Raw genomic sequence first — 57,671 nt, forward strand, 5'->3', positions numbered from 1 at the left:
GCTTTATCTATCACGGATATTTTGCTATTTTTAGTGATATACCTAAATAGTACTATTAAATTAGTTAGTATTAACAGTTGGTTAGCTTCTTTGACACAGATATGAACTTTTTAAACTGATACTAACTAAATAAAGATTTTTAGATAATACAAATTAATATCAAAATTTATCCATAGGTATAACTACGATTATCGCTGAGGAAAACTTATCGTTTATGGGAGAAAACAATAAAAGGTGTGATTCCCATCACCAAATTGTGATGGGAAAAAAAGATTAGATCTTTTTAAATAAAACTGAACCGTTAGTACCACCAAAACCAAATGAATTACAAAGCGCATATTCTAAGTTTTTCACTTGACGAGCAGTATGTGGAACATAATCCAGATCACAACCTTCATCAGGGTTATCAAGATTAATTGTTGGTGGAACAGCTTGATCACGTAACGCAAGCACCGTAAAGATAGATTCAACAGCACCAGCAGCACCTAATAAATGCCCAATCATTGATTTGGTTGAACTTACCATTACTTTATTAGCGTTTTCTTGGAAAATACTTTTAACCGCTTGCGTTTCAGCTTTATCGCCAGCTGGAGTTGACGTACCATGTGCATTAATATATCCAACTTGTTCCGCTGTTATACCTGCATCACGAATAGCACATTTCATAGCTAATGCTGCTCCACTACCATTTTCTGGAGGTGAAGTCATATGATAAGCATCGCCACTCATACCAAAACCAACGATCTCAGCATAAATTTTAGCGCCACGTTTTTTAGCATGTTCATATTCTTCTAAGAACATGATACCGGCACCATCACCAAGCACAAAACCATCACGGTCTTTATCCCATGGGCGACTTGCAGCTTTAGGATTATCATTGTTAGTTGATAATGCACGAGCAGCACCAAAACCACCAATACCCAATGGTGTACTGGCTTTTTCACCACCGCCGGCTAACATTGCATCGGCATCACCATAAGCAATCATACGTGCAGCATGACCAATATTATGCACGCCCGATGAACAAGCGGTAGCAATAGTAATACTTGGTCCTTTTAATCCGTAGATAATTGATAAATGACCAGCAATCATATTGACGATTGTTGATGGCACAAAAAATGGACTAATTTTACGCGGTCCACCATTAACTAATGCACTATGATTTTCTTCAATTAATCCTAGTCCACCAATACCTGAACCGATAGCACAACCAATGCGCTCTGCGTTTTCTTCCGTAACTTCAATGCCAGCATCTTGCATTGCTTGCATACCAGCAGCGATACCATATTGGATAAAATAATCCATTTTACGGGCATCTTTACGTGAAATATTATAATCTTCGCCATTAAAGTCTTTAACCATTGCGGCGAAGCGCGTTGCAAAAGGGGCTGTATCAAAGTGTTCTATAAGTTCTACGCCACTTTGACCTGCTAATATAGCTTGCCAAGTAGACTCAACTGTATTACCTAATGGAGATATCATGCCCATTCCAGTAACAACAACTCTGCGTTTAGACACATTGTCCTCCAGAAAAGGATTGAAATGAAATTTGAATCATTGAAAATTTTATTATGAGTTTTCAGAATTTTACGTCAAATTAACTCTATAAAATAGAGACATAAATAAAAACTAGGCGATCATTTGACCGCCTATTGTGAAAACTCTGCTAACCTTATTGATTTGCAGTAATATAATCAATTGCTGATTGTACAGTTGTAATTTTTTCAGCTTCTTCATCAGGAATTTCTGTATCAAATTCTTCTTCTAAAGCCATAACTAATTCAACTGTGTCAAGAGAGTCAGCGCCAAGATCTTCAACGAAAGAAGATTCATTCTTAACTTCGTCCTCTTTCACACCAAGTTGCTCAACAATAATTTTCTTAACTCGCTCTTCAATAGTGCTCATACTCTTTTTTTTCCTATAAATATCGCCGAAAGTGGCGGTGAATGTAAGTTTATAAAATGTTGAAAAAGATGCCAATCATTTTTCAACCCAATTGCTTATTTTTTGTTCAAAACATCAAATTATTGGTTTATTTTACACTATTCTGATCAATTACACCATATACATGCCACCATTGACATGTAAAGTTTCACCTGTGATGTAAGATGCGTCATCAGAAGCCAAAAATGCAACCGCATTAGCAATCTCAGCTGGTTCACCTAAACGTCCTGCCGGTACTTGCGCTAATGTTAACGCTTTTTGTTCATCAGTTAATGCTTCTGTCATATCAGTTGCAATAAATCCTGGGGCGACTACATTTACCGTAATACCTCGAGATGCAACTTCACGTGCTAGTGATTTACTAAAGCCAATCAATCCAGCTTTTGCCGCCGCATAGTTAGCTTGGCCTGCATTGCCCATAGTCCCTACAACAGATCCTATAGTAATGATTCTACCATAACGTTTTTTCATCATAGTACGCATTAATGCTTTTGATAAACGAAATACTGATGTTAAATTAGTATCTAAAATGTCTTGCCATTCATCTTCTTTCATTCGCATTAATAAATTATCACGGGTAATACCTGCGTTATTAACTAAAATATCAATATCGCCAAACTCCGTTTTAATTGCATTAATAACTGATTCGATAGATGCTTCGTCAGTTACATTTAGTGCTAAACCTTTTCCGTTAGAGCCTAAATATTCACTTATGGCCTGTGCGCCTTTTTCTGTCGTTGCAGTACCAATCACTGTTGCACCACATGCAACTAATTTTTCCGCAATGGCCTTTCCAATTCCACGGCTTGCACCAGTTACTAAAGCAATTTTTCCTGATAGGTTCATAACTACCCCTTTTGTATTCTATTTAGTATTTTCAATTGCAACATCTAATGACGCTTTATCATTAACAGCACAAGCTGATAATGAATCAACAATTCGTTTAGTTAAGCCAGTTAAAACTTTACCTGGGCCCATCTCAACTAATAGTGTTACACCTTGTTTTGCCATTTCTTCAACCGTTTCAGTCCAACGAACTGGGCTATATAACTGGGCTATTAATGCCGCTTTAATATTTTCTGCAGATGATTCAACTTTAACATCAACGTTATTAATCACAGCAAATTGAGGTGTATTAAACGTCATGTTATTTAAAGTTGTCGCTAGTTTATCAGCGGCTGGTTTCATTAATGCACAATGTGAAGGAACACTTACCGCCAATGGTAAAGCACGTTTAGCTCCGGCTTCTTTACAAAGCGCACCAGCACGTTCAACCGCTTCTTTATTACCAGCAATAACAACTTGGCCTGGTGAATTAAAATTAACTGGCGCGACAACTTGACCTTGAGCAGCTTGTTCACATGCTTTTCGAATTGAATCGTTATCTAAACCAATAATAGCAAACATTGCACCAGTACCACTTGGCACTGCCTCTTGCATTAATTTACCACGTAACTCTACTAATTTAATAGCATCTTTAAAATCTATCACACCAGCACATACTAATGCTGAATATTCACCCAAACTGTGACCAGCCATAAATTCTGGTTGAGGGCCATTAATACTTTGCCAAACTCGGTAAATCGCAACCGATGCAGCAAGTAATGCCGGTTGTGTTTGCCAAGTTTTATTCAATTCATCAGCTGGACCATCTTGAACTAAAGTCCATAAATCATAACCTAATACTTGTGATGCTTCATCGAAAGTTGATTTCACAACTGAATAATTTTCAGCAAGATCTTTTAACATACCAACAGCTTGTGAGCCTTGTCCTGGAAATACCATTGCAAATTTGGTCATTTTGAAATCCTTGATTACCTAAATAATTTATAAAATTAAAATCTAACGAGTGCTGAGCCCCAAACAAAGCCGCCACCGAAAGCTTCTAATAAAATTAGTTGCCCACGTTTAATACGTCCATCTCGTACACCTGTATCTAATGCACAAGGTACTGATGCAGCAGAAGTATTACCTTGTTTATCCAGCGTAACAATCACCTTACTCATATCCATATCAAGACGTTTGGCTGTAGCTGAAATAATCCGTAAATTAGCTTGATGTGGCACTAACCAATCTAAATCAGATTTATTAAAGGCATTTTCGGTTAAAAGTTCATCAACTAGATTAGAAAGTTCTTTTACTGCAATTTTGAATACGTCGTTACCTTGCATTGTCATATAGACAGGGTCATTAAGAGAACGGCGATCAACATATGGGTATTTTAATAATTCGCCATATCGGCCGTCGGCATGTAAATGAGAGGCAATAAGACCAGGCTCTTCAGAAGCACCAACCACAACCGCTCCAGCACCATCACCGAAAATGATAATTGTACCGCGATCATTTGGATCAACACCACGGGTTAACATATCTGAACCAACAACTAAGGCATATTTTATTACACCACTTTTTACATATTTATCAGCGATATCTAATGCATAAATAAATCCAGAACAAGCTGCCGACACATCAAAGGCAACCACATCACCGAGATCTAATTTAGCTTGTAATTCTGTAGCTGAACTAGGAAAAGCATTAGCTGATGTTGCTGTTGCAACAATAATTAAACCAATTTCTTGTTTAGAAATATCCGCCATTTCAATAGCTTTAATCGCGGCTTCATAGGCCATACTAGTAACAGTTTCATCAGGTGCTGCTATCCGTCTTTCTTTAATACCTGTACGAGTAGTTATCCATTCGTCGCTAGTATCCACCATTTTTTCAAGATCGGTATTGGTTCTTATTTGTTTTGGAAGATAACTTCCTGTTCCTAATATTTTTGTATACATCGAATTATTCGCTCTTGGGTAGTGCAGAAGAAAGGCTATTGGCAATCTTCTCTGGTATATTGGTTTCGATAGCTAAAATAGCTTGCTCAATTGCTGCAAAAAATGATTTTTGATTGGCACTACCGTGACTTTTAATCACAATACTTTGAAGACCAAGTAAACAAGCGCCATTATATCGCCCAGGGTCTAAATAGCCAAAATTTTTTACTATTTTCCTTTGCAGCCATTTACTCAAAAATTTCATAACTAATGAGTTGTGTCCTAAAAGCATTTTGAACGAAGATAGAAAAATTTTAATTAACCCTTCTACCGTTTTCAAAGTCACATTACCAACAAAGCCGTCACAAACTAATACATCGGTTTTACCAGTTAATAGCTCATTACCTTCTAAATAACCGATATAATTAATTTGATGATTAGCCTTCAAAACAGATGCAGCAGCACGAATTTTATCCAATCCTTTAATGTCTTCTTCACCAATATTAAGCAAAGCAACACGAGGATTTTCAATATGAAGAACCGATTTTGCTAGTATTTCACCCATTATAGCAAATTGAACCAGCATATCACTATCACATTCAGCATTTGCCCCCAAATCAAGAACCACAGTATTTTGATTATTTAATGCAGGAATGGTGGCAACTAAAGCTGGTCGATCAATGCCTGTTAAAGAATGCAACAACAACTTAGATAACCCCATCAGCGCACCTGTATTACCAGCGCTAACACAAGCTTGAGCTTTATTATTTTTTACTAACTCTAATGCAATTCTCATTGACGAACCTTGGCTATGCCTAATTGCATAAGAAGGTTTCATATCGTTAGTAATGATAGATGTTGATTCTGTCACCATCAAGCGACCTGTTTCTTGGTACTGGGTAACTAGCTTGGCATTTTCTTTAGACAAAAAAAATCTAACTTCCTTTATGTCACCAACAAGGAAGATAGAAAGATTTGGATAATGATGTAATGCTTGAATTGCAGCAGGAACAACAATACGAGGACCAAAGTCCCCGCTCATAGCATCTAACGCAATGGTTAGATTATCCAAAATGTCACCTGAAGATTTCTAATTACTAATTAATTATTTAGAAATTACTTTTCGGCCGCGATAATAACCATCAGCGGTTACGTGATGACGTAAATGAGTTTTACCTGATTCATCAACTGAGATATTAGCAACAGTTAATGCATCATGAGAACGACGCATACCACGTTTTGCACGAGTTTTACGATTCTGTTGAACAGCCATGGATTTACCCCTTATTCTTTAAACTAACTAAAATTGCAAATGGATTTGGTTTTTCATTCTCAGCAGGAATTTCACCAAACACCATATCTGCCTCTGACACTTCGCAGTGTTTACTATCATGCACCGGCGCAATTGGTAATGAGAGAATAATTTCGTCCTCAATTAACGCTAATATATCTACTTCACCAAACTCGTTAACTAAAACGGGCTCATAATGTTCCGGTAATGTCTCTGCTTGAGCATCGCTCTTAACAGGACTAAATTTATTCATCACATGAACTTCAGTGATAAAAGGTTTAAAACAACGCTGACAAATTTGTTCTAGCGTCATTTTTGCATCAATGGTGATAACGCAAAGTCTTTGCTCATCAAAATCAAAAGACAAATGACATTCGATATCACTTTTTGGACTTTCAATCCTTGTTGCACTTTTTGCTGGATAATATCCAACATAATCAAGTCTTTTTTGTGCTGCTTTGATTGGGTCAATTGTTAATGGTAATTTATTTTGCATAAGATATGCATGCCTACCTTAAAAATTATTAAGTGCAGCTAAAAACCACACAAAGCCATAAGGCGCGCATAATACCTTTAAATCACCATTTCGTCAATGGGCAAGCACATGATAATTTGTTTTAATTGTTGATTATTTCTTAAATATTTATAATTTTTGTTTTACTTATTTCTTAACAAAAAATTTTGAGGAACAGGGTTTTTTAGCGCTCAAAACTGTTATTTACTTAATCGCTAAATAACTTATGTTACTTGCTTAGTTGAATCCCTTTCTAAATAGCAAATTAACTCAAGTTTATTACGATAAACGCCCAAAACTATCTTTTACAATAGCTTGAAAATCATCGAAATTACGACTATTTAACAACCGCTTAGTTGATCTCTCTTTAACAAAATTGACGACTAAGTTATAAATTCGCATCGCATCTTCATATTCATCTTTGCTAATTGCTAATAAGAAAATAACATGCGCAATTTTATTTGATAACCTATTGAATAATTGTACAGTTTTACGTGCAAGCATTAAGGATTGCTCTGAGAGCTCATCAAATAAAGAAGGATCACCCCAGGTAATTTTTCTAGCGTTTTTGCTCTTTCAACCATTGCTTTAACATGTGATAACAACATCGCTTTTTGCACATCATTTTGGGTTATTTGATGATCCGTTAACCAACGATTGATGATTTCTATCGTTTGCGCAGTCACAACTTCGGGATCTAAATCATCTTCGATCATACGGAATTGTATTTGTGGCATAGTCATTCTAATTCTCTTTTTTCTTTTTAAGATGACTTAGCCTAAAGGAAATAATTATCAATGTGGAGAGAGACTTTTTCCTATTGCAAAAGGAAATTTATTGTCAGGCTAGCTGAAAGCTGTTGTAAACAAGAATTATTATGTAGGATATGATTGAAGATTAACTAAATTGATTTTAAATTTAAACAAACTATTGCTTAAAAGTATCATTAATAAATTTTTTTGATATAAAAAACCCCTTTCCTCAAAATTTTTTCAAGCACAGATAGTTATTTTTGCTATCGAGGCTATGAACCTAGGTAGTATTTTTGTTAAAAAAGTAAATTGCCAATTTCTTTTGGTATTTTTTAAGAATGTTTACCAGCTGCCAGAGGCACCACCGCCACCACTACGGCCACCGCCTCCGCCACCAAATCCGCCGAATGAACCTCCGCCAAAACCACCACCATTACCCCCACCGAAACCGCCTCCTCGACCACCACGTCCGCTACCGCCACTCATAGTTAAAATTCCACTTAAAATCGCACTGGCAACAAATGCTAAAAATATTAGAGGTAAGACAATATGTAATGAATAACCATTGAACAAAGTAAAACCACCAACTGATATACCATTTAGTAAACCAGTACCTAAACTTCGGCTAGCACTACGTTTAGAGGAAGTAATTGAAAATAAGCTAGCAATAGTGAAACAAATAAAAAAGGATGCTAATCCATAATTAAATAAATTGGCACCAAAATCACCAGCAAGTACCGTTTTGAGATCTGGATCACTATTAGTCGCCGGTACCTGCTGAGGATCATTCAACTTATTAATTAAAACTGAAAGCGCATCATGTATACCTTGATAATAGTTATTTTGTCTAAATTGTGGCGCTAATTGTTCACGAATGATATGACTAGCAATTAAATCCGTAATGATGCCTTCAAAACCATAACCAACTTCAATTCGCATCAACTTATCATCTTTAACAATTAATAATAAAATACCATTATCTTGCTCTTTGTTACCTATTTTCCACTGTATAAACACCCGATCAGCATACTGTTCAACCGTTTCATTATCGAGTTTGGAGATCATTAATACCGCGATCTGTGCACCATCAGTTCGCGTCTTTTCAAAAGCAATCAAGCTTGATTCCAAATCATCTATTTGTGATGGTTCTAAAGTATCTGACGTATCAATAACACGGCGATCAAATGTAGGAATCTCAGTTAATGCATAACTTACCGCACTAAAAAACAGTAAACAAAAGAGCAGATAATATTTTTTCATTATGCTTATTGTCCAAAATTGACTGCTGGTGGATTAGAAATTTGTTGTTCATTTTCAACAGTAAACTGTTGTTTTGGTTGTACCCCTATAATATTTGCAATCCATTTAGTTGGTAATTGACGAATATAAGTATTAAATGATTGTACTGTTTCTATATATCGACCTCTAGCAACCGTTATCCGATTTTCAGTACCTTCAAGTTGGCTCATTAAATCTTGATAAAGTGTGTTTGCTTTAAGTTCTGGGTAATTTTCACTAACCGCAATTAAGCGACTTAATGCGGAACTTAATTCTGATTGGGCTTGTTGGAATTTTGAGAATAAATCGGGATCGCTAAGTTGATCTGCATTAATTTGGATAGACCCCACTTTCGCTCTTGCATCTGTTACCTGAGTAAAAACGTCTTTTTCATGAGTTGCATATCCTTTTACTGTATTGACTAGATTCGGAACTAAATCTGCTCGACGTTTATACTGATTAACAACTTCTGACCAAGAAGCCGCTACTTTTTCGTCTTGAGTTTGAATACTGTTATAGTCTTTAAAAAAGAAAAATCCACCAACAATAATTAAAATAAGAATAAGCAATAGTAATTTGGATTTCATGACGAGCCCCTGTAAATAGTTAAACTTTCAAATAGCTTAAAAAAGCAATGATAATTAGAAAATACTAACCAGTAGCCTAAAAATTTTGTTACTAAACAAACTTATAATGCTTAATTAAGGAATATATTTTTACAACTTTTTATAAAAATAATTATGAACTATAAAATACAAAGAAGAGACTTTTAGATAGTAGATTTAATTTACATGGACTGATCGGGTTCTTTAATAATGCCCATGTAATTTTATTTGATTATATCTTTTTTTATGCAATTTGCGAAGAATTATCATCGGTAATTTTTTATTGGTATTGCTCACAATGCTTATTTTAAAATTTGATTTTTTAGTTTAAAAATTACTTAGATAATGACTTCAAAACATTCAAGTTGAGCAGGTTCAAAATAGATATCTGGGTTATTTGGGCGGCTATCGGTATTACGGTGAGTATGTTTGAAATGAGCAGAATTAACCCAATTTTCAAAATCTTGTTTTGATTCCCATTCAGCATATGATGAAAACAATGTGTAATCTTCATAAGTTTTACCTTTAAGGAAATAAAAACGATTAAAACCTTTCATCTCTTTTAAATGGCTATCACGATTACGCCAGATTTCAATAAAAGAGTCTTCACTACCTAACTTAATTTTAAACCGATTCATGACAATATACATTTAATATTCCTTTCATATACCATACACTCGACAAAAAAATAGCACGTGATAACACGTGCTACTTTAGTCGATTTATCTAAAATCTATTGATTTTCTTCTGCTGAATTCAATAATTCCGCTAAGTTAGCTGTAGCTTCCTCAGCTGAAACAGTTGTTGGTTGAATTACATCATCAGATGGCATTGCGCGTTTACGCAAACGTTCTTTATGATATGCATAACCAGTACCAGCTGGAATTAAGCGACCAACAATAACGTTTTCTTTCAGGCCACGAAGTTCATCATTTTTACCTGCAACTGCTGCTTCAGTTAATACGCGAGTCGTTTCTTGGAACGATGCCGCAGAAATAAATGACTCAGTAGTAAGTGATGCTTTAGTAATACCAAGTAAATCATGCAAGTAAACAATTGGTTCTTTACCTTGTGCTTCAAGCTCACGATTAATAATCTTCAAGCGTGAAACTTCAAGTTGTTCACCATCAAGTAAACGAGAACCACCAGGATGAATAACCGTTGCTTTACGTAACATTTGACGAACAATAACTTCAATATGTTTATCGTTAATTTTTACACCTTGTAAACGATAAACTTCTTGAACTTCATTCACAATGTAACGAGTTACTGCATTAACACCTCGTAGACGTAAAATATCATGTGCTGATTCAGGACCATCAGAAATCACATCACCACGGCCAACTTGTTCGCCTTCGAATACGTTAAGTTGACGCCATTTTGGAATCATCTCTTCATACGGTTCACTACCATCTAGTGGAGTGATAATTAAGCGACGTTTACCTTTAGTTTCTTTACCGAATGAGATAATACCATCAATTTCAGCAAGAATTGCCGGCTCTTTAGGTTTACGAGCTTCAAATAAATCAGCAACTCGTGGTAAACCACCGGTGATATCTTTAGTACCTACAGATGCTTGTGGAATCCGTGCAAGTGTATCACCAACATTAATTTCCGCACCATCTTCTAATTGTACTAATGCTTTACCAGGTAAGAAGTACTGCGCAAGCATTTCTGTACCTGCCACAAAGATATCATTACCTTTAGCATCAACAATTTTAATTGCTGGACGTAAATCTTTACCAACACCAGTACGTTCTGCTACATCTAAGATCACGATAGATGATAAACCTGTTAACTCATCGGTTTGACGAGTAATAGTTTGACCATCGATCATATCAACAAAACGAACAAAACCTTTGGCTTCCGAAATAACTGGCATTGTATGTGGATCCCAGTTTGCTACTGTTTCACCAGCATCAACAGTTGCACCATTACCTTTAGTTAGAATCGAGCCATAAGGAACTTTATAAGTTTCTTTCATTCGACCTAATTCATCAATAATAGTTAATTCAGCATTACGTGAAGTAATAACTAGTTTCTGATCTGGGTTAGTTACAAATTTAGCATTAGTTAGTTTAATACTACCTTTGTTTTTAACTTGAACACTAGATTCTGCTGCTGCTCGCGATGCCGCACCACCGATATGGAACGTACGCATGGTTAACTGTGTACCTGGCTCACCAATTGATTGAGCAGCGATAACACCGATTGCTTCACCTTTGTTCACTAAGTGACCACGAGCTAAGTCACGTCCATAACATTTCGCACAAACACCAAAATCAGTATCACACGAAACTACTGAACGAACTTTAACGCTATCTACAGATTCTTGTTCAAGTAGATCACAATAACTTTCATCAAGTAATGTATTGCGAGGGATTAAAATATCCGCACTACCTGGTTTTAATACATCTTCAGCTGTTACACGACCTAATACACGTTCACGTAATGGTTCTTTAACATCACCACCTTCAATCACAGGTGTCATTACCACACCTTCTAACGTGCCACAGTCATCTTCAATAACAACTAAATCTTGAGCCACATCAACTAAACGACGAGTTAAGTAACCTGAGTTCGCTGTTTTCAATGCGGTATCCGCAAGACCTTTACGCGCACCATGGGTCGAGATAAAGTATTGAAGTACGTTTAATCCTTCACGGAAATTTGCGGTGATTGGCGTTTCGATGATCGAACCATCTGGTTTTGCCATCAAACCACGCATACCCGCTAACTGACGAATCTGAGCTGCAGAACCACGAGCACCAGAGTCGGCCATCATATAGATGCTGTTAAATGAAGATTGAACTTCTTCTTTACCTTCACGGTTAATAACTTTTTCAGTTGATAAGTTATCCATCATCGCTTTAGCAACACGCTCATTAGCTGCTGCCCAAATATCGATAACTTTGTTATAACGTTCACCTGCAGTTACTAAACCTGATTGGAACTGTTCTTGAATTTCTGCAACTTCGATTTCAGCTTCATTGATAATTTGTAATTTCTTAGCAGGAATTTCCATATCATCAATACCAACTGATACCCCAGAACGAGCTGCATAAGCAAAGCCGGTATACATAACCTGGTCAGCTAAAATAACAGTTTCTTTCATGCCTAATTGGCGATAACAAATATTTAAAATTCGTGAAATCGCTTTTTTACCAAGCGGCTGATTGATAACTGAGAAACTCATGCCTTTAGGCATAATTAACCATAAGATAGCACGACCAACAGTAGTATCAATTACAGAAGTTGTATCTTCCCATTCACCAATACTGTTACGATGGCTTTCAGTTATACGTACTTTAACTTTAGCATGTAGTTCAACTAGACCTAAACGATACAGTTTTTCTGCTTCTTTAGGGCCGGTTAATACCATGCCTTCACCTTTAGCATTGACTTTATCACGAGTCATGTAGTAAAGACCTAATACCACGTCCTGAGATGGAACGATAATAGGCTCACCACTTGCTGGCGAAAGAATATTGTTGGTTGACATCATTAACGCACGCGCTTCTAATTGCGCTTCTAACGTTAATGGAACGTGAACCGCCATTTGGTCACCATCGAAGTCAGCATTGAATGCCGCACAAACTAATGGGTGCAATTGGATCGCTTTACCTTCAATTAGGATAGGTTCAAATGCCTGAATACCTAGTCTGTGAAGTGTTGGTGCACGGTTTAATAATACCGGATGTTCACGGATAACTTCATCTAAGATATCCCAAACAATTGCATCTTCACGTTCAACCATTTTCTTCGCTGCTTTAATGGTTGTTGCATAACCACGACGCTCTAATTTACCGTAAATAAATGGTTTAAATAGTTCAAGAGCCATTTTCTTCGGTAAACCACATTGATGTAAACGTAAGTATGGACCTACAGTAATTACTGAACGGCCTGAATAGTCAACACGTTTACCTAATAGGTTTTGACGGAAACGACCTTGCTTACCTTTAATCATATCGGCAAGTGATTTTAATGGACGTTTGTTTGAACCAGTGATTGCACGACCACGACGACCATTATCAAGCAAGGCGTCAACAGACTCTTGTAACATACGTTTTTCGTTACGTACAATAATATCTGGTGCAGCTAAATCTAATAAGCGTTTTAAACGGTTATTACGGTTAATAACGCGACGATATAAATCGTTCAAATCTGATGTTGCAAAACGGCCACCATCTAATGGTACTAATGGACGTAAATCTGGCGGTAATACAGGCAACACATTTAAAATCATCCATTCTGGTTTATTTTCTGATTGAATGAATGCTTCAATGATTTTAATACGTTTTGTTAATTTTTTACGTTTAGTTTCAGAATTTGTTGTTGCTAATTCGTCACGTAGTGCTTCGCATTCAGCTTGTACATCAATATTACGTAATAATTCTTGGATTGCTTCTGCACCCATGCGTGCATCAAACTCATCACCAAACTCTTCTAACGCATCTAAATACTGTTCTTCAGTTAAAATTTGTCCGCGCTCAAGGTTTGTCATACCACCATCAAGAACCATAAATGATTCAAAATAAAGTACCCGTTCAATATCACGAAGTGGCATATCAAGTAATAAACCAATACGTGATGGTAATGATTTTAAAAACCAAATATGTGCAGTTGGTGATGCAAGTTCAATGTGGCCCATACGTTCACGACGTACTTTAGCTTGTGTGACTTCTACACCACATTTTTCACAAATAACACCACGGTGTTTTAAACGTTTATATTTTCCACACAAACATTCATAATCTTTAACTGGCCCGAAAATACGCGCACAAAACAATCCATCACGTTCAGGTTTAAACGTACGATAGTTAATTGTTTCAGGTTTTTTAACTTCACCAAAAGACCATGAACGAATCATATCAGGAGAGGCAAGGCCAATCTTGATAGCATCAAAATCTTCAGTTTTTGTTTGTGCTTTTAGAAACTTTAGTAAGTCTTTCACAATTGACTCCTATGGAGTTAAATCAATTAGATAACTTATCATTACTGATAAGTTATCCCTTATAAATAGAAATCATTTTAGCTAGCTAAGATTACTCTTCATCTAACTCGATATTAATACCTAACGAACGAATCTCTTTTAACAATACATTAAATGATTCTGGGATCGCAGGTTCCATACGATGATCACCATCTACAATATTTTTATACATCTTAGTACGACCGTTCACATCATCTGATTTAACAGTTAACATTTCTTGTAAGGTATAAGCTGCACCATATGCTTCTAGTGCCCACACTTCCATCTCACCGAAACGTTGACCACCAAATTGAGCTTTACCACCCAACGGTTGCTGTGTAACCAAACTATATGAGCCTGTAGAACGAGCATGCATCTTATCATCAACTAAGTGATTCAATTTCAACATGTACATATAACCTACAGTTACTGGACGTTCAAATTGCTCACCGGTACGACCATCAAACAAGGTAATTTGACCTGAAGTTGGTAAATCACCAAGTTCAAGTAATGCTTTAATTTCTTGCTCTTTTGCACCATCAAACACTGGTGTTGCAAGTGGCATACCATTACGTAAATTTTGCGCCAAAGTCATCACTTCTTGATCGGTAAATTCAGCAACATTGACTTTTTGCGCTGCACCTAAACCAAGGTCATAAGCTTTTTGGATAAAATCACGTAATTTAGCTAACTCTTGCTGTTCTTTTAACATTGCATCGATCTTCTGACCAATACCTTTCGCCGCCATACCCAAGTGAGTTTCTAAAATCTGACCGATATTCATACGAGAAGGAACACCTAGAGGATTTAATACGATATCTACTGGGCGACCTTTATCATCATATGGCATATCTTCAATCGGGTTGATTTTAGAGATAACCCCTTTGTTACCATGACGACCAGCCATCTTATCACCAGGCTGAATTTGACGTTTAACAGCTAAGTAGACTTTAACGATTTTGAGAACACCAGGTTGTAAATCATCACCTTGAGTGATCTTCATGCGTTTAGCTTCAAGTTTTTTGTTAAACTCAGCTTTAATTTCATCATGCTGTTCAGCAAGTTGCTCTAATTGCGCTTGTTTGCTCTCATTAGCGATACCAATGGTTAACCATTTTTCACGCGGTAAGGCATCTAATTTGTCGGCTTTAATACCGCCAGAAATTAATACATCACGGATACGAGCAAATAACGCTGCTTCAAGGATTTTAAGCTCTTCTGTTAAGTCTTTGCGAACTTGTTTAAGTTGCATCTCTTCAATTTCAAGTGCACGTTTATCTTTTTGTACACCATCACGAGTAAAGACTTGAACATCAATAACTGTACCTGAAACGCCATTTGGCACACGAAGTGAAGTATCTTTAACATCTGACGCTTTTTCACCAAAAATAGCGCGTAGTAATTTTTCTTCTGGCGTTAATTGTGTTTCACCTTTTGGTGTTACTTTACCAACCAGAATATCGCCACCTTTAACTTCAGCACCAATATAAACAATACCTGATTCATCTAGTTTAGAAAGAGCCGCTTCACCCACATTTGGAATATCGGCGGTAATTTCTTCTGCTCCAAGTTTGGTATCACGAGATACACAAGATAACTCTTGAATATGAATCGAAGTGAAACGGTCATCTTGTACCACTTTTTCAGAAACTAAAATAGAATCCTCAAAGTTATAACCATTCCATGGCATGAATGCCACACGCATGTTTTGACCTAAAGCTAACTCACCTAAGTCAGTTGATGGACCGTCAGCAAGGACATCACCACGCTCAACTTTTTCACCTAATTCCACACATGGAATTTGGTTAATACAAGTATTTTGGTTTGAACGGGTATATTTAGTTAAATTATAAATATCAATCCCTGTTTCACCAGCATACATTTCATCATCGTTAACATTAATTACAATGCGTGAAGCATCAACATATTGTACTGTACCACCACGACGAGCAACTGCAGTTACACCTGAGTCAACTGCTACTGCACGTTCCATACCAGTACCAACAAATGGTTTTTCTGCTTTTAACGTTGGTACCGCTTGACGTTGCATGTTTGCACCCATCAATGCACGGTTAGCATCATCATGTTCTAAGAATGGAATTAATGAAGCACCAACCGATACGATTTGTTGTGTTGATACGTCCATATAATGGACTTGTTCAGGGCTATATAAACCAGACTCACCATTTAAACGACAAGTCACTAAATCTTCTTTAAAACGACCATCGTCATCAAGATTTGAGTTAGCCTGAGCAATAACAAATTCACTTTCGTCGATTGCTGATAAATAGTTAATTTCATCAGTTACCACACCATCAACCACTCGGCGATATGGAGTCTCAAGGAATCCATACTCATTAGTACGAGAATATACAGCTAATGAGTTAATCAAACCGATGTTTGGACCTTCCGGTGTTTCAATCGGACATACACGACCATAATGGGTAGGATGTACGTCACGTACTTCGAATCCGGCACGTTCACGGGTTAAACCACCAGGACCTAATGCTGAAATACGACGTTTGTGAGTAATTTCAGATAATGGATTGTTTTGATCCATAAACTGAGATAACTGGCTAGAACCAAAGAATTCACGAATTGCCGCAGAAATTGGTTTAGCATTAATCATATCTTGTGGCATTAATGATTCAAGATCGCCTAGTGATAAGCGTTCTTTTACCGCACGTTCTACACGAACTAAACCAATACGGAATTGGTTTTCAGCCATTTCACCAACACTACGGATACGACGGTTACCTAAGTGATCGATATCATCGACTTCACCATGACCATTACGAATGCTGATCAATTTCTTCATTACATCAACGATATCAGTTTTAGTTAAGACACTTTCGCCTTCAATATCGTCACGTCCTAAAGAACGATTAAACTTCATACGACCTACTGCTGATAAGTCATAACGCTCATCAGAGAAGAATAAGTTATCAAATAAAGCTTCAGCTGCTTCTTTTGTTGGTGGCTCACCAGGACGCATCATTCGATAAATTTCAACTAATGCACCTAGTCGATCTCGAGTAGAGTCAACATTTAAGGTTTCAGAAATAAATGCACCATGATCTAAATCATTAGTGAATAATGTTTCAATTTTCTTATAGCCTGCATTAGTTAATTCAAGCAATAGTTCTAATGAAATTGGTGTATTAGCAAAAGCAACAACTTCACCAGTTTCTTGATTCACATAATCTTTCGCTAATACTTTATTAACAATATATTCAACTGGAACATCGATCTTAGTTACTTTATCTTTTTCAAGCTCACGAATATGACGAGCTGTAATACGACGACCTTTCTCTGCGTAAACTTTGCCTTTTGATTCAATATCAAATAACGCTGTTTCACCACGTAAACGCTCTGGTACAAGATCCATTTTTAATTTTGATTTGCCCACTTCGAAAATAGTTTTTTCGAAGAACATATCTAAAATTTCTTCAGTTTCATAACCTAACGCACGCAAAATGATTGTTGCAGGAAGTTTACGACGACGGTCAATACGAGCAAAAAGATTATCTTTTGGATCAAATTCGAAATCAAGCCAAGAGCCACGATAAGGAATAATCCGAGCATTATATAAAACTTTACCAGAAGAGTGTGTTTTACCTTTATCACTATCAAAGAACACACCTGGACTACGGTGTAATTGTGAAACGATAACACGTTCTGTACCGTTAATCACAAACGTACCATTGTCAGTCATTAAAGGAATTTCGCCCATATAGACGTCTTGCTCTTTAATATCTTTAACTGTTCCTTCTGGCGCATCTTTATCATAAATAACTAAACGTAATTTAACGCGCAATGGTGCTGAGTAAGTGATCCCTCTAATTTGACATTCTTTTACATCAAATACAGGTTCGCCCATCTTAAAGCTCACGTATTGTAACTCAGCGCTACCACTATAACTTTTTATCGGAAATATTGAACGAAAAGCGGCTTCTAAACCATATTGACCTTCAGGGTCTTGCTCAATAAACTTCTGGAACGAATCAAGTTGAATAGAAAGAAGATACGGTATATCCAAGACTTGTGGACGCTTACCAAAATTCTTACGAATTCGTTTTTTCTCGGTATAAGAGTAAACCATTAGTTCCTCAACTTGCTTATCTGCTATTTTAGCATGATTAAATATTCATCAGGGTACTACGAAATAATAACGCCTGACACCTCATCGAAAATATCTATAAATATCAAATGATTAGGCTTAATAAATATATTATTTCTTTATTACTTTTTATTGATAATCTTCAAATAAAATTCTTTGACTTATTACAGCGCAAAAAGGCTGGAGGTATAAAACCCCCAGCCAGTTAGCTTGTTATCGATAAACTTACTTAAGTTCGACAACTGCACCAGATTCTTCAAGTGCCTTTTTAAGTTCATCTGCGTCAGCTTTACTAACACCTTCTTTAACAGTTGCTGGAGCTGATTCAACAAGGTCTTTAGCTTCTTTTAAGCCTAAACCAGTTGCACCACGAACTGCTTTGATAACAGCTACTTTGTTAGCACCAACATCTTTTAAGATTACATCAAATTCAGATTTTTCTTCTGCTGCTTCAGCTGGACCCGCTGCTGCAACTGCTACAGCTGCTGCTGCAGAAACGCCAAATTTTTCTTCCATCATAGATACAAGTTCAACAACATCCATTACAGACATTTCAGCAACTGCATCTAAAATTTGTTCTTTAGTGATAGACATAATATAGTTTCCCAAATTTACATTTTTTTAATTAATAAAATTCACAATCATACCGCAATTAAGCAGCTTGTTTTTGATCGCGAACCGCTGCAAGAGTACGAACCAATTTGCCAGCTGCGGCTTCTTTCATGGTTGACATCAAGCGAGCTAATGCTTCTTCATAAGTAGGTAATGTTGCTAAGCGATCAATGTTCGCTGCAGTAATCAACTCACCTTCAAAGGCTGCGGCTTTAATCTCAAAATTATCATTTTCTTTTGCAAACGCTTTAAAAATACGCGCTGCAGCACCTGGGTGCTCATTTGAAAACGCAATTAGAGTTGGACCAACAAACGTATCTTTTAAACACTCGTATTGAGTTCCCTCAACAACACGGCGTAATAAGGTGTTACGAACAACACGCATATAAACACCAGCTTCACGAGCAGATTTACGTAATGCAGTCATTTTTTCTACAGTTACGCCACGAGAATCAGCAACAACTGCAGATAGCGCACCTTTGGCTATTTCATTAACTTCAGCAACAATTTCTTGTTTATTTTGAAGATTTAGTGCCATTGGTATTGCTCCTGGATTAAACTAGGCAAAGCCTAGAATTACTTTAACTAACTACAAATGTAGCTAGCACAATCACGATGAGCAGAATTCCTGTATTATATCTTATCAGGTTCTGTCACCGTCTACGTAGGAAAATTAAGTAATTAAATATCAATTACACCTACGGTCTTGGACGGGGTCTGGTTAAGGCCAGACACCAACCGATTCTTTGTTTAATTGTTAATTAAACAGATGCATTTAAAGTTGCTTGATCGATAGCAACACCAGCGCCCATTGTAGTAGAAAGACTAACTTTCTTCACAAATACACCTTTTGAAGATGCTGGTTTTGCACGTTTTAAAGCAACAAGTAATGCTTCTAAATTCTCTTTAAGTTTATCTGCATCAAAATCAGCTTTACCGATAGTAGTATGGATAATACCATTTTTATCATTACGGTAACGGATTTGACCTGCTTTAGCATTTTTAACAGCTTCAGCAACGTTAGGTGTTACAGTACCAACTTTAGGGTTTGGCATTAAGCCACGAGGTCCTAAAATTTGACCTAATTGACCAACAACACGCATTGCGTCTGGAGATGCGATAACTACGTCAAAGTTCATTTCGCCTTTCTTGATTTGATCTGCTAGATCATCCATACCAACTAATTCAGCACCAGCTTCTTTAGCAGCATCAGCGTTTGCACCTTGAGTAAATACAGCAACACGAACACTACGTCCTGTACCATGTGGAAGAACGATAGCGCCACGTACATTCTGATCTGATTTACGTGAGTCGATACCTAAATTAACAGCAACATCAACGCTTTCAGTGAATTTAGCTGTAGCAAGTTCTTTCAATAAAGCGACTGCTTCATTGATATCATATAGTTTAGTTGCGTTTACTTTTTCGCGGATAAGTTTAGCTTTCTTAGATAATTTAGCCATGAATTAACCCTCCACTTCCAAGCCCATTGAACGTGCAGTTCCTTCGATAGAACGCATCATCGTTTCAATGGTTGCACCATTCATATCAGCAGCTTTTAATTCAGCGATTTCGCGAATTTGAGCGCTAGTTACTTTACCGACTTTTTTCTTATTCGGTTCACCAGAACCAGACTTGATTTTAGCCGCTTTCTTTAATAATACTGCAGCAGGAGGAGTCTTAGTTACAAAAGTGAATGAACGGTCAGAATATACAGTAATAACTACAGGAATAGGTAAACCTTTTTCCATGCTTTCTGTTTTAGCGTTAAATGCTTTACAGAATTCCATAATATTCACACCGTGTTGACCAAGTGCTGGACCAACTGGTGGACTAGGATTTGCTGCACCAGCTGCAACTTGCAACTTGATGTAGGCTTGTACTTTTTTTGCCATTTTAGTTTCCTTTTCTCGGGTGCAAACGCCTCTATTAATAATAGCTATTAATAAATAGACAGCTCCCCTAAGTTAAATGAGGGCGAAATTATCCTATAACTAATACAAAAATGCAACATTTATTTGTTGAAGGATAAAACAAAAGCAGAGTTTATTACTCTGCTTCTTTATATACAATAAAAAATATTAGAAAATTTTACAGTACGTCAATAGCGTTAAGTTCTTTAAATGCAAGTTCTAAACGAGCAACTAAAGATTCTTGTCCTTTACGTAACCATACACGTGGATCGTAATATTTTTTATTCGGTGCATCAACACCTTCAGGGTTACCTAATTGACCTTGAAGATAAGCTTCGTTTGCTTTGTAGTAATCTAAAATACCAGCCCAGTTTGCCCATTGAGTATCAGTATCGATATTCATTTTAACAACACCATAGCTAACTGCTTCAGCAATTTCTTCTTGTGTTGAACCTGAACCACCATGGAAAACGAAGTTTAATGATTTAGCTGGTAAATTGAATTTCTCAGATACATATTTTTGAGAATTATCTAAAATTTTTGGCGTTAATTTCACGTTACCTGGTTTGTAAACACCGTGAACATTACCGAATGATGCAGCAATAGTAAAACGTGGGCTAATTTCGCTTAAACGTTCATAAGCATAAGCAACATCTTCTGGTTGTGTATACAATGCAGAACTATCCATATGACTATTATCTACGCCGTCTTCTTCACCACCAGTACAACCTAATTCTAACTCTAATGTCATTTTCATCGCAGACATACGAGCAAGATATTGACAACAAATATCAATATTATCTTTTAATGTTTCTTCGGAAAGATCGATCATATGAGAAGAGAATAAAGGTTTACCTGTTTTAGCAAAGTGAGCTTCGCCAGCGTCAAGTAATCCATCAACCCATGGAAGAAGTTTTTTAGCACAGTGGTCAGTATGAAGAATAACTGGCACACCATATTTTTCAGCCATTAGGTGAACATGTTTAGCACCTGAAACCGCACCTAAAACAGCAGCTTCTTGTCCATCTAATTTTAAGCCTTTACCAGCGATAAATTGAGCACCGCCATTAGAAAATTGAACAATTACAGCTGAACCAACTTTAGCTGCAGTTTCAATTACTGCGTTAATTGTATTTGTATCAACACAGTTAACAGCAGGTAAAGCAAAATTATTCTCACGCGCGATTTGAAAAACTTTTTGTACATCATCACCAGTAACAACACCAGGTTTAACGACATCAGAAATCTTTGTAGCCATTTTAATTCCTATAGATTTATTTATATAAAAAGTAAAGGATGAGTAATTGGCTCATCCTTCTTATCAAAATAGAATATTAAGCTTTTGCTCTCTCTTCTAACATTGCAACAGCTGGTAGTTTTTTACCTTCAACAAACTCAAGGAATGCACCACCACCAGTAGAAATATAAGAAATTTTATCTTCAATACCAAATAGGTCAATTGCAGCTAATGTATCACCACCACCAGCGATTGAGAATCCTTGGCTATCAGCAATTGCTTTAGCAACAATTTCAGTACCACGACGGAAATTAGGGAACTCAAACACACCGACAGGGCCATTCCATAAAATGGTTTTTGCTTTTTTGATAATATCAGCTAACGCTTCTGCTGACTCATCACCTAAATCAAGGATTTGTTCATTTTCTTTCACATCTTTAACTGATTTTTCAGTTGCCGTTGCTGTTTCGCTAAATTCTGTTGCTACACGAACGTCAGTTGGAACTGGAATATGACAATTAGCCATTAATTTTTTCGCTTCAGGAATTAAATCAGCTTCATAAAGTGATTTACCTACATTATAGCCTTCAGCTGCGATAAAGGTATTAGCAATACCACCACCAACAATAATTTGATCAGCGATTTTTGATAAAGAATCAAGAACTGTTAATTTAGTTGATACTTTAGAACCAGCAACAATCGCAACCATCGGACGGGCTGGATTATCAAGTGCTTTACCTAATGCATCAAGTTCAGCAGCTAATAATGGACCTGCACAAGCAACTGGAGCAAACTTACCAGCACCGTGAGTTGAAGCTTGAGCACGGTGAGCAGTACCAAACGCATCCATTACATAAATGTCGCAAAGAGCCGCATATTTTTTAGATAAAGTTTCATCATCTTTACCTTCACCAACATTAAAACGTACGTTTTCAAGAACGACAAGTTCACCTTCGTTAACATCAACACCATCAAGGTAATCTTTAACTAAACGAACAGGGAAAGAAACATGTTCTTTTAAGTAATCAACCACAGGTTGTAAAGAGAACTCTGGGTTATATTCGCCTTCAGTTGGTCGGCCAATATGAGAAGTAACCATTACTTTAGCACCTTTTTTAATGGCTTCTTCAATAGTAGGTAATGATGCTTTGATTCGCGCATCTGAAGTAACCTTACCATTTTTAACAGGCACATTAAGATCTGAGCGAATAAATAAACGTTTCCCTTTTAGATCAAGATCTTGCATTCTAATGATAGACATGAGACTTCCTCTTATAAATATAAAAACAATAAAATTTTTGCTATTCTAACATAAAATTTCTAATTAGGTTACAATCAATATCGGTTATATAGTAAACATTACTCGAAATTTGTGCTTTGTACTTTTTATAGTAAATTTTTTTATGTAACAGCATTGACAATGGAAAGAAAATCAGGCATATTTCCCCGCCTTATTAATATGTATTTTTATTTAAACTTGGGAGTTGACTTTGGCTAATATCAAATCAGCTAAAAAGCGTGCGGTTCAATCCGAAAAACGTCGTAAACATAATGCTAGTAACCGTTCAATGATGCGTACTTATGTTAAAAAAGTTTACGCAGCTGTTGCAGCTGGTGATAAACAAACAGCTGAAGTAGCATTCAAAGACATGCAAGCAGTTGTTGACCGTCAAGCGGCTCGTGGTCTAATCCACAGAAACAAAGCTGCACGTCATAAAGCGAATTTAATTAAACAGATTAAAGCACTAGCTTAATGTTCTAATCTGTTGACAATAGAGTTAAAGAAAATTGAAAAAAAGTGGTGTAAGCCACTTTTTTTATTTATATACTGTTATTTCAATTTATATGAATGAAAGAAAAGAGAGCATATTGTGGTTCAACGTGATTATGTAAGAAAAAAGAGCCAATCAAAATCAAAAGCTAAAAAGAATAAGTCACGAATATTACCATCGTTAATGATAGTTCTTGCAGTTATCATTATTGTTTTGTTTTCTGCTATTTTATATTTACTATCAACAAATCACCCAGAAAAACCTATTGAGCGACCAAAAGTAAAAACTGAGTCGCCGGTAGCAACTTTACCTGAACAACCACAAGAACGTTGGACCTATCTTAAAGAATTAGAAACACCGAACGCGAGTAGTGATACTAATTCCACTGCAAGTGAAAGGCAACAAATATTAGATAGTTTTATCAATAATTCTTCTACAACACCAACTACATCAACCAATACTGAAAATAATAAATGGTTACTACAGTGCGGTGCATTTAAAGAAAAAACAAATGCAGACACATTAAAAGCATCTCTAGCTATGACCGGTATTAGTGGTAATATAACCTCCAGTCAACAGTTATATCGAGTTACTGTTGGCCCATATACAAATAAAACTGATGCACAAAAAATATTAAACACATTAAAAGGTAATGGGATCAATAATTGCATTCTTTCTAACTAAATGAAGGTATATTATGAATATACTTAAGCATATGCAGTCATTTTTAGTAATGTTGTGGGCTCGAATAAATCATGATAGATTAACTACTTCAGCAGCAGAACTAGCTTACACAACTATACTGGCATTAGTCCCCCTGATAACGGTAATTTTTGCATTACTCTCAGCCTTTCCTATGTTTGACGAGGTGAGTCAATCATTAAAACAACTCATTTATAGTAATCTCGTTCCAACTGCTAGTGATACTATCCAAAATTATCTTGAGCAATTTATCGCCAATACCAGAAAAATGACCTTGGTCGGAATTATCGGCTTAATAGTGACATCATTATTACTTATTAACTCTATTAATAACGCACTTAATCGTATCTGGCGAACTAAGCGGAAACGTTCGTTCATGTACAACTTAACTATGTATTGGACCATTTTGACTTTAGGCCCTATTTTAGTTGGTTCAAGTGTTGCTGTAAGCTCTTATATATTTTCACTAAAATGGTTATCCGATGCAGCCAGCGGTGATGTACTACTAAGTACCTTACCATTTATTATATCTATTGTCGGATTTTGGTTACTTTACAGTATTATACCTACCGAATCGGTACCATTTAAAGAAGCCTTAATTGGCGCATTAGTCGCAGCGATATTATTTGAAATTGGTAAACGTGCTTTTGCGCTGTACGTGACATCATTTCCTACTTATCAACTTATTTATGGTGTAGTATCCTCAATTCCTATTATGTTAGTTTGGATATATTGTTCTTGGTGTATTGTCTTATTTGGCGCCGAATTTGCTGCAACACTCACCGACTATAATAGACATAACAAAATGCATCTAAAACATTCATCCCAATCGGAGTAATATAAAAATGATTGCCTTAATCCAACGAGTAAAACACGCTTCAGTTTCTGTAAATAACCAAATTATTGGTGAAATAGATCAGGGATTATTAGTTTTACTTGGTGTTGAACAAGGCGATAATGAACAAAAAGCGATCCGTTTAAGTGAAAAAGTGCTTGGCTATCGTATTTTCAGTGACAATGATGGCAAAATGAACCTCAATGTTCAACAAATTAATGGCAAACTATTGGTTGTTTCTCAGTTTACACTAGCCGCTGATACTCAAAAAGGTATGCGTCCAAGTTTTACAAAAGGGGCTTCGCCAGATATGGCCAATGAGCTTTACCAATTTTTTGTCAAACAGTGCCAACAGCATATTGAAACACAAACAGGGCAATTTGCAGCCGATATGCAAGTATCACTGATTAATGACGGCCCAGTAACATTTTGGCTACAAGTTTAATTATGCTGTCTTAAAGGAATGATATTCTAAATTTTTTAAGTAAATATAACGTATTTATTTAATTTTATTTAGCCATTTTAATACCACTCCTTGGTCGGTAAGCCCCCAGTTATTTAATTTATTTTTATAGAACTTCTTCAATTCGTCCCATTGATAATAAGGGTAATCGTTGGTTTTTAAAGGTAAATGGACTTCTCGCTCATTTAACATGACTTTAACTAAAATAGGCTGGTCAGCTTGTTCACTTTTATAAAAAATCCATTGAATATTTGCTGCCATTGGAATAATTTTGTCGGCTTGCCATACGGAAGGATAATCAGTTACTGGATTAGCTACTATATTGGTACCTTCAATTTCCATCAATGTTGCTAACGGAGATACAGTTTCGGCATGAGCAAAGCGCAAATTGGCATCAATATTATTATTAGCTATCGCACTATCAGCTGTTTTTAACATATCTAATAATAATGGTGCAGCAATCTTAATTTGGATACCATTACTATCAAAAGCAGGACCAATTTGTAAATAATTTTTTGCGGTGACGACAGTGCTAAACCATAATTGCTGATCTTTGGTGAAGTAACCGCTAAAATCAAGATGATTATCGGCTAATAATGGTGGTGAAAAGGATAATAATTCTTGATAAAGTTGATAAACAGCAAGCACAAAATTTTGCGTTTTAACTATAGAATTTTCTGATAGCGAGATACCATTATTCAATTGATGAATAAAATCAGATGTAAAGATCAGCCTTGCGATATTTTCACTCATTTCTATTGATTTAGGGGCATTTTCTAATGATTTTAGCGTATTTTTAATTATTCTATTTTTCTTATATTTAGCATAAGCAGGCGAATATTCGAAAAAACGTAACAACGTTTGCTGATCTTCTGGTTGTTGATGAACGTTTAGATTAGGATATTTGGTTTTGAATGTATTAATAAAGATTTCAGCCGTTTCTTTAGCCCGTGGAGAGGTTGATGAAATAACCGTTATTTTTTGACCTTTAAACACTGTTGGATTATTCTTTAACATTCGTTGACTAATTAAACTTATATCTTTTCGCCCAAGATCACTAAGTTCACCATAATGATCTTTATTAAGTTCTCTAATAGTAGTAATTTGCGTTAATAATAATTTCCCTTTTTCAGTTAATTGATTATTTTTTTCCGCCAATACTAAAATTTTATAAGCAATATCTTCATATTTAGCTTTGCTGATATAACGGGAACCATGGCGACCGATATGATCAATATAAAACGCTTGATAACCACTAGGCGCAGGAGTAAGAGATTGTCTTGCATCATATTGATATGCAGTCTTTGAACTAGAAATCATCATTCCAGCAAAACTCAATGGAGTAAAAAGAGTAAGCATAATGGCTAATATCTGATTTGCTGGTTGAATAATAGAAAAATTTTTTATAAAAGACATAATTACCCCTATCTATAATTAATAATATAAGAGCAAAATAACAGGCCAATATTTATAAGCTTATTTTATCTCATTAATAACATTATTTAACTGAAAATAATGCAATTATTTTAATAACACTCTTTCAATTTTTGAAAAAAGGATTATCTTATTATGTATTTTTTCCAACTCATTTAATTGATTTAAAAAATAATGAAATTATATGGCCTTTCTGGTACTAAAATTAGTAGTGCATTTATTTCGGCATGCATTAACACCCCTTATAACACGACTCGTTTTCTTAAAGATTTGATTGCCGGAATAACTGTTGGCATTATTGCTATTCCGTTAGCTATGGCGTTAGCTATAGCAAGTGGTGTTGCACCTCAACATGGCCTATATACTGCGATTATTGCTGGTTTCGTGATAGCACTGACAGGCGGTTCTCGTTTCAGCGTTTCCGGTCCAACAGCAGCTTTTGTGGTAATTTTATATCCGGTTTCAATACAATTTGGTTTATCGGGTCTATTAATTGCCACCTTACTTTCAGGCATATTTTTAATATTAATGGGCATAATTAGGTTAGGTCGCTTAATAGAATATATTCCTCTACCTGTGGTATTAGGTTTTACCTCTGGTATTGCAATAACAATTGCAACGATGCAAATTAAAGACTTTTTTGGTTTAACACTGGAACATATGCCGGAAAACTACATCAATAAAGTTATTGAACTAGTGAGGAAGTTGCCAACAATTAATATCGCCGATACATCAGTAGGATTAATAACACTTATTGTGCTAATTGTTTGGCCAAAATTTCGAATGAAAATTTCTGGCCATTTACCAGCATTAGTCGCGGGTGTATTAATAATGTTAATCTTCAATCAATTTGGTTATCAAATAGAAACAATTGGTTCACGATTCACTTATACATTGGCAGATAATACTACTGGTCATGGTATTCCGCCGGTTTTACCAGAATTTATCTTACCATGGGAACATGCTAATTTTACTTGGGATTGGGCAACATTAAGTGCTTTAATTCCAATCTCAATCACTATGGCAATGTTATGTGCTATTGAATCACTACTTTGTGCTGTAGTTTTAGATGAAATGACACATACTAAACATCATTCTAATAGTGAATTGATTGGCCAAGGTCTAGGTAATATCATTGCGCCATTTTTTGGTGGAATTTCAGCAACAGCAGCTATTGCACGATCAGCAGCAAATGTAAAAGCTGGAGCAACTTCCCCGATTGCTGCGGTATTGCATGCGTTAATTGTTTTATTGGCACTCATCTGTTTTGCGCCATTATTATCTTTTATTCCATTATCTGCAATGGCAGCATTATTATTAATTGTTGCATGGAATATGAGTGCCGTGCAGAGAGTTATTTATATCATTAAACGTGCCCCTAAAGATGATATTATAATCATGCTTATTTGCATGTCACTGACTGTATTATTTGATATGGTTATCGCTATAACAATTGGTATTGTATTAGCTTCTATCTTATTTATGCGTCGCATTGCTAGAATGACTCGTTTGGTCGAATTAAGTCAAGGAAATGAGAAAACATTAGTACTACGTATTAGTGGTCCATTGTTCTTTGCCGCTGCTGAGCGTACCTTTTTAGAGTTATACCAAAAAATTAATGGTTATCAACACATTGTTCTACAGTGGGATGCGGTACCTATTCTTGATGCTGGTGGATTAAATGCGCTTATTCACTTCATTGATGAATTACCTGCACAGGTGGAGCTCTCAATTTGTGAATTACAATTTCAACCATTAAAAACTTTAGCCCGAGCAAAAATTGTACCAATTCCAAACAAATTAATGTTTTATTCAACTTTAGATGAAGCACTGAAAGATAAAATTTAAGTGCGAAATTCGTTTTATTATATTGCTTAAATATTATACTTAGTGAAAATATAGTCTCTGATTTTCACTAAGTATTTTGTATCACCTATATACCTTGCCCTTTTCTAAAATAATATAAGTAAAATTTAACCTTGCAAGATAGTATTTGTTTAATTCTTTACATTAACAACAAAAATAGGAAATTAATATGACAACTAATGAAAACACTATTCAATATGTTAAACATAAAGCGAATTGGTTTATTATAATTGGTGTGATTTTGATTGTTCTCGGTTGCTTGGCATTGGGTTATCAATTCATGGCTACCGTTTTTTCTGTTTATTTTATCGGGTCACTGCTATTAATCGCAGGCATCATTCAAGTTGTACATGCATTTAATATCAAAGGTTTTGGCCAAACTGCCTTATGGGCAATCATGGGGATTTTATATATCTTTATTGGTGGGATGGCTTTTTTCCAACCAATTGCAGTTTCATCAGCACTAACTTTATTGATTTCATTATTATTGACTATTAGTGGATTTAGCCAAATTTTTGCTGCCATGAGTAATCGCAATATCCCTCGTTGGGGATGGGTAGTCTTTTCGGGAATTATTAACATTATTTTAGGACTAATGCTAATTGCTGGTTGGCCATATGATAGTGTTTGGGTATTAGGAATGTTTTTAGGTATCGATCTAGTTTTCCAAGGTTTTGCCTATATTGCTATTGGTTTCGCATTAAAAAATCACTAAATAGCGATAGTTTATCTTATTGCTCACAACACTACTTGTGAGCAATATTCGGCAACATATCAAAAATAGAAATCTGCTAATTATTAATGGTTATTTATAACTCTTATTGGTTTTCGCTTTAACCTCACGCATTGATTGCAAAATTCGATGATAATTATCTAATCTTGATGGAGCGATTGCTCCTTCTGATACCGCTTTTTGCAATAGACACCCTGGTGTATCTAAGTGATTGCAATCCCTAAATTGGCAACCACCTAAATAATCATCAAATTCAACAAAACCACCAATAACTTGCTCTGGCTCTAAATGCCATAAACCGAATTCTCGAATTCCCGGCGAATCAATAATATCACCACCATTAGGTAAATGGTAAAGTCGAGTTGAAGTTGTGGTATGTTGACCAAGGCCTGATATCTCAGACACCTCACCAGTTAACGTCGCTTGATCATGAGGTAATAGCAGATTAATAATACTTGATTTACCCACACCAGATTGGCCAACCAATATAGATATTTTGTCATCCAGTACCTTTTGTAAAGGTTCTATACCCTGCTGTGATAGACATGAAACATATAAAACTTGATAACCAATTTTAGTGTAAATTTGTAACTGCTGCTCAATTTCCTGTTTTTTGTGCTCATCAAGCAAATCGATTTTATTCAAAACAATAATCGGTGTGATATTGGTTGCTTCACAAGCAACTAAATAGCGATCGATGATATTAAACGATAATTCCGGTAATACGGCTGAAATAATAACAATTTGATCGACATTGGCGGCAACAGGTTTAACGCCATCATAAAAATCAGGTCGTACTAACTCAGAATGACGAGGATGAACGGCTTCTATAATACCATTAGTATTCGGTTCTAAACTTTCACGCCACAATACTTTATCGCCGGTCACTAATGATGGTAAAGTACGACGAATACTACATCGGTAGATGTTGCCAGCATTATCTTCAACATCCGCTGATTTGCCAAAGCGACTCACCACCACGCCATCACGAGACGCAGAGAAATTAGCCAGACTTTCATCTAGCTTAGTTTCTAAACGCTGTTGATGCTTAGCGTCCATACGCCTTTGTTGATTTTTTGAAAGTTGTTTTTTTGCCACAATAACTAATTTTTTGCTCAAACGATTTAGTACTTATGCTACACTACTCGGCATTAAAAAGAAAATTAATACCGCAAATTATGACGACACAATCAAATATAAACAGTAATAATCTTATCTGGATTGACCTTGAAATGACAGGTCTTGATCCAAATAGCGATCGGATTATCGAAATCGCTACCATCGTAACTGATTCTAATTTAAATATCCTCGCTGAAGGCCCAGTCATTGCTATCCATCAATCAGATGAACAACTTGCGCTTATGGATGATTGGAATCAAAGAACGCATGGCAAATCCGGATTAATTGATCGTGTGCGTCAAAGTACCATTTGCGAACAACAAGCTGAACAACAAACCATTGAATTTTTAAAACAATGGGTGCCAGAAAACAGTTCACCAATCTGTGGTAATACCATTGGTCAAGATCGCCGTTTTCTATTTAATTACATGCCAAATTTAGAAAAATATTTTCATTATCGTTATCTAGATGTTAGTACGATTAAAGAATTAGCCAGACGCTGGAAACCAGAAATATTAAAAGGTATCAGTAAACAGAGTTCTCACCAAGCTTTAGATGATATTCGCGACTCTATCGCCGAGTTAGTTTATTACCGACAACACTTTTTTAATCTAACTAATGAATGATCATGAGTATTGTATATACGATCTTACTTTATTTAATTCAACCGTTTGTCTGGATAAGACTACTTTGGCGTAGCCGTAAAGCGCCAGACTACCGTAAACGCTGGTTAGAACGTTATGGATTTTGCAAAAGTAAAGTCAAATCAGGTGGAATTTTAGTACATGCGGTTTCTGTCGGCGAAACGTTAGCCGCAATTCCATTGATCAAAGCGCTGCAAAGCCAATATCCACAGTTACCGATTACGGTGACGACCATGACACCCACTGGCTCTAAACAAGTTAAATCAATACTCAAAGAGAGTGTTAGTCATGTCTACTTGCCTTATGATCTGCCTTGTGCAATACATCGCTTTCTAAAAACAGTTCAGCCCAAATTAGTCATAATTATGGAAACAGAGCTTTGGCCAAACTTAATTAGCCAATGTTATAGCAAAAAAATTCCATTGATCATTGCTAATGCCCGCTTATCAGAACGTTCAGCCAAAAGATACCATAAACTAGGAAAAGCGATTAGTAAACTATTAGCTAAAATCAGCACGGTTGCCGCCCAAAATAGACAAGACGGTGATAGATTTATCTCATTGGGTCTACCGGCAGATCATTTAGCGGTAACGGGTAGTATTAAGTTTGATATTGAACTCACGGCCAAGCAACAACAGAATCTTGCGCAGTTAAAACAGCAATGGCAATTACATCGACCAGTACTAATCGCTGCCAGCACGCATTCAGGCGAAGATGAAATCATTTTATCAGCATTTCAACAGCTTCTTAAAAATCATAGCAACTTATTACTTATTTTAGTCCCTCGTCACCCTGAACGTTTTAAAACCGTTGAAAAGCTAATTGCCGATAATGACTTGAATTATATTACACGCAGTAGCAAACAACCCCCTACAGATCAGACACAAGTGATTTTGGGTGATACCATGGGAGAATTACTGGAACTTTATGGTTTGGCTAATATTGCTTTTATTGGCGGTAGTTTAATTGAGCATGGCGGACATAACCCACTGGAACCGGCTCTACACCATATTCCCATTATAAGCGGTAAACACTTTTTTAACTTTAAAGTTATTGGTGAACAGTTAATTGAGGCTAATAGCATGCTGGTATGTGATAGTTCTGCTGATTCGCTCTATTCCACCATTAATAGCTTATTAAATGATGAAAGTCGTTGTCAGCAAATTGGCGAAAATGCATATCAAGTTTTAAAAAATAACCAAGGTGCGCTAAATCGCCTTCTTGAGGTTATCCATCACTATCTTGAAAAATCATAAGGATGGCTTGTGAATAAAAAACAAGGGTTATTGCTAGTTAATTTAGGCACACCAAGTGCCGTAACACCAATGGCGATTCGTTGTTACTTGACCGAGTTTTTACTCGATCGCCATGTTGTCGACCTGCCTGCTTTTATTTGGCATCCAATTTTAAAATACCTAGTACTTCCTAAACGTGTCCCCTACATCATCAACCATTATCAAAAAATATGGATTGAGGGTGAATCACCATTACTTCATTACAGTAAACGCTTGATCAATCATTTACAACCCGCATTACCTGACATGCAATGCGAATTAGCCATGACCTATGGGGAACCGAACTTACTCTCGGCGCTAAATAATTTAAAATCATGTGAAAAAGTCACTTTATTACCGTTATTTCCGCAATATTCGACCACCACAACTCAAGCAGTATTAGCTAAAGTAAAGCAACTTATTGCTGACAATAATATCAAAATTAATCTTAGCTATATTCGTGATTATGCCGACCACCCAAGTTATATTGATGCACTTTATTGGCAAGTTCAGCAAGCGTTTTCAACCCAAGGGCAGCCGGATGTATTGCTCCTTTCTTACCATGGTATTCCTCAACGCTACATTGATAAACGCCAAGACGACTATGTGCAAAGATGCTTGTTAACCACTAAATTATTGACAGACAAATGCCAAGCAAATGGCATCGACTTACCAATAATAATGGCTTATCAATCAAAGTTTGGTAAAGGGAAATGGGTTGAACCCAACACCAGCGATATATTAGCAAACTTGGCTAAAACCGGTACTGAACATGTGCAGGTTATCTGTCCAGGTTTTTCGGCAGATTGTATTGAAACTATTTATGAAATTGACGAACAAAATCGAGAAATATTCTTAAATGCTGGCGGTAAACAGTTTTATTATATCCCAGCCCTAAACGATACACCATTACAGGTTAAATTAATCAAAAATATAGTTGAAAAAACCCCTTTCCTCAAAAAATTTTAACTGATTAAGATTTATTTTTAACCAAAATCAAATCTTATCGGCACAACTTTAAATTGATTAATATTAAAGCTAAATAACCAACTAATCTAACTAGTGTGATTAACCTGTGTTAGGATGATAATTAAAAATTATTTGCGCTCAAAGGAGAATACTCGATGAAAATAATCATCATTGGCGCTCAAGCTGCTGGTGCAAGTGCCGCGGCTAAAGCCAGAAGAAAGGATCCCAATGCGACAATTCGCATCTATGAAAAATCAGATATTGTTTCATTTGGTGCTTGTGGATTACCTTACTTTATTGGCAATCATTTTCAAGATGAAAATGAAATGATATCCAGAACACCAAATCAATTTGCAAAAGATGGGATTGAAATCAAAACGTTACATGAAGTTATCGCTATTGATGCAAAATTAAAAAAAATTACAGTCAAAGATCTTAACACCAATAACTGTTTTGATGATGATTATGACAAATTACTTATTGCGGTTGGAGCAGCACCAATAATTCCACCTTTAGAAAATCACCAACTGGAAAATATTTTCACTTTGCGTGATATATATGATGGTCTGGCAATAAAAAATGCCTTAACCAATCGGCAAAACAGCAATATTGTGGTCATAGGTGGCGGCTATATCGGGCTTGAAATAACTGAATCTTTAGTCGCATTAAACAAAAATGTAAAGCTAATTCAATTAGATGAAAGAGTATTAGTCGACGCCTTCGATCCGGAACTTACCGAGATAATTGAAGAAAACCTAAAACAACATTGTGATTTACACCTACAAGAACGAGTACAAGGTTTTGAAGGTGTACAAAAAGTTACCCATGTTATTACCGATAAAACTAAATATGCGGCGGATATTGTCATTATAGCTACAGGGGTAAAACCTAATAGCAAAGTATATAAAGATTTAGAGCTTGAAACACTTAGCAATGGCGCTATTGTCATTGATAGTTATGGCAAAACTAATATTGCTGATATTTATGCCGCGGGCGACTGTGTCGCACTATATCATCGAGTTAGTCAATCAATGACTTATATACCATTAGCTACTGGCGCCAACAAATTAGGTAAAACTGTTGGTGACAATTTAGCTGGTGGAAATAACCAATTTCCTGGTACTCTTGGTACATCAGCATTGAAAGTCTTTGATATTGAAGCAGGTCGAACAGGACTAACTGAATCACAAGCAATCAAAGCAGGGATCCCTTACAAGACGGTAATAGTTAAAGATAAAAATCACAGTAACTATGTTGCAGGGCAAACTGGCATCATCGCTAAACTCATTTATCACGCCGAAACTCGTATTTTATTAGGTGGACAAATAGCAGGAGGGAATGGCGCTGCACTAAGAACCAATAGTTTAGCCACAGCCATTTGGGCAAATATGAAAATTGATGAATTAGCGATGATGGACTTTTTATATGCGCCACCTTTTTCAAGACCGTGGGATATTTTAAATATCGCCGGAGGTATCGCAAAATAGAGTTTAAGCATAATAAATATTTGCTTAGTTATTAACATTCAGAATGGGCAGTTGGGTTAATTTAAATGGTTAATCCAACCCCAAAACAGATTATTCAAAATTAATTTAATTTTATCCAAACGCTGGGGGTAAACATGTCAGATGCCATATTTCAGGGCACTTTTTTCGAAAAGTTCTTATCTATCACTCATTATCAAACCTTAATCGGCATTGGCTTATTACTGCTTTGCTTTTTCGCTATCATGCGGCCACTACAAACAAAAAAAGTTAATTTTTCCATTCGAATGTTAGTCGGATTGATACTTGGTGCCGTTCTTGGTTTAGGTATCCAAGCCGCAGCCGGTTTTCCCACTGACTCAACAGTTTGGATGCAAGAAACAGCAACATGGTATGGTTTATTTGGTCGTGCCTTTATCGCTTTTATACGCATGCTGGTGATCCCGTTAATTTTTGTCTCAATCGTAAAAGTGATTATTGATTTTTCTGGTAAAGAGAATTTACCACAAATCGCATTTAGAGGTATTTTTTGGCTACTGTTCACTACAGCAATTGCCTGTATTATCGGGATTATCTTAGCTAATGTATTATCATTAGGTGAACTAAGTTCAACCTCAGCCAAAACTGCGGTTGCCAAACAATACACTAATATTATTGATACATTCGTCAATCTTATCCCTAGTAACATCATTGCTTCCATGGTAAAAGAGAATATTGTTGGTTTAGTCATCTTTTCGGCATTAATGGGGCTCGCAGCTAATCGCATGGAAAAAAAGAATCCTCAACCTATTGCCCTGTTTAAAACCTTTATTGAAGCACTTTATAAAATTATCATGTCAATTGCCATGACAATCATCAAATATATGCCTTATGCGGTAATTGCTTTACTTGCTCGTACCATTATTTCAAATGGCATACCTGCAATTATTGAAGTTTCAAGCTTTGTATTAGCAATTTACCTTGCAACCATATTAATGCTTGCAGTACATATCGTGATTGTGATGGTGCATGGAGTTTCACCAATCATATTTATTAAAAAAGCACTTGGTACATGGTTACTAGCTTTTACCAGCCGCTCATCGGTTGGTACATTACCAATGACGATTTCAACATTGACAGTCAGAATGGGGGTAAATACCGGTACCGCAAACCTAGTCGGATCGCTTGGCAGTACAATGGGAATGAACGGTTGTGCTGGATTTTTCCCTGCACTGCTTGCCGTAATGGTAGCCCATATGGTAGGCATTAATACTGATATCCAATTTTATATTATGCTAGTGATTGTGGTGGTTATTGGTTCGATTGGTATCGCGGGTATTCCCGGTACCGCAACTGTTGCTGCTACTGTGGTGCTTTCTGGTATGGGAATGGCTGAGTACTTCCCATTAATCGGTATGGTATTAGCCGTCGATCCCATCATTGATATGGCAAGAACCTTAGCCAATGTATCCGGTGCAATGACAGCAGCAATTGCAACTGATCATGAGGTTGGATTAATGAATATGGATATCTATAACGATCCTAATGTGACCTTGGATAATGAACAGTCAGAAGTTTAATAATAAAATACGTTTTTAATGTATTTTGAACAAATAGCAAAAGACGCCAATTGGCGTCTTTTTTACATCAGAAATAAAGATAAAATTAAATCGTTTTTAACCATGCTTTAACATCATCACCTAAGCTTTTGTGACGCATTGCATATTGAACAAAAGTTTGGACATAACCTAATTTATTACCACAATCATGGCTTCGGCCTTTAATGCAATAGGCATCAACAGGATCTTCTGCAAGTAACATCGCAATTGCGTCAGTTAATTGAATTTCACCACCAGCACCTAATGGTGTTTTGGCTAATAAAGGCCAAATTTTTTCAGACAACACATAACGGCCTACCACAGATTGGTTAGATGGCGCATCTTCAATTGACGGTTTTTCAACAACACTATACATTTGTGTTACATTACCTGCAGATAACTCTTCGCCGCGGCAGTCAACAATACCATAAGATGAAACAAGTTCTTTAGGTACCGGTTCAACCATAATTTGGCTATGCTTAGTATCATGATAATTATGAATCATCGCCGCTAAATTATCTTGAGTAAGATCGCTATCATACTCATCAATAATTACATCAGGTAACACAACAGCAAAAGGTTCATCACCAACTAAAGGATAAGCACAAAGTACCGCATGACCAAGCCCTTTGGCTAAACCTTGGCGAACACTTGTGATAGTGACATGTTTTGGTAGTATTGCTTGCACTTCTTGCAAGAGTTGACGTTTAACTCGCGCTTCTAACATAGCTTCAAGTTCGAAGCTAGTATCAAAATGATTTTCAATCGAATTTTTAGACGAATGGGTAACAAAAATAATTTCAGTTATTCCTGCTGCAATACACTCTTTGACTACATATTGAATAAGTGGTTTATCAACCACGGGTAACATCTCTTTAGGAATCGCTTTGGTTGCAGGTAACATTCTCGTACCAAGACCTGCCACTGGAATTACGGCTTTTTTAACTTTTCCCTTCAAAGAAGGTTCAAAATTTAATGACATTTTAGTTCCTTAAAAAATAAATTAACTAATAACATTGTTATAATTTTCCACTTTACGATGTCCATTAACAAACGTGTTATAAACTCGCTTTGAATTAAGCATATAGGAAATGCAAATAATACTCAAAATAATGTTTTTGGCTATATGAAACAAATCACGGCTTTCAATTTTAAATGAGGTAAATTGATGAGTAATAAACTGATCTAAAAGCATAAATACAATAACTAACAGTTCAAAACAAATCATCAAAGATGGAAATTTATAATTTTTAGTGAAAAAGAGATAAAGTAAGTAGATATTAAAAAAGATAATAATCAAATTCATACCGATTTCTAATGGATAAATCCAATTAAGATTTTCAATATAAAAAATAGAATTAGTAAGATTAGCCAATTTTATAAAGGTAATGCTACTAAAAAGAATCAAAAATAAACTAGTGATACAACTCAAAAATAATCTTATCGCAACAACAATGAGCCAACCACCTAATCCTTTGAGAGTTAAGTTATCAGACATACAAATATCCTTAATTTAAAATAGATAAATCCTCAGATTGAATTAATGAAGGATTATCCCTGTCTTTAGCTAAAGAATCAATGGAAATATAGATAATCTGACAGTTTTCTAATACCGCTTCTTTGACCACAAATTTTGCCTTACGATCACGAGCTTCTTTCTGTTTAACACTGATATACAAATCGTCATAACCATCATCATACATTGATGCTCGTTCAAATATATTAGGACTCCGCCAAAATGTCTCTTTTGGATAATCGCGCTCAAAAGTTTGACCGGTTAATTTGCCTTTTAAACCAACATAACTTATTGGTAAATGATTACTCGCTCGACTTTGTGAGAGATAAATATGGGGATATTCTGTAAGATTGGGTTCAAGCTGGTTTAGCTTAAATTCAATACCAGAACGATTTTGATACTGGCAATTTTCCATTGTTAAAGGTGTAGTTCGAAAATTCAACGAACCACACCCTACAAGTAAAAATATAAAGAAAATATTAAAAATACGATACATCATTTATTGTTTACTTATAAAATATTTATAAGTAACTCCAGCTACTATTTACATCTTTTCACTAACATTTTCAGCAGTATTAGTAATTGCTTTACCGCCAGATTGAACATCTTTACCGACACCTTTAAACGTGTTACAACCAACTACCATTGTTGTCATCGCAATACTTACCATTAAAATAAATACTTTACGTAACATGTGATTCTCCTCTAGTTAGTCACATTATGATTTTATTGTGGCAAATGCTTCTGCTACACGATGTATATTATGGTGATTTAATCCCGCCACACACATTCTTCCGCTGCCCACCAAATAAACGGCGAAATCATCTTTTAGCTGTGTGACTTGCTCTTTAGAAAAACCTGTATAACTAAACATACCTCTTTGTTTAACTAAATAATCAAAATTTTGTGTCGGTACGGCTGTTTTTAATAAATCGACTAGCGTTGAACGCATGGTTACAATACGGTTGCGCATGGTTTGAACTTCTTGAAACCATAAAGTTTTAAGTTCCGTATTATTTAATACATATGACACTAACTGCGCACCATAAGCGGCTGGACTGGAATAGTTACGACGAACTGTTGCTTGTAACTGACCAAATACACAATTTGCTGCTTGGCTATCATCACATAATACGGATAATCCACCTACCCGTTCTCCATACAGCGAAAACGTTTTGGAAAAAGAATTACTAATCAAACCACATAATCCTTTCTCAGCGACTTTTTTGATTGCATAACTATCGCTTTCGATACTTTCACCAAAACCTTGATAAGCAATATCCATAAATGGGATAAGATCACGATTTTGTAAAACTTCAATCACTTTATCCCACTGCTGCTGTGTTAAATCGACACCGGTAGGATTATGACAACAAGGATGTAATAGCACGATACTTTTAGCCGGCAAGCTATTTAATGTATCTAGCATAGCTTCAAATTTTACACCACAAGTTGCTGGGTCAAAATAAGGATATTTATTTACTTTAAAGCCAGCACCACTAAAAATAGCAATATGATTTTCCCAAGTTGGATCACTAACCCATACTTGCGAATTAGGGAAATAATGATATAGAAAATCAGCACCAACTTTAAGGGCACCTGATCCACCTAACGTTTGAATAGTCGCAATTCTTTTAGCTTGAATAGCAGGATTATCTTCACCAAAAAGTAGTGATTGAATTGCTTGGCAATAACTAGGTAAACCACTCATTGGTAAATAAAGTTGTGCACCTTGTTGATGTTGATAAATATAATCACGAGCCGTTTTAATACATGATAATTGTGGAACCTGACTGTTTTCATCATAATAATAACCAATACTCAAATTAGTCTTATCTTGACGACTATCATTATTAAATTCTGCGACTAATGACAAAATTGGATCACCAGCATACGACTCTACTTTTTCAAACATTTTTCCTACCTAATTAACCAATAAATAGCAATGTATAATTGTAGATTATTGCACCAACTTAATTGGCAATCAATCACAAAATAACAGTTTAAATATAAATAATTTTAGGCAAATAAAATCGACTGTTTAACAGTCTGATTCAGATAGAAAAACGTCATAATTGGTGACAAAAAATAGGGATATTTAGCAAAAAAAGCCACAAAAAACCCTTTCCTCAACTTTTTTGCTTCATTAGCACCTATTGGTGCTAATCACTTTGGCAAACTTATTTAACAGCGATAACTTCTATTTCAACTTTTGCATCTTTAGGGATGCGAGCTACTTGCACACAAGAACGCGCTGGAAAGCTTGCTTGATTTTCGGTAAAAAATGCTTCATAGACACTATTAACATCAGCAAAATCATTCATATCAGCTAAAAAAATAGTTGTTTTAACGATATTTTTAACTTGATAACCCGCCTCAGTAACAATTGCTTTAACATTAGCTAAACTTTGCTTAGCTTGTTCTTTCACACAAGTTGGTATCTCACCAGTTGCTGGATTAATTGGGATTTGACCTGATGCAAATAACATATTGCCCAAATCAATACCTTGCACATAAGGACCAATAGCTGCAGGGGCTTTATCGGTATTAACTACTTTCGCCATAGATAAATTTCTCCTTTTATTTATTATGACTCTCATTTCAACAGGAACACAATTTTGTGTCAAGCTATAACAAATTTATGAGCATGGGACTTCTGCAAATTTTCTGATATGATAGGTGATAATTTTTTCATTTGTTGAGAGTTAGTATGTTTGAGAATTTAACTGACCGTTTATCGCAGACATTCCGCAATATTAGTGGTCGTGGACGTCTGTCTGAAGATAATATCAAAGATGCACTACGTGATGTCCGAATGGCATTACTTGAAGCTGATGTTGCTCTACCTGTAGTACGAGAATTTATTAATCAAGTTAAACAAAAAGCCGTCGGTTTGGACGTGAATAAAACGCTAACCCCAGGCCAAGAATTTATTAAAATCGTTCAAGCTGAACTTACTGCAGCAATGGGTGAAGTTAATAGTTCACTTAACTTAGCTACTCAACCTCCAGCTGTAATACTAATGGCTGGTTTACAAGGTGCAGGTAAAACAACTAGCGTTGCAAAACTGGCAAAATTCTTAAAAGAAAAACAAAAAAAGAAAGTATTAGTTGTTTCTGCCGATGTCTATCGACCCGCAGCAATAAAACAATTAGAAACACTTGCTAAAGCAATTGATGTCGAGTTCTTCCCATCAGATATCAATCAAAAACCGGTTGATATTGTTAATAAAGCAATTTCACATGCGAAATTACAATTTTTTGATGTACTGATTGTCGATACCGCTGGTCGATTGCATGTTGATAGCGAGATGATGGATGAAATCAAAGCACTACATGATGCAATCAATCCAATTGAAACGCTATTTGTTGTCGATGCAATGACCGGGCAAGATGCTGCCAATACAGCTAAAGCATTTAACGATGCCTTACCACTAACCGGTGTCATTTTAACTAAAGTTGATGGTGATGCTCGTGGTGGTGCGGCATTATCTATCCGCCATATCACCGGTAAACCAATTAAGTTTTTAGGGATGGGGGAAAAAACGGATGCATTAGAGCCTTTTTACCCTGACCGTATCGCGTCACGTATTTTAGGCATGGGAGATGTTCTCTCTTTAATTGAAGAATTACAGAGTAATGTTGATCGTGAAAAAGCGGAAAAAATCGCTAAAAAGTTAAAAAAAGGCGATAAATTTGACTTTAATGATTTTCAAGATCAGCTTAAACAGATGCGTAATATGGGCGGAATGGGGGCCATGCTGGCTAAATTACCGGGGGTAGGTCAACTACCAGATCATATTAAAGCGCAAATGGATGACAAAATCACCATCAAAATGGAAGCAATAATTGGTTCTATGACATTAAAAGAGCGAGCGAATCCAGAAATCATCAAAGGATCACGCAAACGCCGTATTGCAAATGGATCAGGAACACAAGTACAAGATGTCAACAAACTACTTAAACAGTTTGAAGATATGCAAAAAATGATGAAAAAAATGAAAGGTGGCGGCATGATGAAGATGATGCGTCAAATGAAAGGTTTAATGGGCGGAGGCATGGGTTTCCCACCTAGATAACGTTTTACTTTTCTCTTTCTTTCAATTCATTACTATCGCGCAGCTTGGCGCGATAGTATTTCAATAAACTTAATTCTCGCGATTTATTGCTTTAATTTTACTTGGCCGATGCATAGTTAATACCGTTCCAATCGATGAAACGATAATAAACATAATAGCCAACCATTGATAATGTGTTAACTGTTCGTGCAACACAATTAATCCGGAAAACGCCGCAAATACCGGTGACAAACTCATTAAGGTACTAAAAGTTTGGGCTGGTAAGCGTGGTAATGCAACCATATCAAGGCCATAAGGAATCGCTGACGCTAATAGTGAAACCATGAAAGCCAATGGCAAAATATCCAAGGAAAACATTGTACTACCACTTTGCCATACCCCAATTGGAAAGAGTAGTACTGAAGCAACAATCGAACCAAGCGCAACACTTGGCGCACCATATATTTCGCCAGCTTTACGACCAAAAAGAATATAACCAGCCCAACAACTTCCAGCACATAAAGCCAATAAAAGACCAATCGGATCTAAGTCACTGCCTGCTTGATGAATAGGCAACAACATAACTAATCCAATTATGGCAATACCTAACCAAATAAAATCGGTTAATCGTCGACCGGAAAACATAGCCACCATAATTGGGCCGGTCAATTCAATTGCGACAGCAATACCTAAAGGAATACGAGAGATAGCATTATAAAAAGATAAATTCATGCAACCCATGGCAATACCATACAAAATAATATATTTAATTGCTGATTTTGAAATCTTTTTACGCCATGGTTTAAAGATTATGACCAATAAAATAGAGGAAAAAAATAAACGCCACGCAGTCATTGCTTCTGGTCCAAGTATTGGGAACAAATATTTAGCAAATGAAGCACTTGATTGTACAGAAATCATTGATACAAAAATTAATAAAACTGGCCAAGATCTTTTGAACATAATAATAACCTTATTTGAACAATGGGATTGTTATAAAAAGGGAACAAACTGTTTGCATAACAGAATAAAATTCAATTTAAAATTTTCACCATCTATAGTAAAAAAGTGTTAATTAAACAAATTGTATAAATAATGTATTTAAAATTATCAAATAAACTTCACTGTTAGTTTTCCCTTTTTACTGATAACAATGCCAGATCTTGTAATGCTTTTTTATAAGGAGAATCTGGTAAAATTGAAATCACATTAAACGCTTTGTTCGCCTCTTGCTGGGCTATTTTTAAAGTAAATTCAAGCGATCCGCATGATTTCATCACAGCTAAAACATGCTCTAACAAATGACGACCATTTCCTTGTTCAATCGCTTGCCGAATTAAAGCCGCATCCTGCGCGTTAGCGTGATGCATAGCATGTAATAGTGGTAATGTCGGTTTACCCTCATTAAGATCATCACCCAAATTTTTACCCAATTTTTGATTACTATCGGCACTATAATCTAATAAGTCATCAATAATTTGAAAAGCAGTACCTAAATATTTTCCATATTCTTGCAAGGCAAATTCTTGTTCTGGGGTTGCTTCAGCAAGGACAGCAGCGGAATGAGAAGTCGCTTCAAATAGTCTTGCTGTTTTACGATATATGACTTGTAGATATTGTTCTTTAGTAATATCAGGATCATTACAATTAAGTAGTTGTTGAACTTCACCTTCTGCAATAATATTCGTGGCTTCAGACATAATTTGTAATACTTTAAATGATTCGGTACGAACCATCATTTGAAAAGAACGAGTATAAATATAATCGCCCACCAGAACACTAGCAGCATTACCAAATAATGCATTAGCTGTTGATTTTCCTCGCCGTAAATCTGACTCATCAACAACATCATCATGCAATAAGGTTGCAGTATGAATAAATTCGATAAAAGCAGCCGTTATAATATGTTTATCACCCTGATAATTCAGTGCTTTAGCAATGAGCAAGGCAATGATTGGACGAATACGTTTACCGCCACTACTAATAATGTAATTGCCTAATTGATTGATTAATACAACATCAGAGCTAAGCTCTGCTTGTATTGCCTGATTAACCTTCACTAAATCGTCTTGAACTAGATCGAGTATCTGTTTTATCGATGGATTATTCATCAGTCTAACCGCTACAAATGAGAGATATTTACTTACTATTATCTGATAAATATTTTTATGCAACAAGTTATTGATAAATCATATTTAAAAAAATGCTACAAATGATAAGCATTTTCATTTAGAATACACACCCTAAGGGAAAAATTATTACTGTTATGAAGATCAATTTTGATATAGATATCAACACAGAAAAAGAGCCGCAATCATCTGCTGCAAATAAGCAAAAGGATGATTATATATACGTATTTGCATCTGTTGCTGTGATATCTCATCTACTTTTATTAGGATTATTATTTAGCTCGGCATTGTTCGCAAATAATATTATGATTGATGAAGGTGATGATTCAATTAAAGCCGTAATGGTTGACCTTACTCAGTTAGCAGCCCCAGAACAATCATTAGTTGAAAATACGCCTGATATTCAAGGTGCTGAAAACAGTGAAATCATAGATAATAAACCTATCGAAGAGCAACCCGTTGAACCTGTTGTAGAACCTGAAGTTGTTAAAGAAGAAACACCTGAGCGTACACCGGAAAAAGAACCCGAAAAACCTACTGTTGAACCGGATAAACCAACAATAGTAAAACCAGAACCAAAACCGAAACCAAAAAAGAAAAAGCCACCTACACAAAAAGCTTCTCATCAACAAGTTAGACAAGAAGCAATTAGTGATAATACGGCAAAAACATCAGTAGCACCTAAAATTTCTGATAGTCAGCAATATTCGGGCACTCCAACACCGATTAGCCGAAATCGCCCAGAATATCCAAGAAGAGCACTAGACATGCGCTTAGAAGGTCATGTTATTGTCATGTTTGATGTAAATAGTGAAGGGCGAGTTGAAAATATTAGAATTATTGAAGCTCAACCCAATAATATTTTTAATCGCTCAGTGATCACAGCAATGAAAACATGGAAATACAAACCAATTGCTGGTAAAGATATCAAAATGAAGATTATCTTTAATCGTGATAGCTCAATTAGTTTAGGTAACGGCTAAACTGACATTTATCAATCAATAACTATCATTCAATAGTATTTATTTAAAATAAAACTTAATGGTGCTAATCTTAATTTATTGATTAGCACCTTACTTGATCATAAGTTTATTTATTGATTTGCATTAACTTCTCAATTTGTTGAGGATCTTTAGGCACCATTGCGGTTAAAACTTCATTACCTGAATCAGTAATTAAAATATTATCCTCTATGCGGATGCCGATTCCTTTATAACGCTCAGGAACATCGGCTTCTTGATTAATATAGAGCCCTGGTTCAACCGTTAACACCATGCCTGCAGCAAGAATGCGATCACGATCGCTACCGACATCATGCACATCAATACCTAGCCAATGTCCTAAACCATGCATATAAAATGCCATGTAAGCTTTATTTGCAATTAACGTCTCGATATCGCCCTGCATAATGCCAAGTTTAACTAAACCTTCAACCATAATTCGAATAATTTGTTGGTTTACTATTGATATTGCAGTACCTGGTTGTAATAATTTGATTGCCGCGTATTGTGCCGTTAACACAATGTCATATATTTCACGTTGTGACTGATTAAATTTACCATTTATAGGAAATGTACGGGTGATATCACCGGCATAATATTGATATTCACAACCAGCATCAATTAAGACTAAATCGCCATCTTTCAATTGGTCACTATTATTTTCATAATGCAATATACAACCATTATTTCCGCCACCAACAATAGTGTTATATGACGGCCAACGAGCACCACGCCGAGCAAACTCGTGTAAAATTTCGGCTTCTAATTGATATTCAAACCAATTGGGCTGACATTTTTGCATTGCTCGAATATGTGCCTTAGCACTTATTTCACAAGCTTGGCGTAAAATGGCGATTTCGTATTCAGACTTAAACATCCGCATTTCGTGAACGATTGGTCGCCAATCAATAACAATGCTTGGCGCTGAAAGTTTTAATCGACCGCCTTGCCGTAGCGTATTAAGCGTTTTTTTAATTATCTCGTCAGCATAATGATATAGCTGGTCAGCATAATAAATAGCTTTTTTACCATTGATTAAATTAGGCAAAACCTCATCAATCTCATCAAAAAGATAGGCTTCATCTACTAAAACTTTTTCAAGTGCAGCTTGTTGACCTAACCGATATCCGGTCCATGTTTCCGCTAAAGGATCCTTTTTACGGTTAAATAATATGTATCGAGCCTGATTATCAGATTCCTTTATTACCGCCAATAGTGCTTCTGGCTCGGCAAAAAAAGTAAAATACCAAAAATCACTATCTTGCCGATAAGGATAGTGAGTATCATTGCTTCGCGTAACCTCTGGTGAAGCAAAAAACAAAGCGATACTATTTGGCTCCATTTGTGCCAATAATTTATTTCGTCGCGCTAAAAGTTCTGTTTTGCTATGCATATCTACCATAACTTGCACCTTAAAAATCAATGATACTGATATTAATGAATAGTTGGGGTTATATCAGATTCGTTAAATTCATCAAAACAAAGCATCGCCGTGATCCGAACGTATTCTTTAATTTCTTCAAATGCAAAGCCTAACTCTTGCTGATCTTCATTTTCATCATAACCCAATTTAACGATTTGTCTCAGGTCGTATATTGCCTCACCAACATCACCTTTAACCCGATTAATTTTAGGTTGAACCAAACCAATTCCTAATAAAAAATGATTAACCCATCCGACTAAATCATCAATTTGGGTAAATAAATCTTGATCGCCGAGTAACAATTGAAACTCAAAATCTTCATCAATAAGCTGCTGTTTTGTTAAATGATATAATTTTTCAATTTCTTTGTTTAAAGGTTCAGCAATGCTTTGCCCATCATTTAACATATCCTTAGTTAAAATTTTCCAGCTTTCATCATGATTGCCGCCAGCTAATATACCTGATAAAAAACCATGTAATTCAGCCACTGTCATGCCGATTTTATTTTGGATAAGTTGGCGATTAAGTTCATTGTAATTATTGCTATTAGTCATTAGATCCACCTTAGTCTTAAATACCGTGAAAACACACCCCCTGCACTTTCACGGATTAATAGTATATAATTTATGCCTAGCTATAAATAATAAACAGGTTATTGTGCTTTATAAAGGAAATATTTTGAACATTTTTAGATTGATCGTAGCATTGCCCTCGCTATTTTTATTCTTTGTTATGTCATTAACTGCATGTAGTTCATGGGTGCCCAATAAAGGCGTGATTGTTCTTAATGTACAGAATCAAACAAATACCTCTATAACTAGCCAAGATTTACCTAAAAATTATCATTTAGGCAACAGCGAACAAGAGCTTGAAAAATTTGAATCTTTTTGCCACGAAGAGATCCGGGCTTCACAACTTGATGGTAGTGAAGAAGTTGTGTTTGAAAATATCAAACGAGGAATTCACGGGCAGGTGGAATTTAAAAAATGTCGTGATAAAATCACTCGAATTTACCGATATTAACAATAATATCGGCTAACTTGGTTGATTATTATCTACAAGATTGGACGAATTGTTAAAGAACTGTGAAATCTTACTAGCCTTTCACGCTGTTTTTATTTATATTGTCGTCTGAAAAAACATATTTTTGGGAGTAAAATAATTATGTATAAACAAGATGTAACCATTACTGCATCGAATGGCCTTCATACTCGCCCTGCTGCGCAATTTGTAAAAGAAGCAAAAAACTTTAATGCTGAAATTACTGTCACATCAAACGGAAAAAGTGCTAGCGCTAAAAGCTTATTCAAATTACAAACATTAGGCTTAACTCAAGGCACAACTATTACTATTTCAGCCGAAGGTGAAGATGAAAAAGAAGCAGTAACTCATTTAGTAAAATTAATTCCTGAATTGGAATAATACTCCCAATTATTATTGAACGGTTTTAATATTGAATAAGGATTAAATGTTATGGTATCAGGTATACTTGTTTCCCCAGGTATCGCTTTTGCAAAAGCGCTATTATTAAAAGAAGAACCTATTGTAATTAATAATAGGCAAATTCTTGATAACAAAATTGACGCTGAAATCGAACGCTTTAAAGAAGCTCGTCAAAAATCAAGCGAACAATTAAATGCTATCATGGAGAGAGCAAAAACCACATTAGGTGAAGATAAAGCTGCCATTTTTGAAGGTCACATAATGCTTCTTGAGGATGAAGATCTTGAACAAGAAGTTATCTCACGTATCCAAAGTAAACACTCAAGTGCTGATGCTGCCGTTCAATCTGTATTTGAAACGCAAGCAAAAGAGTTAGAAAACTTAGATGACGAATATTTAAAAGAACGTGCTGCAGATATCCGTGATATTGGCAAACGTCTATTGAAAAACATTCTCGGTATTGAAATTGTTGATCTAAGTGCTATTAGCCAACCTTGTATCCTAGTTGCAACTGATTTAACACCATCAGAAACTGCACAATTAAATTTAGATATGGTGTTAGGATTTATCACTGATGCTGGTGGTCGCACTTCACATACCTCAATCATGGCTCGTTCATTAGAAATTCCAGCTATCGTTGGTACCTCTAATGCAACCCAAGCAATCAAACAAGGTGATTTTGTTATTTTAGATGCTATCAACAACGCTATCTATATTAATCCTGATCACACTACTGAAGAAAAATTAAAACAAGTCCAAGCAAAATATATTGCTGACAAAGAAGAATTAGCAAAATTAAAAGATTTACCAGCGGTAACTCTTGATGGTCATCAAGTGGAAATTTGTGCCAATATCGGTACAGTTCGTGATATTGCTGGTGCCGATCGTAATGGTTATGAAGGTGTTGGTCTTTATCGCACTGAATTCTTATTTATGGATCGTGATGCGTATCCTAATGAAGAAGAACAATTCAAAGCATATAAAGAAGTAGCCGAATCAACGAATGGTTTATCAATTATCGTTCGTACCATGGATATTGGTGGTGACAAAGATGTACCTTATATGCATTTACCAAAAGAAGAAAATCCATTCTTAGGTTGGCGTGCAATTCGTATCTGTTTAGATCGTAAAGAGATATTACATGCACAATTACGCGCAATTCTACGTGCTTCAGCCTTTGGTAAATTACGTATCATGTTCCCAATGATTATTTCAGTTGAAGAAATTCGTATCTTAAAATCTGAAATCAATATTCTTAAAGAACAATTAACCGCCGAAGGTAAAGCGTTTGATAAAGAAATCGAAATTGGAGTTATGATTGAAACCCCTGCAGCAGCAGTTATTGCTCGTCACTTAGCTAAAGAAGTTGACTTCTTCAGTATTGGTACTAACGATTTAACCCAATATACACTTGCTGTTGACCGTGGTAATGAGCTTATATCACATCTTTATAATCCGTTTTCACCATCAGTGTTAACATTAATTAAAAATGTCATTGATGCTTCTCATAAAGAAGGCAAATGGACAGGAATGTGTGGTGAACTTGCTGGTGATGAAAGAGCAACTATCCTATTATTAGGTATGGGACTTGATGAGTTTAGTATGAGTGCTGTATCAATTCCTAAAATCAAAAAATTAATTCGTAATACCAATTACGAAGAAGCGAAAAAATTTGCTGAAACTGCACTAGAAAAAGCAACCGCTAAAGAAATAACTGATTTAATTGAAAAATATACTGCTGAAAAGCAAATTTGTTAGGAGGCCATAATGGGTCTATTTGATAAAATAAAACAGTTTGTCTCTGACGATAACAAAAATAGCATTGAAATTATTGCACCTCTTAGTGGAGAGATCGTTAAAATCGAAGATGTGCCTGATGTTGTTTTTGCTGAAAAAATCGTTGGTGATGGCGTTGCAATTAAACCATCTGGCAACAAAATTGTCGCACCATTAAATGGTAAAATTGGCAAAATTTTTGAAACTAATCATGCTTTTGCGATTGAGTCAGATGAAGGTATTGAACTTTTTGTTCATTTTGGTATAGATACCGTTGAACTAAAAGGTGAAGGTTTTACTCGTGTTGCTGAAGAAGGACAACAAGTTAAAATTGGTGATACTATCATTGAAATTGATCTACCGTTACTTGAAAGTAAAGCTAAATCAGTTTTAACTCCTGTTGTAATTTCAAATATGGAAACAGTAGTTGAACTAACCAAACTAACTGGTTCTGTTGAAGCAGGTAAAACGCCAATTATGCGTATTAAAAAATAATCATCTATAAAAACCTTCAGTTAAAACTGAAGGTTTTTTTTATCTATTGTTAAACTCGCTCTAACGCCATTTCTTGTATTGATTGATTAAGTTGTTAGTTGAATCATCATGAGAACTCACAGGTTTATCATCGGCTAATTCAGGTAAAATACGACCAGCTAGCTGTTTACCTAGTTCAACACCCCATTGATCAAAACTAAAGATGTTAAGAATAACACCTTGTGTGAAGATTTTGTGTTCATACATAGCAACTAATGCCCCTAGAGCATAAGGTGTGATTTTTTTGACTAAAATAGAGTTGGTTGGCTTATTACCGGCAAAAACTTTAAAAGGAATAATAGATTTAACTTCATCAAGGCTTTTACCAGCCGCAAGGAATTCTTGTTCTACCTGTTGCTCAGTTTTACCAAAAGCTAAAGCTTCAGTTTGTGCAAAGAAATTTGAAAGTAATTTAGGATGATGATCTCCAACCGGATTATGGCTAATTGCTGGTGCAATAAAATCACAAGGAATCAGTTTAGTACCTTGATGAATCAATTGATAGAAGGCATGTTGGCCATTAGTACCAGGTTCACCCCAAATAATAGGTCCAGTAGTATAAGTCGTTTTATTACCATTACGATCAACGCTTTTACCATTTGATTCCATATTACCTTGTTGAAAATAAGCAGCAAAACGATGCATATATTGATCATAAGGTAGAATCGCTTCGGTTTCGGCACCATAAAAGTTATTGTACCAAATACCAATTAAAGCAAGTAAAGTCGGAATATTTTTTTCAATTGGTGCGCTTTGGAAATGTTTATCCATTGCATGGCCACCAGCTAAAAACTGTTTAAAGTTTTCATAACCAATGGAAAGAACGATTGATAAACCAATTGCCGACCAAGACGAATAGCGACCACCAACCCAATCCCAAAATTCAAACATATTAGCAGTATCAATACCAAACTTTTCAACTTCTTTAGTATTAGTTGATAATGCAACAAAATGCAGTGCTACTGCTTTATCATCTTTAGCTGCATCAAGTAACCATTGACGGGCAGTTTGAGCATTAGTCATCGTTTCTTGAGTTGTAAAAGTTTTCGACGCAACTAAAAAGAGTGTTGTTTCTGGATTAAGATCTTTTAATGCTTCTACAATATGCGTACCATCAACATTAGATACAAAATGCATCGTTAAATGGTTTTTATAAGGTCGAAGAGCTTCAGTAATCATGTGAGGGCCTAAATCTGAACCACCAATACCGATATTAACAACATCGGTGATAGCCTTACCGGTATAACCTTTCCATTCTCCGCTAATCACTTTTTTACTAAAGGACTCCATCTTAGCAAGCACTGCATTGACATCATCCATAACATTTTTGCCATCAACATAAATTGGAGAGTTAGATACATTACGAAGTGCAACGTGTAACACCGCTCGATCTTCTGTGCGATTAATTTTTTCACCGCTATACATTGCTTCAATCGCACCATTTAAATCACACTCATCCACAAGCTGATAAAGGATTTCTAATGTTTCTTGCGTTAAACGGTTTTTTGAAAGATCAACCAAAAACTCATCCTCAAACGGAATACTCAGTTTTTCGACTCGCTTAGGCTCGTCTTTTAATATTTCGGCTATAGTTTTATTATGATGTTTTTGATAACTGGCTTGAAGGGATTTCCAAGAAGATGTAGAGGTTGGATCTATTGATTTTAACATAGCTCATTCCTTAAATAATATAGCATTGTCATTCATAATATAACTATGCCTAACATGATGCAAGATAAGGATTTATCGATTTAAATTCACAAAGCGAGAAAAATAATAAAAGTTATTTTCTTTTCCTTATCAAATAACTTGAATATAATGTTGAAGATAAGACACTTAATACACTAAACCGTTCATAATATGTTTTTCTAAACAATTAGTATCAATAAAATAAATATATTTCTTACATTATTATATTAGGATATTTCATGCCCAATATTCAAACACTGGTACCAGCATTAGATAAAATTGTCCGTATTTGTGATTATTTAGATAACCACAGAGGGGCTACTTTTAGTCAAATATTTCAAGATCTCAATTTACCTAAAAGCAGTACATCAACACTATTAAATGCCTTAGTCATGCATGGTATTTTGCGACAAGATCAAAATAAGTATTATCTTGGGTTAAAATTGCATGAATGGGGAGATAAATCTCTAGAACAGTTTGATATCACTAAAATAGCCGAACCTTTAATGATTAAACTGCGAGATAAAACCAATTTGACCTGCCATTTAGGTGTTCTTGATGGTCTTTATTCTGTTTATATTGCTAAAATTGAAAATGATCAGGCTATTGGTATTCGCACTTGGATTGGTAAAAAATTGCCTTTGCATAGCTCTGGTATTGGCAAAGCATTAATAGCTTGGTTACCAGAAGAAAAAATTGATCAACTTATTCCCGAAGATAAATTAATCAAATATACCGACACAACAATAACCAGCAAGAAACAGTTAAAAAAAGAGCTTGCTAAAATTAGGTCTCAAGGTTGGGCTTATGATAATCAGGAAGATGTTCAAGGTGTTCATTGTATTGCTGCACCAATCTTCAATAAAAATAACGAACCCATCGCAGCTATCAGTATTTCGGGTGTTCTTTTTCAACTACCTGTGGATAAAATCGATAAATACTCACAATTAGTACGTGATGCATGCCAACAATTGACAGATAAGTTTTAATAATATTGAATCATTATGATTCAATATTATTTTGACTCATTGGATAAATTAACTGCTACGCTATTTTCTTAAATAACTCAATCAGTTTTTGTTTATCAAAAAATACTGGATTTGCTCCGGCACAAGCATCTTTCATCGAATTTTCAGCCAATAATTCAAAATCTGGATTATCAACACCAATTTCTTTTAAAGATTTAGGGATACCTACCTCTTGTGCCAAATCTTTAATTCGTTTTATCACATAATCAACACACTCTTGATCCGTTTTATTTTTAGTATCTAATCCGATTGTTTCTGCGATAACTCTAAATTTTTCTGGCGCATGTTTAGCATTTTCTTCTTCAACTACCGATAATAACATTGCATTACATACCCCATGAGGTAAATCATAAAGACCACCTAGTTGATGAGCCATAGCATGAACATTACCCAGACCGGCATTGCTAAATGCAATTCCATTTAAAAAACAGGCATAACTCATCTGTTCTCTTGCTTCGATATCGTTACCATTTTTAACCGCTCGAGCTAAATACTTAAAAGTTTGACCAATCGCATATAATGCGGTTGAATCAGTAACATCCATCGCTCCTTTAGCAACTACAGCTTCAATAGCATGAGTTAATGCATCCATACCTGTTGCCGCAGTTAAATTGGCTGGTTTAGAAATCATTAAATCAGGATCACTAACTGTTATTGACGCCAATGTATTTGGATCCACCATAATCATTTTCACGTGTCTACTTTCATCAGTAATCACGTAATTGATGGTAACTTCGGCAGAGGTACCAGCAGTTGTTGCTATTGCCACAATTGGTAAACATTTATGTTTACTTTTATGCATCCCTTCATAGTCAGTAATTTTACCGCCATTCGTCGCCAACACAGCAACAGCTTTACCACAATCTTGTGGCGATCCACCACCAATTGAGACAATAAAATCACATTTAGATTCTTGACATAATTTTAGTGCATTTTCAACATTAGTAACGGTTGGATTTGGTTTTACATCGTAAAAAATAACCGATTCAATCCCCTCTTTTGCCAATATATCTACTACTCTATCTACAGTACCATTACCCACTAAAAACTTATCACTAACAACGAATGCTTTTCGGCAATTTAGTTTTTTAACCGGTACACCTAATTCAGATAAACATCCTTTACCCAATAGATTAACCGGTGGAATGTAATAAATCATATTTACCTCTTAATTAATAACATTAAAAAATTCCCACAAAAAGAACTATATTTCATTATACGGAAAAAACCAATTACAAAAAAAATTATTTTTGACAATGAGAGGATGATCACAAAATTAATTTTCTTTTGAATTAATACATTGCAATTCTAGATTTTTTTACCAATAATTTGTTCCAATTTAAGAAACAATGTTCTACATCATGAACAAGGAGAAAAAATGAATTTAGAAAAATTTAAAGGTATATTCCCTCCAGTCCCTACTATCGTTAATAAAAAAGGGGAACTAGATAAAAAAGGAATGGGCAAATTATTAGATCATCTCATCGATAACGAAGCTGATGGTGTTTTAATTCTAGGTAGTGGTGGTGAGTTCTGCCATATGCCACCTAAGTTGCGATATGAAGTTGCTGAATTTGCGGTAAAACATATCAATAAACGCATTCCGGTGATGATTGGAATATCCAGTCCAAGTACCAAAGAAACTATTCAATATGGTCAGCATGCAGCACAAATAGGCGCAGATGCCGTTTTAGTGGTTAATCCATATTATGCTTTATTGAATAGTGATGCCATTTATCACCATTATAAAACTGTCGCTGAAAATCTTGATATACCAGTACTACTTTACAATTTCCCGGCATTAACCGGCCAAGATATTGGTATTGATGTTATTACTCGATTAGCCAAGGATCAACCAAATATTATTGGTTTGAAAGACACCATTGATAACATAAGCCATACCCGAGAAGTTATCAACAGAGTTCACGCCTTCCGTCCAGATTTTATTATCTTCAGTGGATTTGATGAATATATGTTAGACACTCTTATTCTTGGTGGACACGGTGGTATTCCTGCAACCTTTAATTTTGCACCAAAAATTACTAAAGGAATTTATAAAGCTTTTGTTAAAAAAGATTATGAAAAAGCATTTAAATTACAACGTCAATTAGCAAAATTAATGCCTGTCTATGCAATTGAATCTCCATTCTTTGGCGTAATCAAACAAGCAATAAAACTGTCCGGTGTCGATATTTCAACAGAAGTTTTAGCTCCAGTAATGCCATTAACTTCCGATAAAAAGAAAGTTCTAAAAAAATTATTATCCGATTCAAAGATTTTATAAAAATTTATTACTAATTAGTTTTAGGAGCAAATTATGAGCGAAGTATCTAAAGTAATCATACTTCATCCCAATGATGATGTTGCCATAGCTCGTTTTCCTGTATCCAAAGGATACATCATTCAAGAAGCAAATGTTTCTGTACTTTCAGATATAAAAGAAGGACATAAAATAGCGCTTCACAATATCGAAAAAGATCAACCAATTAAACGTTATAATCAAATTATAGGTTATGCAATTTGTGATATTCAAGCTGGAGAACATATCCATTTACATAATCTAAAAATGGGTGATTATGGGCACGAATATGACTTTTGTGCAGATAAACAAGAAACACCAATGGCTAGTGAAAAAAGGACTTTCATGGGCTATAAGCGTAAAAACGGCCAAATAGCAACCCGTAACTATATTGGCATACTAACATCCGTCAACTGTAGTGCAACAGTTGCACGTCGCCTTGAAGATCACTTTAAAGCTAAAGGATTAGCTGATTATCCCAATATAGATGGAATCGTAGCCCTACCTCAAAGTTTTGGTTGTGCCATGGATATGAAAGGTGATTTGATGAAGATGATGCAACGCACAATGAGCGGTTATGCAAATCATCCTAACTTTGCCGGTATTCTAATAATTGGCCTTGGTTGTGAATCAAATCAAATCAAAGATCTTATTCAAGTGAAAGGTTTAAATGAAGGTCCTATGCTACAACATATGACTATTCAAGAAACAGGTGGATCACAAAAAACTTTCGATAAGGGCGTAACTATTATTGAAAGCATGTTAAATGAAGCAAATCAATACACCAGAGAAGAAGTACCTGCATCAGAATTAGTTTTAGCACTTGAATGTGGTGGTTCTGATAGTTACTCAGGCATTTCTGCTAACCCTGCACTTGGCGTAGCTGTTGATTTACTCGTACAGCAAGGAGGTACAGCAATACTCGCCGAAACCCCTGAAATTTATGGTGCTGAATATATACTTACTCGCCGAGCAACTTCCAAAGAAGTAGGTGAAAAACTAATTAATCGAATTTTATGGTGGGAGGATTATGCCAAAAGATGTCACGCAGAATTAAATAATAATCCATCCGCAGGCAATAAAGAAGGAGGATTAACGACCATTCTTGAAAAATCACTTGGTGCGATTTGTAAAGCAGGAAGTACTAATCTTATTGATGTATATGAATATGCAGAACCAGTAACCGCAAAAGGATTGGTATTTATGGATACCCCTGGATATGACGCATTTGCATGTACAGGCCAAATTGCTGGTGGAGCCAATATTATGTGTTTTACAACAGGAAGGGGATCTGCATATGGTTCAAAACCAACCCCATGCATAAAAATCGCATCCAATAATTTTCTATGGCGTCGCCAAGAGGAAGATATGGATATTAATTGTGGTGATGTAGCTGATGGACAAGAAACATTAGAGCAAGCAGGTAAGCGAATATTTGAAACAATCTTAGCTGTTGCTTCTGGTGAAAAGACTAAAAGTGAAAAATTTGGATACGGCTCACTTGAATTCGTCCCATGGCAGCCCGGTGCAATTATGTAATATTTTGTTTTAAATCTTAATTATATTACAAATAAGGAGAAAACTATGTCATTTGTTGATGAATTACTTAATGATGTAAAAATACCTAGGATGGTAAGAGTTAAGCAACACTTTGAGTCACCCAATGAAATTCAAGATATTGATGCTAAAGTTCACGCTGAATTTTCGAAGCCAGAAATCAAAAATTTAATAAAAAAAGACATGTCCATTGCAGTTGGTCTCGGTAGTAGAGGTATTGCCAAAATACACTTAATTGCAAGAGCGGTGATTAATGAGTTAAAAGCACTAGGAGCTAAACCTTATGGTGTTCCAGCTATGGGTAGTCATGGAGGAGCTACTGCTGAAGGACAAATTCATG

56 protein-coding genes (1 of these 56 running past the window's edge) are annotated in these 57,671 nt (G+C 35.6%); 21 read left to right on the top strand and 35 right to left on the bottom strand.

Going from position 1 to position 57,671, the window contains the following annotated elements:
* Nucleotides 1-273: 273 nt before the first annotated feature.
* The 21 genes from fabF to pgk all read right to left on the bottom strand — a co-directional run bounded on the left by fabF (nucleotide 274) and on the right by pgk (nucleotide 23,268).
* Nucleotides 274-1,518, bottom strand: a complete 1,245-nt coding sequence (gene fabF / locus B6C84_RS05190) for a beta-ketoacyl-ACP synthase II (RefSeq protein WP_086320903.1) — start codon at nucleotides 1,516-1,518, stop codon at nucleotides 274-276.
* Between the two features lie 154 nt (nucleotides 1,519-1,672).
* The gene (gene acpP, locus B6C84_RS05195; RefSeq protein ID WP_025316503.1) at nucleotides 1,673-1,906 is read right to left on the bottom strand and encodes an acyl carrier protein; all 234 of its coding nucleotides are present in this window, start codon (nucleotides 1,904-1,906) and stop codon (nucleotides 1,673-1,675) included.
* 150 nt (nucleotides 1,907-2,056) lie between these two features.
* Nucleotides 2,057-2,791 carry a 3-oxoacyl-ACP reductase FabG gene (fabG, locus tag B6C84_RS05200; RefSeq protein ID WP_065651680.1) on the bottom strand — a complete coding sequence of 245 codons (735 nt, stop codon included), beginning with the start codon at nucleotides 2,789-2,791 and terminating at the stop codon, nucleotides 2,057-2,059.
* 18 nt (nucleotides 2,792-2,809) lie between these two features.
* Entirely contained in the window at nucleotides 2,810-3,745 is a 936-nt protein-coding gene (gene fabD, locus B6C84_RS05205) for an ACP S-malonyltransferase (RefSeq protein ID WP_086320902.1), read from the bottom strand.
* Nucleotides 3,746-3,780: 35 nt separating this feature from the next.
* On the bottom strand, nucleotides 3,781-4,734 hold the full coding sequence (locus B6C84_RS05210) for a beta-ketoacyl-ACP synthase III (RefSeq protein ID WP_086320901.1): 954 nt from the start codon (nucleotides 4,732-4,734) through the stop codon (nucleotides 3,781-3,783).
* A gap of 4 nt (nucleotides 4,735-4,738) precedes the next feature.
* Entirely contained in the window at nucleotides 4,739-5,785 is a 1,047-nt protein-coding gene (gene plsX / locus B6C84_RS05215; protein ID WP_081300049.1) for a phosphate acyltransferase PlsX, read from the bottom strand.
* Between the two features lie 33 nt (nucleotides 5,786-5,818).
* Entirely contained in the window at nucleotides 5,819-5,986 is a 168-nt protein-coding gene (rpmF, locus tag B6C84_RS05220; RefSeq protein ID WP_025316508.1) for a 50S ribosomal protein L32, read from the bottom strand.
* A 4-nt stretch (nucleotides 5,987-5,990) separates the two neighbouring features.
* Nucleotides 5,991-6,500 carry a 23S rRNA accumulation protein YceD gene (yceD, locus tag B6C84_RS05225; RefSeq protein ID WP_086320900.1) on the bottom strand — a complete coding sequence of 170 codons (510 nt, stop codon included), beginning with the start codon at nucleotides 6,498-6,500 and terminating at the stop codon, nucleotides 5,991-5,993.
* Nucleotides 6,501-6,797: 297 nt separating this feature from the next.
* The gene (locus B6C84_RS05230) at nucleotides 6,798-7,022 is read right to left on the bottom strand and encodes a hypothetical protein (RefSeq protein ID WP_086320899.1); all 225 of its coding nucleotides are present in this window, start codon (nucleotides 7,020-7,022) and stop codon (nucleotides 6,798-6,800) included.
* The gene (locus tag B6C84_RS05235) at nucleotides 7,022-7,261 is read right to left on the bottom strand and encodes a hypothetical protein (RefSeq protein ID WP_086320898.1); all 240 of its coding nucleotides are present in this window, start codon (nucleotides 7,259-7,261) and stop codon (nucleotides 7,022-7,024) included. The genes B6C84_RS05230 and B6C84_RS05235 overlap by 1 nt, the downstream gene beginning before the upstream one ends.
* A gap of 351 nt (nucleotides 7,262-7,612) precedes the next feature.
* Complete coding sequence (locus tag B6C84_RS05240) at nucleotides 7,613-8,530, bottom strand: TPM domain-containing protein (protein ID WP_086320897.1); 918 nt, start codon at nucleotides 8,528-8,530, stop codon at nucleotides 7,613-7,615.
* 5 nt (nucleotides 8,531-8,535) lie between these two features.
* Nucleotides 8,536-9,135: a LemA family protein gene (locus tag B6C84_RS05245; protein ID WP_086320896.1), complete on the bottom strand. Its 600-nt coding sequence runs from the start codon at nucleotides 9,133-9,135 to the stop codon at nucleotides 8,536-8,538.
* 356 nt (nucleotides 9,136-9,491) lie between these two features.
* On the bottom strand, nucleotides 9,492-9,803 hold the full coding sequence (locus B6C84_RS05250) for an antibiotic biosynthesis monooxygenase family protein (RefSeq protein WP_086320895.1): 312 nt from the start codon (nucleotides 9,801-9,803) through the stop codon (nucleotides 9,492-9,494).
* Between the two features lie 83 nt (nucleotides 9,804-9,886).
* Nucleotides 9,887-14,107, bottom strand: a complete 4,221-nt coding sequence (gene rpoC / locus B6C84_RS05255; protein WP_086320894.1) for a DNA-directed RNA polymerase subunit beta' — start codon at nucleotides 14,105-14,107, stop codon at nucleotides 9,887-9,889.
* A 91-nt stretch (nucleotides 14,108-14,198) separates the two neighbouring features.
* Complete coding sequence (gene rpoB / locus B6C84_RS05260; protein WP_086320893.1) at nucleotides 14,199-18,227, bottom strand: DNA-directed RNA polymerase subunit beta; 4,029 nt, start codon at nucleotides 18,225-18,227, stop codon at nucleotides 14,199-14,201.
* 243 nt (nucleotides 18,228-18,470) lie between these two features.
* Nucleotides 18,471-18,839: a 50S ribosomal protein L7/L12 gene (gene rplL / locus B6C84_RS05265; RefSeq protein WP_034901671.1), complete on the bottom strand. Its 369-nt coding sequence runs from the start codon at nucleotides 18,837-18,839 to the stop codon at nucleotides 18,471-18,473.
* Between the two features lie 58 nt (nucleotides 18,840-18,897).
* Nucleotides 18,898-19,395, bottom strand: coding sequence for a 50S ribosomal protein L10 (gene rplJ, locus B6C84_RS05270; RefSeq protein ID WP_034901673.1), 498 nt, complete (start codon nucleotides 19,393-19,395; stop codon nucleotides 18,898-18,900).
* A 223-nt stretch (nucleotides 19,396-19,618) separates the two neighbouring features.
* Nucleotides 19,619-20,320, bottom strand: a complete 702-nt coding sequence (gene rplA, locus B6C84_RS05275; RefSeq protein ID WP_034901675.1) for a 50S ribosomal protein L1 — start codon at nucleotides 20,318-20,320, stop codon at nucleotides 19,619-19,621.
* 3 nt (nucleotides 20,321-20,323) lie between these two features.
* Nucleotides 20,324-20,752, bottom strand: coding sequence for a 50S ribosomal protein L11 (gene rplK, locus B6C84_RS05280; RefSeq protein WP_034884321.1), 429 nt, complete (start codon nucleotides 20,750-20,752; stop codon nucleotides 20,324-20,326).
* Nucleotides 20,753-20,948: 196 nt separating this feature from the next.
* Entirely contained in the window at nucleotides 20,949-22,028 is a 1,080-nt protein-coding gene (gene fbaA / locus B6C84_RS05285) for a class II fructose-bisphosphate aldolase (RefSeq protein ID WP_065578362.1), read from the bottom strand.
* A 76-nt stretch (nucleotides 22,029-22,104) separates the two neighbouring features.
* Complete coding sequence (pgk, locus tag B6C84_RS05290; protein WP_065578363.1) at nucleotides 22,105-23,268, bottom strand: phosphoglycerate kinase; 1,164 nt, start codon at nucleotides 23,266-23,268, stop codon at nucleotides 22,105-22,107.
* A 229-nt stretch (nucleotides 23,269-23,497) separates the two neighbouring features.
* On the opposite strand from pgk, the gene rpsT reads away from it, so the two are divergent.
* From rpsT to dtd, 4 genes are all read left to right on the top strand, one after another.
* The gene (rpsT, locus tag B6C84_RS05295) at nucleotides 23,498-23,761 is read left to right on the top strand and encodes a 30S ribosomal protein S20 (protein ID WP_034901681.1); all 264 of its coding nucleotides are present in this window, start codon (nucleotides 23,498-23,500) and stop codon (nucleotides 23,759-23,761) included.
* 117 nt (nucleotides 23,762-23,878) lie between these two features.
* A complete protein-coding gene (locus B6C84_RS05300; RefSeq protein ID WP_065578364.1) occupies nucleotides 23,879-24,463 on the top strand; it encodes an SPOR domain-containing protein in 585 nt (194 codons plus the stop codon).
* Between the two features lie 13 nt (nucleotides 24,464-24,476).
* Nucleotides 24,477-25,319 (top strand): virulence factor BrkB family protein, encoded by an 843-nt coding sequence (locus B6C84_RS05305; protein ID WP_086320892.1) that lies wholly within the window; start codon nucleotides 24,477-24,479, stop codon nucleotides 25,317-25,319.
* 7 nt (nucleotides 25,320-25,326) lie between these two features.
* Nucleotides 25,327-25,761, top strand: coding sequence for a D-aminoacyl-tRNA deacylase (gene dtd, locus B6C84_RS05310; RefSeq protein ID WP_065578366.1), 435 nt, complete (start codon nucleotides 25,327-25,329; stop codon nucleotides 25,759-25,761).
* 54 nt (nucleotides 25,762-25,815) lie between these two features.
* On the opposite strand, the gene B6C84_RS05315 is transcribed toward dtd, so the two are convergent.
* Nucleotides 25,816-27,195: a histidine-type phosphatase gene (locus tag B6C84_RS05315; protein WP_086320891.1), complete on the bottom strand. Its 1,380-nt coding sequence runs from the start codon at nucleotides 27,193-27,195 to the stop codon at nucleotides 25,816-25,818.
* Nucleotides 27,196-27,387: 192 nt separating this feature from the next.
* Between B6C84_RS05315 and dauA the strand changes: the two genes are divergently transcribed.
* Both dauA and B6C84_RS05325 read left to right on the top strand, forming a co-directional pair.
* Nucleotides 27,388-29,061, top strand: coding sequence for a C4-dicarboxylic acid transporter DauA (gene dauA, locus B6C84_RS05320; RefSeq protein WP_065614611.1), 1,674 nt, complete (start codon nucleotides 27,388-27,390; stop codon nucleotides 29,059-29,061).
* A gap of 187 nt (nucleotides 29,062-29,248) precedes the next feature.
* Nucleotides 29,249-29,794 carry an HdeD family acid-resistance protein gene (locus B6C84_RS05325; RefSeq protein ID WP_065614612.1) on the top strand — a complete coding sequence of 182 codons (546 nt, stop codon included), beginning with the start codon at nucleotides 29,249-29,251 and terminating at the stop codon, nucleotides 29,792-29,794.
* A 90-nt stretch (nucleotides 29,795-29,884) separates the two neighbouring features.
* On the opposite strand, the gene rsgA is transcribed toward B6C84_RS05325, so the two are convergent.
* Nucleotides 29,885-30,910: a small ribosomal subunit biogenesis GTPase RsgA gene (gene rsgA / locus B6C84_RS05330; RefSeq protein ID WP_086320912.1), complete on the bottom strand. Its 1,026-nt coding sequence runs from the start codon at nucleotides 30,908-30,910 to the stop codon at nucleotides 29,885-29,887.
* Nucleotides 30,911-30,990: 80 nt separating this feature from the next.
* On the opposite strand from rsgA, the gene orn reads away from it, so the two are divergent.
* The 5 genes from orn (at nucleotide 30,991) to B6C84_RS05355 (ending at nucleotide 36,861) form a co-directional block, all read left to right on the top strand.
* On the top strand, nucleotides 30,991-31,557 hold the full coding sequence (gene orn, locus B6C84_RS05335; protein WP_086320890.1) for an oligoribonuclease: 567 nt from the start codon (nucleotides 30,991-30,993) through the stop codon (nucleotides 31,555-31,557).
* 2 nt (nucleotides 31,558-31,559) lie between these two features.
* Nucleotides 31,560-32,831, top strand: a complete 1,272-nt coding sequence (gene waaA / locus B6C84_RS05340; protein ID WP_086320889.1) for a lipid IV(A) 3-deoxy-D-manno-octulosonic acid transferase — start codon at nucleotides 31,560-31,562, stop codon at nucleotides 32,829-32,831.
* A 9-nt stretch (nucleotides 32,832-32,840) separates the two neighbouring features.
* Entirely contained in the window at nucleotides 32,841-33,818 is a 978-nt protein-coding gene (gene hemH / locus B6C84_RS05345) for a ferrochelatase (RefSeq protein WP_086320888.1), read from the top strand.
* Nucleotides 33,819-33,973: 155 nt separating this feature from the next.
* Nucleotides 33,974-35,305, top strand: coding sequence for a CoA-disulfide reductase (locus B6C84_RS05350; protein ID WP_086320887.1), 1,332 nt, complete (start codon nucleotides 33,974-33,976; stop codon nucleotides 35,303-35,305).
* 134 nt (nucleotides 35,306-35,439) lie between these two features.
* A complete protein-coding gene (locus B6C84_RS05355) occupies nucleotides 35,440-36,861 on the top strand; it encodes a cation:dicarboxylate symporter family transporter (RefSeq protein WP_217332102.1) in 1,422 nt (473 codons plus the stop codon).
* 85 nt (nucleotides 36,862-36,946) lie between these two features.
* On the opposite strand, the gene galU is transcribed toward B6C84_RS05355, so the two are convergent.
* The 6 genes from galU to B6C84_RS05385 all read right to left on the bottom strand — a co-directional run bounded on the left by galU (nucleotide 36,947) and on the right by B6C84_RS05385 (nucleotide 40,959).
* Entirely contained in the window at nucleotides 36,947-37,861 is a 915-nt protein-coding gene (gene galU / locus B6C84_RS05360) for a UTP--glucose-1-phosphate uridylyltransferase GalU (RefSeq protein ID WP_086354094.1), read from the bottom strand.
* 21 nt (nucleotides 37,862-37,882) lie between these two features.
* Nucleotides 37,883-38,377: a DUF2569 domain-containing protein gene (locus B6C84_RS05365; protein ID WP_086320885.1), complete on the bottom strand. Its 495-nt coding sequence runs from the start codon at nucleotides 38,375-38,377 to the stop codon at nucleotides 37,883-37,885.
* 10 nt (nucleotides 38,378-38,387) lie between these two features.
* Nucleotides 38,388-38,837, bottom strand: coding sequence for a hypothetical protein (locus B6C84_RS05370; protein WP_133052209.1), 450 nt, complete (start codon nucleotides 38,835-38,837; stop codon nucleotides 38,388-38,390).
* Between the two features lie 102 nt (nucleotides 38,838-38,939).
* Nucleotides 38,940-39,089 (bottom strand): entericidin A/B family lipoprotein, encoded by a 150-nt coding sequence (locus B6C84_RS05375; RefSeq protein WP_065578372.1) that lies wholly within the window; start codon nucleotides 39,087-39,089, stop codon nucleotides 38,940-38,942.
* A gap of 24 nt (nucleotides 39,090-39,113) precedes the next feature.
* A complete protein-coding gene (locus tag B6C84_RS05380; RefSeq protein WP_086320883.1) occupies nucleotides 39,114-40,310 on the bottom strand; it encodes an amino acid aminotransferase in 1,197 nt (398 codons plus the stop codon).
* Nucleotides 40,311-40,575: 265 nt separating this feature from the next.
* Nucleotides 40,576-40,959: a RidA family protein gene (locus B6C84_RS05385; RefSeq protein WP_086320882.1), complete on the bottom strand. Its 384-nt coding sequence runs from the start codon at nucleotides 40,957-40,959 to the stop codon at nucleotides 40,576-40,578.
* A 146-nt stretch (nucleotides 40,960-41,105) separates the two neighbouring features.
* On the opposite strand from B6C84_RS05385, the gene ffh reads away from it, so the two are divergent.
* Complete coding sequence (ffh, locus tag B6C84_RS05390) at nucleotides 41,106-42,473, top strand: signal recognition particle protein (protein ID WP_086320881.1); 1,368 nt, start codon at nucleotides 41,106-41,108, stop codon at nucleotides 42,471-42,473.
* A 69-nt stretch (nucleotides 42,474-42,542) separates the two neighbouring features.
* On the opposite strand, the gene B6C84_RS05395 is transcribed toward ffh, so the two are convergent.
* Entirely contained in the window at nucleotides 42,543-43,415 is an 873-nt protein-coding gene (locus B6C84_RS05395) for an EamA family transporter (RefSeq protein ID WP_086354092.1), read from the bottom strand.
* A 164-nt stretch (nucleotides 43,416-43,579) separates the two neighbouring features.
* On the bottom strand, nucleotides 43,580-44,563 hold the full coding sequence (gene ispB / locus B6C84_RS05400) for an octaprenyl diphosphate synthase (protein WP_065578377.1): 984 nt from the start codon (nucleotides 44,561-44,563) through the stop codon (nucleotides 43,580-43,582).
* A 155-nt stretch (nucleotides 44,564-44,718) separates the two neighbouring features.
* On the opposite strand from ispB, the gene B6C84_RS05405 reads away from it, so the two are divergent.
* Nucleotides 44,719-45,564 carry a TonB family protein gene (locus B6C84_RS05405; protein ID WP_086354091.1) on the top strand — a complete coding sequence of 282 codons (846 nt, stop codon included), beginning with the start codon at nucleotides 44,719-44,721 and terminating at the stop codon, nucleotides 45,562-45,564.
* A 106-nt stretch (nucleotides 45,565-45,670) separates the two neighbouring features.
* On the opposite strand, the gene pepP is transcribed toward B6C84_RS05405, so the two are convergent.
* On the bottom strand, nucleotides 45,671-46,984 hold the full coding sequence (pepP, locus tag B6C84_RS05410; protein ID WP_086354090.1) for a Xaa-Pro aminopeptidase: 1,314 nt from the start codon (nucleotides 46,982-46,984) through the stop codon (nucleotides 45,671-45,673).
* Nucleotides 46,985-47,016: 32 nt separating this feature from the next.
* Complete coding sequence (locus B6C84_RS05415) at nucleotides 47,017-47,559, bottom strand: UPF0149 family protein (protein ID WP_065578380.1); 543 nt, start codon at nucleotides 47,557-47,559, stop codon at nucleotides 47,017-47,019.
* 124 nt (nucleotides 47,560-47,683) lie between these two features.
* On the opposite strand from B6C84_RS05415, the gene B6C84_RS05420 reads away from it, so the two are divergent.
* The 4 genes from B6C84_RS05420 (at nucleotide 47,684) to crr (ending at nucleotide 50,719) form a co-directional block, all read left to right on the top strand.
* Complete coding sequence (locus tag B6C84_RS05420) at nucleotides 47,684-48,028, top strand: hypothetical protein (RefSeq protein ID WP_034901722.1); 345 nt, start codon at nucleotides 47,684-47,686, stop codon at nucleotides 48,026-48,028.
* 141 nt (nucleotides 48,029-48,169) lie between these two features.
* On the top strand, nucleotides 48,170-48,427 hold the full coding sequence (gene ptsH, locus B6C84_RS05425) for a phosphocarrier protein Hpr (protein ID WP_034901724.1): 258 nt from the start codon (nucleotides 48,170-48,172) through the stop codon (nucleotides 48,425-48,427).
* 51 nt (nucleotides 48,428-48,478) lie between these two features.
* Nucleotides 48,479-50,206, top strand: coding sequence for a phosphoenolpyruvate-protein phosphotransferase PtsI (ptsI, locus tag B6C84_RS05430; protein ID WP_034901725.1), 1,728 nt, complete (start codon nucleotides 48,479-48,481; stop codon nucleotides 50,204-50,206).
* 9 nt (nucleotides 50,207-50,215) lie between these two features.
* Nucleotides 50,216-50,719: a PTS glucose transporter subunit IIA gene (crr, locus tag B6C84_RS05435; RefSeq protein WP_065578381.1), complete on the top strand. Its 504-nt coding sequence runs from the start codon at nucleotides 50,216-50,218 to the stop codon at nucleotides 50,717-50,719.
* Between the two features lie 60 nt (nucleotides 50,720-50,779).
* Here the strand turns inward: crr and pgi are convergent, their stop codons facing one another.
* Nucleotides 50,780-52,429 carry a glucose-6-phosphate isomerase gene (gene pgi / locus B6C84_RS05440; RefSeq protein ID WP_086354089.1) on the bottom strand — a complete coding sequence of 550 codons (1,650 nt, stop codon included), beginning with the start codon at nucleotides 52,427-52,429 and terminating at the stop codon, nucleotides 50,780-50,782.
* Nucleotides 52,430-52,686: 257 nt separating this feature from the next.
* Here pgi and B6C84_RS05445 point away from each other — a divergent pair, with 257 nt between their 5' ends.
* The gene (locus tag B6C84_RS05445) at nucleotides 52,687-53,436 is read left to right on the top strand and encodes an IclR family transcriptional regulator (RefSeq protein WP_034901731.1); all 750 of its coding nucleotides are present in this window, start codon (nucleotides 52,687-52,689) and stop codon (nucleotides 53,434-53,436) included.
* 55 nt (nucleotides 53,437-53,491) lie between these two features.
* On the opposite strand, the gene B6C84_RS05450 is transcribed toward B6C84_RS05445, so the two are convergent.
* Nucleotides 53,492-54,634, bottom strand: coding sequence for an iron-containing alcohol dehydrogenase (locus B6C84_RS05450; protein ID WP_065578382.1), 1,143 nt, complete (start codon nucleotides 54,632-54,634; stop codon nucleotides 53,492-53,494).
* Nucleotides 54,635-54,853: 219 nt separating this feature from the next.
* Between B6C84_RS05450 and B6C84_RS05455 the strand changes: the two genes are divergently transcribed.
* The 3 genes in view from B6C84_RS05455 to B6C84_RS05465 are tightly spaced (at most 45 nt apart) and all read left to right on the top strand, a layout consistent with a single transcriptional unit that may run on beyond the window.
* The gene (locus tag B6C84_RS05455; RefSeq protein WP_065578383.1) at nucleotides 54,854-55,759 is read left to right on the top strand and encodes a dihydrodipicolinate synthase family protein; all 906 of its coding nucleotides are present in this window, start codon (nucleotides 54,854-54,856) and stop codon (nucleotides 55,757-55,759) included.
* Between the two features lie 33 nt (nucleotides 55,760-55,792).
* Nucleotides 55,793-57,313, top strand: coding sequence for a UxaA family hydrolase (locus tag B6C84_RS05460; protein ID WP_065578384.1), 1,521 nt, complete (start codon nucleotides 55,793-55,795; stop codon nucleotides 57,311-57,313).
* Between the two features lie 45 nt (nucleotides 57,314-57,358).
* Nucleotides 57,359-57,671 carry the 5' end (the start) of a nickel pincer cofactor-dependent isomerase, group 22 gene (locus B6C84_RS05465; protein WP_086320874.1) on the top strand. The gene runs 986 nt beyond the window's last position, so only the first 313 of its 1,299 coding nucleotides appear in the window; the start codon lies at nucleotides 57,359-57,361; its stop codon lies off the right edge, out of view.

Origin of the sequence: Gilliamella apis (genome assembly GCF_002142155.1) — a bacterium.
Classification (GTDB): Bacteria; Pseudomonadota; Gammaproteobacteria; order Enterobacterales; family Orbaceae; genus Gilliamella; species Gilliamella apis.

Coding starts and splice junctions, on each gene's coding strand:
- acpP (WP_025316503.1), bottom strand. CDS start 1,906: ATGAGCACTATTGAAGAGCGAGTTAAGAAAATTATTGTTGAGCAACTT.
- fabG (WP_065651680.1), bottom strand. CDS start 2,791: ATGAACCTATCAGGAAAAATTGCTTTAGTAACTGGTGCAAGCCGTGGA.
- fabD (WP_086320902.1), bottom strand. CDS start 3,745: ATGACCAAATTTGCAATGGTATTTCCAGGACAAGGCTCACAAGCTGTT.
- B6C84_RS05210 (WP_086320901.1), bottom strand. CDS start 4,734: ATGTATACAAAAATATTAGGAACAGGAAGTTATCTTCCAAAACAAATA.
- rpmF (WP_025316508.1), bottom strand. CDS start 5,986: ATGGCTGTTCAACAGAATCGTAAAACTCGTGCAAAACGTGGTATGCGT.
- yceD (WP_086320900.1), bottom strand. CDS start 6,500: ATGCAAAATAAATTACCATTAACAATTGACCCAATCAAAGCAGCACAA.
- B6C84_RS05230 (WP_086320899.1), bottom strand. CDS start 7,022: ATGCTTGCACGTAAAACTGTACAATTATTCAATAGGTTATCAAATAAA.
- B6C84_RS05235 (WP_086320898.1), bottom strand. CDS start 7,261: ATGACTATGCCACAAATACAATTCCGTATGATCGAAGATGATTTAGAT.
- B6C84_RS05240 (WP_086320897.1), bottom strand. CDS start 8,530: ATGAAAAAATATTATCTGCTCTTTTGTTTACTGTTTTTTAGTGCGGTA.
- B6C84_RS05245 (WP_086320896.1), bottom strand. CDS start 9,135: ATGAAATCCAAATTACTATTGCTTATTCTTATTTTAATTATTGTTGGT.
- B6C84_RS05250 (WP_086320895.1), bottom strand. CDS start 9,803: ATGTATATTGTCATGAATCGGTTTAAAATTAAGTTAGGTAGTGAAGAC.
- rpoB (WP_086320893.1), bottom strand. CDS start 18,227: ATGGTTTACTCTTATACCGAGAAAAAACGAATTCGTAAGAATTTTGGT.
- rplL (WP_034901671.1), bottom strand. CDS start 18,839: ATGTCTATCACTAAAGAACAAATTTTAGATGCAGTTGCTGAAATGTCT.
- rplJ (WP_034901673.1), bottom strand. CDS start 19,395: ATGGCACTAAATCTTCAAAATAAACAAGAAATTGTTGCTGAAGTTAAT.
- rplA (WP_034901675.1), bottom strand. CDS start 20,320: ATGGCTAAATTATCTAAGAAAGCTAAACTTATCCGCGAAAAAGTAAAC.
- rplK (WP_034884321.1), bottom strand. CDS start 20,752: ATGGCAAAAAAAGTACAAGCCTACATCAAGTTGCAAGTTGCAGCTGGT.
- fbaA (WP_065578362.1), bottom strand. CDS start 22,028: ATGGCTACAAAGATTTCTGATGTCGTTAAACCTGGTGTTGTTACTGGT.
- pgk (WP_065578363.1), bottom strand. CDS start 23,268: ATGTCTATCATTAGAATGCAAGATCTTGATCTAAAAGGGAAACGTTTA.
- B6C84_RS05305 (WP_086320892.1), top strand. CDS start 24,477: ATGAATATACTTAAGCATATGCAGTCATTTTTAGTAATGTTGTGGGCT.
- dtd (WP_065578366.1), top strand. CDS start 25,327: ATGATTGCCTTAATCCAACGAGTAAAACACGCTTCAGTTTCTGTAAAT.
- B6C84_RS05315 (WP_086320891.1), bottom strand. CDS start 27,195: ATGTCTTTTATAAAAAATTTTTCTATTATTCAACCAGCAAATCAGATA.
- dauA (WP_065614611.1), top strand. CDS start 27,388: ATGAAATTATATGGCCTTTCTGGTACTAAAATTAGTAGTGCATTTATT.
- B6C84_RS05325 (WP_065614612.1), top strand. CDS start 29,249: ATGACAACTAATGAAAACACTATTCAATATGTTAAACATAAAGCGAAT.
- orn (WP_086320890.1), top strand. CDS start 30,991: ATGACGACACAATCAAATATAAACAGTAATAATCTTATCTGGATTGAC.
- waaA (WP_086320889.1), top strand. CDS start 31,560: ATGAGTATTGTATATACGATCTTACTTTATTTAATTCAACCGTTTGTC.
- B6C84_RS05350 (WP_086320887.1), top strand. CDS start 33,974: ATGAAAATAATCATCATTGGCGCTCAAGCTGCTGGTGCAAGTGCCGCG.
- B6C84_RS05355 (WP_217332102.1), top strand. CDS start 35,440: ATGTCAGATGCCATATTTCAGGGCACTTTTTTCGAAAAGTTCTTATCT.
- galU (WP_086354094.1), bottom strand. CDS start 37,861: ATGTCATTAAATTTTGAACCTTCTTTGAAGGGAAAAGTTAAAAAAGCC.
- B6C84_RS05365 (WP_086320885.1), bottom strand. CDS start 38,377: ATGTCTGATAACTTAACTCTCAAAGGATTAGGTGGTTGGCTCATTGTT.
- B6C84_RS05375 (WP_065578372.1), bottom strand. CDS start 39,089: ATGTTACGTAAAGTATTTATTTTAATGGTAAGTATTGCGATGACAACA.
- B6C84_RS05380 (WP_086320883.1), bottom strand. CDS start 40,310: ATGTTTGAAAAAGTAGAGTCGTATGCTGGTGATCCAATTTTGTCATTA.
- B6C84_RS05385 (WP_086320882.1), bottom strand. CDS start 40,959: ATGGCGAAAGTAGTTAATACCGATAAAGCCCCTGCAGCTATTGGTCCT.
- ffh (WP_086320881.1), top strand. CDS start 41,106: ATGTTTGAGAATTTAACTGACCGTTTATCGCAGACATTCCGCAATATT.
- B6C84_RS05395 (WP_086354092.1), bottom strand. CDS start 43,415: ATGTTCAAAAGATCTTGGCCAGTTTTATTAATTTTTGTATCAATGATT.
- ispB (WP_065578377.1), bottom strand. CDS start 44,563: ATGAATAATCCATCGATAAAACAGATACTCGATCTAGTTCAAGACGAT.
- B6C84_RS05405 (WP_086354091.1), top strand. CDS start 44,719: ATGAAGATCAATTTTGATATAGATATCAACACAGAAAAAGAGCCGCAA.
- pepP (WP_086354090.1), bottom strand. CDS start 46,984: ATGGTAGATATGCATAGCAAAACAGAACTTTTAGCGCGACGAAATAAA.
- B6C84_RS05415 (WP_065578380.1), bottom strand. CDS start 47,559: ATGACTAATAGCAATAATTACAATGAACTTAATCGCCAACTTATCCAA.
- ptsH (WP_034901724.1), top strand. CDS start 48,170: ATGTATAAACAAGATGTAACCATTACTGCATCGAATGGCCTTCATACT.
- ptsI (WP_034901725.1), top strand. CDS start 48,479: ATGGTATCAGGTATACTTGTTTCCCCAGGTATCGCTTTTGCAAAAGCG.
- crr (WP_065578381.1), top strand. CDS start 50,216: ATGGGTCTATTTGATAAAATAAAACAGTTTGTCTCTGACGATAACAAA.
- pgi (WP_086354089.1), bottom strand. CDS start 52,429: ATGTTAAAATCAATAGATCCAACCTCTACATCTTCTTGGAAATCCCTT.
- B6C84_RS05445 (WP_034901731.1), top strand. CDS start 52,687: ATGCCCAATATTCAAACACTGGTACCAGCATTAGATAAAATTGTCCGT.
- B6C84_RS05450 (WP_065578382.1), bottom strand. CDS start 54,634: ATGATTTATTACATTCCACCGGTTAATCTATTGGGTAAAGGATGTTTA.
- B6C84_RS05455 (WP_065578383.1), top strand. CDS start 54,854: ATGAATTTAGAAAAATTTAAAGGTATATTCCCTCCAGTCCCTACTATC.
- B6C84_RS05460 (WP_065578384.1), top strand. CDS start 55,793: ATGAGCGAAGTATCTAAAGTAATCATACTTCATCCCAATGATGATGTT.